We start from the raw sequence: 57671 nt of genomic DNA, 5'->3' as shown, positions 1-57671 counted from the left end.
CCTCTAACTCGAACAGAGTTGCCTGATATTCCTAATAACAAGGTTTCCGGTGGCAAATCGCCAAATATCGAGAATAGTAATCCCTATTTTATTACCAATAACCCTGCGGGTGTTTACAATTTCCTCCTTGATCCTAACAAGGGTCAAACTAATCCAGGTAGAAGCTACATTTTTGTAGTCAATCCACCAGCAAATTCTATCTTTAAACAACGACGCATCAAGATTGAAATCATTGCTAGCACTGGCACTGAAGGTAATAATCTCGTGCGTTATGTCGCTACTTCTTTAGATGGTCAGCCAATTAGTATTGTAGGCGAGACAAGGGTTGAGGATACGGTTGTTTTAGTTAACAATGCTGAAACCCAAGCACTGAAGTTATTTGCCTTTGATTTCAGTACAAATTTGTGTCAACCCAATCAGATGCAGATTATCAAAACGGGCGATCGCGCTACTGCTGAACCTGGAGATACAGTAATCTACCGCCTCTCAGTAAAGAATCTCGCTGATGCTGGTTTAAATAATTTAGTTGTCACCGACAACTTACCTTTAGGATTCCAGTTCTTGCCTAAATCTGTGCGGGGAGAATTGGATGGTCAAGCGATCGCTATCACCTCAGAACGCAATGGAAACACGGTAACATTCCGCACGGATGTAATAATTCGTACAGAGAAAGTCTTGAATATTGCCTACGCGGCTCAATTAACAGTCGATGCTTTGCGCGGGACAGGTCGTAATAGTGCGATCGCTAATGCCCGACGATCTGACAACGGTTTTAGCACTAAGGATGGCCCAGCAACCCACCAGTTAAAAATTCGTCCAGGAATCGTTTCTGATTGTGGCACAATCATCGGTCGCGTGTTTGTTGATAAAAACTTTGATGGTGAACAACAGCGTGGTGAGCCTGGAGTCCCAAATGCGGTGATTTTTCTGGAGGATGGAAACCGCATCACCACAGATCCGAATGGTTTGTTTTCATTAGCCAATGCCTTACCAGGAAACCATACGGGTGTACTAGACCTCAGCAGTGTACCCGGTTATACTCTGGCTCCTAATAACAAATTCCGCGAACGGAATAGCCAATCTCGTCTAGTGCGTTTAGAGCCTGGTGGCTTGGTACGCATGAATTTCGCAGTTACCCCCGCCTTTCAGGAGCCAGTCAAGAAATGAAACCTAGACTGCACTATGTAAATACATTTAACTTGAAGTTGATGGGGGCGATGCCGGTAGTAGCTCTCAGCCTTATTTTGTATCCTGCAATAGTCAAAGCAGAACCCGTCAATGAAAATCTCTTTTTTTCTGATTCCCCTTCGCAAGTAGATAAGGGTGTTGAAGATCCTAACTTTTCACTGGATCTGGAAACCTCACTTCCATTCCTCTCCCCTTGTAGGGGAGAGGCTTTGAATTCTCCCCATCTTTTGGGAAGTTCGTTAGAACTTTCCTCAACTTCTTCAGCACCAACTACTGGTACTTCAATTCCAGATACCCAGCCAAGTGAAACAGAAATACAACCATTTCAACCAGCAACCTCCGTAGGTTTACCCAGAGGCTTACGCAAAATAGCCGGAATCAAGAACGACGGACGCAAAGACACCGAAACACAGTTGCAAGCTTCTCCAAGGCAAATACAACCATTTCAACCAGCAACTACCGTAGGTTTACCTAGAGGCTTAAGTAAAATAGCAGGAGTAGAGAACGGGCAAGGGGTGAATGAAAATCTTCCCGTGTCCCCCACTCCCGCCATTTCCACAGCAATTAAAATTTTGACTCCGACGGCTGAGGGCGTTGTAGATGTACCAGCTACCACAGTTATTGTGCAATTTCCCGTTGGCAGCCAGGTGGAATTGCGGGTAAATGGCGTGTTGGTAGATTCTTCCTTGGTGGGACGGACAGAAAGTGATGCTACCACCAACTTAGTAACGCAGACATGGTATGGTGTCTCGTTAAAAGAAGGTAAAAATACCATCTCTGCACAAGTAGTTGGAGGAGAAGAATCCCCTGTAACCGTGCAAGTTGCAGTCAGGGGAGCGCCACAGCAACTAACTTTAGAAACTGTTGAGTCTCGTATCCCGGCAGATGGACGTTCCACAGCGACAATTCGGGGTCAACTCATCGATGCAGGTGGCAATCGCTCTAATCGTGATGCTGTGGTCACTTTGATCGCCACTGCTGGGGAGTTTGTCGGGAAAGACTTCAAACCCGATGAAGCAGGATTTCAAGTGGAGGCGAAAGCGGGGCAATTTACAGGGATTTTACGATCGCAACTCAAGTCCGAAACTGTCCGAATTCGGGCGATCGCTAATGATTTGGAAGCCTTTACTCAACTACAATTTGAAACGGCACTGCGTCCGAGTTTGGTGACAGGGGTAATAGATTTACGTTTGGGCGCTAGAGGTACAAATTATTACGGTAGTTTCCGTGATTTCCTCCCTCCTGACAAAGACAACGGCACGCAATTAGATTTCCACTCAGCAGTATTTGCCACTGGTGCGATCGGGGAATGGTTATTTACAGGTGCATATAACAGTTCTCGTAGCCTCAATGAAGATTGCAACTGCGATAATCGTCTGTTTAGAACTTACCAATCCAGTGAGCAAAATTATCCTGTCTATGGTGATAGCTCGAAAGTTGATGTCGTCGCTCCTTCCATTGACAGTGTATATCTGCGTTTGGAGCGCTCAACTGGTATCCCCGGATCTTCCCCTGATTATGCCATGTGGGGGGACTACAACACAGAAGAATTTGCGCGGCGATCGCAGCAATTTACTTCTATTACCCGTCAACTTCACGGTTTTAAGGCTAACTACAATTTAGGGAACCTACAAATTACAGGTTTGTATGCCAACCATTTAGAAGGGTTTCAACGGGATACCATTGCTCCTGATGGCACTAGTGGTTATTATTTCCTCTCTCGCAGAATACTACAACCAGGTAGCGAAAATGTTTTTATCGAGTTAGAAGAACTCAATCGTCCTGGGACTGTATTAGAACGCAAACAGCTTAACCGAGGCCCAGACTACGAAATTGACTACGATCGCGGCACATTATTATTCCGTGAACCCATTCTCCGCACTGATATTGATCAAACCGGACAAGTATTGGTACGCCGGATTGTTGTTAGCTATCAATACGACAGCGAAGATTCTGATAGCAATATCTATGCTGGTCGTTTGCAATATAACCTTTCCCGCAAGCTGAACCAGGAAAGCTGGATCGGAGCAACTTACGTCCAAGAAAATCAGGGTGTGCGTGACTTTCAACTCTACGGTGCAGATGCGCTGATTTCTTTGGGTAATCAGGGTAACTTAATTGCAGAATATGCCCATTCCACTAATGATTCTGATGTCATGGGAAAGGTTAGCGGTGAAGCGTTCCGCCTGGAAGCTGAGGGACAGATTACTAATGGAATTCAAGGTCGTGCCTATTATCGCTTTGCTGATACGGGTTTTGCCAATAATGCTACTATCAGCTTTGTCCCAGGACAAACTCGTTATGGAGCGCAGGTTACAGCTAAACTGGCCTCAACCACTAATGTCAGAGTGCAATATGACCACGAAGACAATTTTGGCATTGCTCCCCAACCGCTAGATACCTTTGAAGAACTATTTACACCGCGTTCTGAAGCGACACCTGGGAGCAAAGTTGATAATTCGCTGACGACGATTTCCGCCGGGATTCAACAACGTCTGGGTAAAGCTACTATTGATGTGGATTGGATTCATCGTCATCGAGAAGACCGCATCCCCGACAGCGCCCTAAGTAGTACTTCTGATCAACTGCGATCGCGTTTTTCGGTTCCCATTGCGAAGAACCTGACTTTTCAGGCGCAAAATGAACTAAGTTTATCTTCTCAAAAAGATACTGTTTACCCAGACCGTACTATTTTCGGGTTAAATTGGGCAGCAATTCCTGGTGTAAATATCAGTCTGGCCCAACAGTTTTACACTAGCGGTCAATATTCGGGTAATTCCATCACCAGTTTGAGTGTCAACGGTGAACATAAACTCGGATCAGATACTACTTTGACCGGTCGTTACTCAATTTTGGGTGGTGCGAATGAAATGACTACTCAAGGAGCGATCGGTCTAAATAATCGTTGGACTATTGCTTCGGGATTGCGGCTGAACTTAGCTTACGAACACGTATTTGGCAACTTCTTCGGACGGACTGGAGCAGGCCAACAATATGCCCAACCCTTCGCTGTTGGTCAATCAGCATCTGCGATCGGCTTTGATGGTGGCGATAGCTACAGTGTGGGGCTAGAATACTCTGATAATCCACAGTTTCAAGCTAGCGCCCGTTATGAACATCGTTCTTCTTCTAGTGGTAGCAATACAGTAATTACCGCAGGTGCTACGGGTAAAATTTCTCAGTCTCTCACAGCTTTGGTACGTTATCAACAAGCTGGTTCTTCCAATCAAAAGCTTTCAGGATTGGGAGATACTGCTAACTTGAAGCTAGGTTTAGCTTACCGCGACCCCAATAGCGATAAATTTAATGCCTTATTGCGTTATGAATATCGCCAAAATCCAGCAACCATCCCTGACACCATCCTGTTAGGAAGTGGTACGGGTTCCCAAGACCATACTTTTGCTTTAGAAGCTATTTACGCTCCTAACTGGCAATGGGAATTCTACGGTAAGTATGCTTTGCGTAACAGTACTTCTTACATAGCCAGTGATTTAGCTGGTACTAGCACAGTAAATCTGGCGCAATTACGCGCTACCTATCGTTTGGGATATAGCTGGGATTTGGTGGGTGAGGCTCGTGTAATTAGTCAGCCTAACTACAGCGAAACAGGGTTTGTGGTGGAAACAGGTTATTACCTCACGCCTAACCTGCGCCTTTCGGCTGGATATGTGTTTGGAAAAGTTGACGATCGGGATTTTTCTGGCACACGTTCTGCAGGAGGCGCGTATTTAGGCTTTACGGTTAAACTCAACGAATTGTTTGACGGGTTTGGACAACAAAAACCTGTTTCACGCCAATGAAAACAGAGAGAGACGCGCCATGGCGCGTCTCTACAAGGGGCAGATTTGGAATTGTAATTATGACTAAACCAAAATTTCAGGGCAGATATCGAGTAGAGTCCACACGTTTACCAAATCGGAATTATGCTGCTAACGGTTCTTATTTCGTGACAATTTGTACAAGCGATCGCTTGCATTTTTTTGGAGATGTGATTACAGGGAATATGCAATTATCAACGATTGGAGAAATAGCCCAACAATTCTGGGCAGAAATTCCAAATCATTTTGCCTACACCTACACAGATATTTATGTCGTCATGCCCAATCACGTACATGGCATTATTGTGATCGACCGTCCCACAAATGTAGAGACGCACCATGGTGCGTCTTTAGCTTTAGCCGATGATGAATTTAACAAATTTTCTCCGTTAAAACGGAATTCATTACAAGCAATTATCAATGCCTATAAATCTTCTGTCACCCGTTGGTGCAGAAAAAATGGTTATGAAGATTTTGCTTGGCAGCCTCGATTTTATGACCATATCATTCGCGCCGATGGTTCTTTAGACCGAATTCGAGAATACATCATTAATAATCCCATCAAATGGGACAAAGACAAAAATAACCATACAAATTTATGGATGTGATGTTTCCCACAATGTAGAGACGCGCCATGGCGCGTCTCTAAAAATTATCAGGCGCGTCTCTACAAATTGTCAATTTATAGCCAGGATTAATTAAATTTAAAATCAAATCTATTTTTCACTATTTAAAAGCGATCGCCAGAGTAAATCTGAATACAGATGGTAGATTATCGATGATTTTGGGCAAGCTAAAGACTAGAGCTTTATTTGAGGTGAATCAGCCCTTATTGATGATTAGGGTTAAGGTGATCAGCATTTTTTAAAGGTTATTTTATGGTGATTTACTAATGAAGAATTTATGGCAAAATTTTAATATTTTTGGCTGGGGGCTGATCGGTGCGACATTAGTACTTCAACCTACGTCAGCGCAAGCTCAATATATCCAGCGATCGTTCTTAAATCCCGGCTTTGAGTCACCTGTTTTTGGTTCTGCGGGTGAACAATGTTACGTTCAAGTGGATCAAAGCCTAATCCTTGGTTGGAGTACAACTCATGGTTCAGTAAAAGCAGGAACAGGTAACTGTACTGGTTATACATCTCCAGGGTTAGTACCGCTCATTGAGATTTGGACTTCAGGATTTCTTGGTGCTAATACAGCAACCAATGCAGGGAATCAATTTGCTGAGTTGAATGCTGAGGAAGCTTCTGAGTTGTATCAGAATATATGCCTGATTAAAGATGAGACGATTACATTCTCTTTTCTACATCGTGGACGTTCAAGTGCAACTGTTGCTGATGTAGCGAATTTTTTAATTGGACTAAATACTAATCCAACATCAACTATTTTTGGCACGTTCTCAACAACTAGCAGTGGAACAGTTACGGCACAACCAGTAGCACAGAATGGTGCAACTATTCCTACTGTAACTAACAATAATGCAGGAAATGGCTGGGTACGATACTCTGGCACTGTTCCTTATACTGGTGCTAGTGGGAATCAACCTGTAGGATTTGCGGCTGTTTCCACAGCAGGGGGGGACAATACTGTAGGTAACTTCCTTGATGAGGTGCAATTTGCAGGGTTACCTGTGGTCGAGTTTACAGCAAGTTCGGGTGGTGCAGCAGAATTGGAAACTACCCCAACAACTAACCCCCCTAAACTCAGAATCGTTGGTTTTGTGCCAACTGGAGGAATAAGCGTTCCTATCTCCGTGAGTGGTACAGCAGTTTTGGGTATAGACTTCACTACAACATCAGGCACATCCACCTTTAATGTCACTATTCCTGCGGGTAACTACGACGGTAGTGATGCGACTAGTGTCTTTACCATTCCTTTTACTGTCATTAATAACAACGTTCCTCAAGGTGTGAGGACAATCCTATTCACCATAGAAACTTCAGATAGTTTTTTCGCCAAGTCAACAACAACTTGTGGTGGTTCCCCAACGATCGCTTCTGACTATACCATATATGATGATGATTTCCTTAGCGGCAAGGTTTGGAATGATGCCGACAATAGCGCTAACGGGACTTTTACTAATATTAATACTGGCTCGGAAACTGGCACTAATGCAGGTAACTTGTTAAATGCTATTCTCGTTGATTCTAACAATACAGTATTAAAAACAACAACTGTTGCAGCCGATGGGACTTACACCTTTATCAATGTTCCCCTGAATCAAAGCAATGTTAAAATTCTCTTAAGTACAACTGCTGGCACTGTAGGTAATACTGCCCCTACAGCATCGCTCCCTCCTAACTGGGTCAATACTAGCCCACTAACAACAGCTGCTTTTAATACTGATACAAACATCTCTAGTAAGGACTTTGGAATTGAGCAGTTGCCCGACACTAATAATGTCATCGGCTCTACAAAAAAAAATCCAGGGGGAACCAATACTGTACAAGTGCCAACACTATCAGGCACTGATCCAGAAGATGGGAACCTTAGTTCTGGCAACAGTTTCAAGATTGTTAGTCTACCAAATAATGGGACACTGTATTACAACGGTGTAGCTGTGACAGCCAACCAAGTTATTACTAATTATGATCCGACCAAACTAACAGTAGATCCGAATATAGATGACCTTACAACGATCGCTTTTACTGTAGCCGCAGTAGACAAAGCAGCCAAGGAAGATCCTACACCTGCTACGGTAAATATGTCATTAACTGGCAAAGCTCAATTAATTTTAGTGAAGCGCATCACCCGGATTAACAGCCAGAACTTAACCGATATTGTCGATGGTCGCAGCGACGTTTCTTCTAATGCTGCTAACTATGTAGCATCTTCTCATGACACTGATGATGATAGCACTAACAAATGGCCTACTAATTACTTGCGCGGATTGATTAACGCTGGGATAGTCAAACCAGGGGATGAGTTAGAGTACACGATATACTTTCTCTCCAATGGTCTAGCTGATGTAACTAGTGTGCAAATCTGTGACTTAGTACCTACCAATACTACTTTTCTTCCTACTGCTTTTAATGGTATGACTCCTAGTGATGGCGGCTTACCAGGAGCAGATCAAGGTATTGCTCTTGGGCTTGGTTCTAGCACTCCTACAGCTTATCTTACCAATGCACAAGATGGCGATCGCGGATATTTTTATACAGCTAACGAATCAGGCATCCCGTCATCCTGTGGTAGTAACACTAATGGGGCTGTAGTAGTGAAGATCACGCGGAGTCCAGATTTGTCAAATCTACCTCCAGCAAATGGATCTGGGACTCCAGCTAATTCTTATGGCTTTGTTCGCTTCCGCGCCAGGGTGAAATAGGGGAAGGGGGAAAGAGGGGTTTTTGATTTTTGCACAGATATAAGAGTGAAAAACAATTGTTTTGGATAACGCAAATTAATCAAAGGTTGAATTTGCGGTTTTTACCATATTTTATTTAAATTCAATTCAAACCCAGGTAAAACATCTTCACCAAATACAGTTGTAGGAGATTTTAATATTTCTACCTCTTTCTCTAAACGAAAAATTTCTACTGTTTTATTCTTCGGATCAAGTAACCAACCTAAACGAACGCCATTGTTAATATACTCTTGCATCTTTTCTCTGAGTTTTTTCAGAGAATCACTACTAGAACGCAATTCCACCACAAAATCAGGTGCGAGAGGAGAAAATTCTTCTTCTTGTTGAATCTGAGTTAAAGCCTCCCATTTTTCGTTACTTACCCAAGAAGCATCGGGTGAGTATACCGCACCATTAGGTAAAGTAAAACCACTGGAGGAATCAAATACAATACCTAAATTTGTGCGATCGTTCCAGTTCCATAGTTGAGCATTCAAACCAGAGTTTTTCTTACCTGTCCACGGATACGTTGGAGGCATAATTATAACTTCTCCGGTTGCAGTACGTTCTAACTGCAAATTTTGATTAGCTTGACAAAGTTCATAAAACCCCTCGATACCCAGATTGGGAATATTCAAAGTGATGGCGTTCATAAGCTTTAATAGTGAGGTTTTGTGCTTATACTAATTCTAGACATAGGAGTGAAAAACAATGCGCGTCTTTACAAATAACAGACGCAAAATTTCGCCTCTCTACAAGGGTTATGGATAACGCATATTTAATTTCACTCATATCTCTATTTTCTCAGATAGATAAAGCTTGCCTAACTTCAACTGGTTCACCTGTCAAGCTAAAGGGGCGAACTTCGGTAATTTTTACCTTTACTAACTGTCCTTTCAATTCTTTGATGTCGCCACTGAAGAATGTCAAACGATTACCGCCAGTGCGTCCCATCACCTGAGTTTGATCTTTGGGATTTTGGTCTTCTACTAAAACTTCTTCGATGCGTCCAAAGTAACGTTGCGATCGCTCGGCTACTTTTAAGTTTCCTAAATGATTCAGGCGTTGGAGGCGATCGCTTTTAATTTCTTCACTTAGCTGATTGTCCCACAAAGCGGCTGGTGTCCCTGGACGCGGCGAATATGCTGCTGTATTCAACATATCAAAGCCAATATCTTCCACCAGTTTTAGGGTATTTTCAAACTGTGCTTCTGTTTCTCCAGGAAAACCAACAATCGCATCAGCACTAATGGAAGCATCTGGCATATACCGCCGAATGGTATCGATAATCCGGCGATATTTCTCATGGGTATAACCCCGCGCCATCGCCTTTAAAAGTTCATTATCCCCAGATTGAAAGGGAATGTGGAAGTGTTTGCAGACTTTGGGCAACTCGGCACAAGCCTTAATTAATCTTTCAGTAAAATAACGGGGATGACTAGTAGCAAATCTTAACCTTTCAATTCCCGGTACATCATGGACGTAATAAAGTAAATCTGTGAAGTTGTGCAGATGCCGTCCTTCTGCTGTTGTTCCTGGCAAGTCTCTGCCGTAAGCGTCAATATTTTGACCGAGTAAAGTAATTTCTTTGTAACCTTGCCGTCCTAATTCTTCCATTTCAGCCCGGATAGCTGACGGGATGCGCGATTGTTCGACACCGCGCACATTGGGAACTACGCAATAGGTGCAGCGTTCGTTACAGCCGTAAATTACATTTACCCAAGCTGTGACTTTACTATCCCGTCGCGGCTGGGTGATATCTTCAATAATATGAACTGACTCGGTTGCAACAACTTGGTTGCCCTCAAACACCGACTCCAGCAAATCTTTGAGGCGGTTGGCGTGTTGTGGCCCCATTACCAAGTCTAATTCTGGGACTCGCCGCAATAGCGCTTCACCTTCTTGCTGGGCAACACAACCTGCAACGATAAGGGTTAAATCTGGCTGCTCATGTTTACGCTTCGCTTGTCTGCCAAGGTAAGAATATACCTTTTGCTCGGCATTATCCCGAATTGTGCAAGTATTGTAGAGAATCACATCTGCATTATTCGGATCTTCTGACCATTCAAAGCCCATGTCTTCCAAAACGCCAGCCATGCGTTCTGAGTCAGCTTTATTCATCTGACAACCGAAGGTAGTGATGTGGTAGTGGCGTTTAGAAGTGGTCATGTTGCTTAGTTAACCAGTTAGAGTGAGGTTATTCTTTAGCCTCAAAGTCAACTTTATCATAAATATCTGATAGAGGGATTTGAAATTGAATAGAGGATAGTGTTAAAATATTACTCTCTTCTTCATACTCTGAAAAAATCCATTTATTTTCGTCAGTTTTAGAATACTGTTCTACATGATTTTTGTATTGATCGATCAGAACATATTCTTGAAAACTGGGGATGGTGCGATAAGCCGCAAATTTTTCATCTAGGTCATAGCTTCTGGTAGATTTGGATAGCACTTCACAAATCACTAAGGGATTAGTAATTGTATCTGTACGTCCCTCAGAAAATTCTAATGAACCTGCAACAACCATGACATCAGGATATGTATGAATTCGTTTTTTGGGAATCCATAGACGTTGATCGGCGATGAATACTCGATAAGGTTGTCGCTTCAAAGCAAAATTGAGGGCTGCATAAAAATTACCAGCTATTTGGTTGTGATTTGGTGTTCCACCTGTCATGGGTATAATTTGACCATCTATATATTCATGACGATACTCGGAAATGACTTCTAGTTCTAGGTATTCTGTGGGAGAATAATGGCGTTTTTCTTGTAATTGCATAGGGCAAGATTTTTGGGGATTTTTGATTTTGCATTGACCAGATGCGATTAATTACGTCATTCAAGTCGTTGACTGTTGAGTGTTGAGTGTTGACTGTTGACTGAAAACTCGTGAACCGTCAACGGTCAACAGTGAACAATAGCAATGGAATATTTTTTTACTTGGAAGTCCCTAACGCTGAGGGGTTTTTAGGCTGGGTTCCAAGTGCCGTGGAAGCCGTGGGGGATGACGCTGGGTAATCCTAGTTTGCAAAGGGGTTCGGCATCCAGGCGATCGCTATCAAATATCCAAACTTCGCTAGTATGAGAATTACCATCGTAGACAACGGTTAGTAGCCAACTTTGTGCAGGGTTTTGGCTGTCTTGGGCGGGGATGGGTTCTGAAGGATAACGGTTTTCTCCTAAGTCTGCTTCGGTGAGGGTTTCGGTTTTGTTGTCGAAGCGGGCGATCGCATTTGGTACTTCTTGGCTAATATCTGTTTCTGAACGGAATGTGAGTAGTTTACCTGCTGCGGCTTCTTCTTGATAGCCAGAGGTTTGCACGTAGCGATAAACCCCGGTTGCGATCGCATCAGTAAAATTTACAGCCAGAATTGCTCCATCTCCATCGAACCAGTGTCCCATGCGAATGCCACCGCGTTCTAGCCGTGCTGGGCCATTGCGGTAAAGTGTGCCACGCAAGCCATCTGGAATTTTGCCGGAGATAATTGGCAATTGGGTAGGAGGGAATTCTTTTGCTGGTTTAGCGATCGCACCTGCCCAAGCTTTTGTAGTTGACTTTTTCTCAATGGTATGCATATCAAATTTGGGTTGATAAATTGTCGATGTACATACCTGCATTCTTACATTTTCATCTTTGATGCAGTTTTTGAAATGATATTACTCGTTAACTGAGCTAGCTCATAGTAACCAATAGGAATAATCACTAAAGTGAAGTCAATCAAGATTCTAAGTGGTTCCAAAAACTATGGTTAGCCAACAAACAATAGATATCGTCAAATCTACAGCACCTGTTTTGAAAAAGAACGGTCAGCAAATCACAACTCGGATGTATGAAATTATGTTTCAAAATCATCCAGAAGTCAAAGAACAATTTAGTATGTCTGCTCAAGCAGATGGTTCTCAGCCTGCGAGATTAGCAACAGCAGTTTATAGCTATGCTAACCAAATTGATAATCTACCTGCTTTAAAGTCGATGGTAGAAAAGATTGCTCATCGTCATGTGCAGACTCATGTTACACCAGAGCAATATCCTATTGTCGGAGAAAGTTTACTGCAAGCCATGAAAGATGTTTTGGGAGAAGCAGCTACAGAAGAAGTAATGGCGGCTTGGAGTGAAGCTTATCAGGTATTGTCTCAAGTGTTTATCAACAGAGAATATGAGATATACAGCGATTCTCAATTGTGTGAAGTATGCTAAAAAATTTAGCCTCTAGTCCTTTCTCGACAGTTATCAAGATAATCAGCTTTGCTTATACTGTTAACTGTTGAGCGGCTTTTGTCTAAAGCGTCTTGCGGTTTAATACTTACATCACGGTACTATCTAAACGCAATCTCCTACAACTCAATTGCATCGGCTTGCAACTCAATTGCATCGGCTTGCAACTCAATTGCATCGGCTTGCAACTCAATTGCATCGACCTGCAACTCAATTGCATCGACTTGCAACTCAATTGCATCGACTTGCAACTCAATTGCATCGACTTGCATAAAGTTAACACAACCCACTTCAATCATTTTCTGTTTTTCAAATGACTGCCACTTTGGCGTACCTGAACAAAGCCTAAGTGTTCCAGAACACTAATGGCTCGAACTGTTGGTAGCTTAAGCACTCGTTACCTCAAATGTAGTTAACAAGCGACGAGGTGCTACCTCAGCAAGCGGGAATTCTTCTAAATACATTTCTGTTGCTTGCTGCAAGTAAGCAATAGCTTCTTCTATCGTCTCTCCTTGGCTGGCGGTTCCCACCTCTGGACATTCAGCTACATAAACATCCTCTTCCCAATGCAAGATTGCTGTAAAGGTTCGAGTTTTTGTATCTTTAGCCTGTTGTAATGAACTCATGGAGCGTTTATCTGGCTATCTTTTCACTTTTCTATTGTTGCTTAACTACCTGGAACCAACAACATCCGCGCCTCAATTGCTTCCCAGGTTTGGGGTGACACCCGCACTGCTGCTTGTTTGCACTGGATGATGAGGTAATTGGCATATAGGTAATTTTCTAGTGCCTTTGCTTCTTCCTTGAATAAGTTGATCATTTGTGGGCTGAGATTGAAAGCATTACAGCAATTTTCATGTAAATAGACCACAGTGGTTGAACCAACCGAAGGCATCATCTTCGGTAATATAATTTACAGCGTCAGCCATAGCTTGATCGAGTAATTCCAGTGTGCGGGCTTCACGGGAACGGAGAAATTGCTTCAATTTCGACCAACAAAGTTCTATGGGGGATAAATCAGGAGAATAGGGGGGCAAAAACTTGACTTTTGCACCAACAGACTCGATGGCAATTTTTACACGTTCTGCGTGATGAACCCTCAGATTATCCATAACCACAATCGCCCCTTTCCATAATTGAGGAGCTAAGACCTGAGTTATATATGTGAGAAAAACCTCAGTATTTGTGCTTCCTGGCACAGTCATCGCTGCAACCAGTCCATCGAGGTTCAAAGCACCAATTAAGGAAACGTTTCCACCCTTTGTTCCTGGAATGCTACCAATTGCTCGTTCGCCATCTACTGCTCTAGCAAACAAGCGTGACATTGATAAATTCAATCCGGCTTCATCGACAAATACTAAGTTTCGCACGTCAATTTTATCTAACCAACGGCGATAGTCATGCCGTAATTCCTGTACTCGTGGAGTATCCTGCTCACTTGCATAGAGACTTTTTTTTTACAGCGTAAGTCTAATTTTTCTACTGCACGATGCATTGTCGAAATGCTGATCCTAATTCCTATATCTTTAGCGAAGCGATCGCATAACTCTGAGAGCAACAAATCATTTTTCTCTTCCACCCAAGACTTGATCGTGCTTAGATGTTCATCCTGAATAGTTGGTTTTTGGTATCCCCCACGTTGTTTTGCTTCAATTTGTCCACTTTGACGATAATGGCGCAGTAGGTTTCGCACAAACGACAAGCTAACCTTAAATCTTTCCGCCAACTGGCGTTGAGAGCCTTCCTTAGCTTCCCAAGCTTTAATCACGCGACGACGCAAATCCCCTGAGTAAGATACTGGCATCTAATTAAACAATCACTCCAGATCCAGAGTACAGTAATTTGTGGTTCAATTACCTGAAAACTGCTGTAAGTAAAGTTTGTTGGAGACGCTTAACAAATGCCCCAAGTACTTCTTGTGATTTTTGCTCATCAGGAGCTTTAACTTTCAGTACTTCCATTTGGGCAATCAGCACAGTAAATTTGATGTTATTGAATATTTTTAATTTTTCAAGATTGTAAGTGTATTCGATAGCATCGCTAATAGTACCATTAGTAGCTTCAACGATAGCGATAGCGTATGCGAAGATGTTATCGATGGCGATGGCGTTGGCATACGCAATAGCGTTGGTATAAACAATGGGGTCGGCATGTATGATAACATTGGGGTCGATAATAGAATTGGCATAGGCAATGATGTTGGCGATCTCCATCGCAACTGCACGTTTACCTACAGGTTTAAAATCCCCTAGCGATCCAACTGTTACCTGTTCTGTCCAGTTTAATAAAGCTTGTAACTTCTGGGTATTAATATATTTTTGCACTTCCTTTTCCATCAGCAGCAGCAAATCATCTGCACCACCACGCATTAACCCGGCTACTAACAAAAACACCTCTTTCCAGCGTTTATCTATTAGGTGTTCAGTAACTAACTTCTCAACTTGGCGATGGTCATCAATATATTGTGCTGTTAAATATTCCTGTAGCGTTAGATGAGAGAAGGAAAAGACATCCTCTGCTCGTTCTACTAAAATTCCTTGTTGAACAGCGATCGCATTCAGCACTGATTTACCATCTAAATGCTGAGGTGCATTCAGATTACTTGCTAAGAATGTTTTGATTTGCTGAATAATATCACGCCCAGAAAAGAACAGTCTGTCAGACTCAAAACCTGTATAAGCAATCTCTGATAGTAATATCTCTTCTAATTCTGTATGCAGTCCTTGATAAATCTCATCTCTGAAAATTCGCTTTTCTGATGCCCACTCTTCTAGCAATATCCGCAGTGCCTTGTGGTAAAGAACACTGCGATTGTCTGGAAAACTTTGGGAACGATCATAAACTAAACACAGAAATGTCAGCAATAAAGGTGTGTACGCCAACTCTTTTGCAGCTTCATGTTCTGGTTTTTGTAGTAACTCCCAGCATTTCTCACTTGTCTTCGCCTGTTTGTCTGCTTCACAATGAAACCAGTTATAAATAAATTGCTGAATTTGGGTATCATCAAAGTCTGCCATTGATACATCGCTAAAGCGACGAAAAGCGCTGCGATAAGCCGCCGTGCGACAGGAGGCAATGAAACGATTTTGATCATACTTGTCAACAAAGTTTTGAATTTCGCTAATTGCCTCAGTTAAGTTTTTTGTTGGTACTTCATCTAAACCATCTAGCAAAATTAGTAATTTACCTTCTTCTAAGGCTTTGGCTGTAAATTTATCTGGTGATGGAAAGTCACAAATACGAAACTCTTCAGTAATAAACGTTTCAATATTGATATTATTGGATGCAAACCTTTTTAATTCAATAAAAACTGGAATGCAGGCATGTTTGAATCCTCCTTTTTTACCTTTGAGCGCTTCTAGTCCCATCTTCCGCAGAAAGGTAGACTTTCCTGCACCAGGCCCACCAAGTACCATCAGATATTGCTTATTATTAGCAACTTTAATTCCTGCTTGTTTTTTACCATCGTGAGATTGAAACCTTCGGATTTTAGCTTGGCGATAGAAATTTTCTAAATTCTCAATAGATTCAAAACTCTGAATAGCATCATCATCTAAAAACTGCACCGATGTATAGAGCGATTCCAGCTTGACAGGTTCACGCATTCCTAATACTTTAAGAATGCCATGCCGTTCTTCGTAGTTCTTTTGATATTGATTTGATGCATCAAAAATTAACTTCTTGGTTTTTTCATCCAGAGTTTTGCTCAATCCTCCTAAAACCTGACCACCGATTTGGGCAAACATAGCGGCGACACCGCTAACGGCTGATATCGCCCAAGGTTCCATTCCTGTCATAAGATTATCAGTTAATATACTTAAAAATTAAAGCAAAGTTGTATTATCAACTCTAAGTTATATTATGACAACTACACCAAGCTTCAATTCCTGGGTTATCTGTCCCCAACCAAATCCTCAAGCCAACTTGCGTTTATTCTGCTTCCCCTACGCTGGTGGGAACTCGGCAATTTTTCGCACATGGCCTAATAATCTTCCTAGTAATGTCGAAGTCTGTGCTGTAGAATATCCGGGACGGGGAAGACAGATTAAGTCAGCACCATTGACGCGATTAGAATCTCTTGTTGAAGCGATCGCTCCATTTCTGTTACCATACTTAGACAAACCATTCGCCTTCTTCGGTCACAGTATGGGCGGATTAGTTAGCTTCGAGTTGACCCGTTTACTTCGCTCTCAGTATAGTCTTGCTCCCTTTCACCTCTTCATATCTGCTCGTCGCGCCCCGCAAATCCCATTAACAAAACCACCTCTCCACATCCTATCAGACCCTGATTTGCTCAATGAGCTACGCAGTCTTAACGGTACACCCAAAGCAGTACTAGAAAGCCAGGAACTAATGCAGATGTTTCTCCCCATTTTGCGGGCAGATTTTGCCGTTCTGGAAACTTATATTTACACTCAAAAACAGCCTCTGGAGTGTCCTATTACTGTTATTGGTGGTTTGCAAGACCAAGAAGTTAATCATGAAGCTTTGCAAGCATGGCGAGAGCAAACGATCGCTACTTTCTCATTACATGAGTTCAACAGTGACCACTTTTTTATCCATTCACAGCAAGAATTATTATTAAAACTTATATCTCAAGAATTGCAGATGCGTCAGCGTAGCTGGTAGTATAGGACTCATATTTGATTTTTGAACAAAACTCAGTACACCTTTATTCTTTGTTCCCAGTCCCCAGTCCCCAATCCCCAGTCCCTTACCTCTACAAGTGATTCAGAAATCAAATCGGATTGCTATAGTAATTAGACAAGAAGGAGTTAGGAGTCAGAATAGAAAATTTTTCTGACTCGCTGAACTTCTTATGTACAATATTTCTACTTATTGTTTTTGAGTAGCGATCGCTAATTTTGCCCCTTCAACTTGACGTACCCGATCCATCACCGCTACTACCCGACCATAATCAACTTTTTCATCAGCATTAATAATTACCAACACTTCTGGATTAGAACCAACTAAAGTACGTACTTGCGCTGTCAAATCATCAACTGCAATTGGTTTACGGTTCAGGCTTACCTGTTCTTTTTCATCTACCGTAATCGTAATTCTAGTGGGAACTTGCTGTTGTTTCGCTGTGCTAGCCTTGGGTAAATTTACTGGTAAACCTTCTGAACGCGTTAAAAACAGAGTTGACATGATGAAAAATGTCAAAATTGCAAATATCACGTCAATCATCGGCACGATGTTGATCTGTAATGGAAGTTCTGGTTCATCTGGTAGTCGCATAGGCTTTTTCTCCTCTTTCATAACGACGGCGGTAAAGTAATTCTAGCTGTCCCCCATACTCTTGAATTAGTGCAATTTGCCGTTGATACAGTCCCCGAAAGGTATTGGCAAACATGAGTATGAATATAGCAACTATCAATCCTGATGCTGTTGATACTAGGGCTTCACTAATCCCAGCCGTAACACTTGCAGTTTTGCTACCTCCCACGTCACCAAGATTTAGAGAGGCAAAGGAGGTTATCAATCCTAACACAGTGCCGAGAAGACCTAACAGTGGTGCCAGACTAATGATTGTCTCGAAAAGGTTTTGGAAACGTTTCAACACAGGTATCTCAGCCTGCGATTCGCTTTCTAACGCCAAACGAAATTCCTCTGGATTTGGCTCCTCTAATTCTAAAGCCGCTAGAAAAATCCGGGCGAGTGGCAAATCTGCGTTTTTCTGAAGTTTATCCATTGCACCAACAACATTATCGAGACGGTAGAGATTCAAAACATCTCGCACCACCCGGTTTTGACGCTGATTAATTCTTACCCAAAACCTGATCCGCTCGATGATCAGCGCCACACCCAATACCGAAAACGCCAACAGGGGCCACATTACTATACCACCTGCTGCAAACAAATTCTGAATTCCCATGTAGTGCCTCTATAACGTTGTCCACAATACAAAATCAGACTACCAGAATCTAGAGAAAAGCTGAAACTTTTTCTCAATAAAATATAGAATATAATGATAAATTTTTCAAATGTAATGCTGATGACTTTTATTTACTTATTCGTTTGTTTTATATAAAATAATTTAATTTAATTGCAACAAAAATTAATTTTGTCCAAAAATCCTGATATTGGTGGTTTTAAAAGATGTTTTTGTTATTGCAGGGTTGCGTAAGGCGATCGCAAGTAATTTTAATTTTTTACTTGATATTTGTAACCTTGCATTCTAAGATAGCTAAGTTAGTGAGAATAGGTAGCAATAGCTATGAGCTTTTCTGGCATTACTGTCGAGCAACGTTCCAAAGAAGTTGAGGCTCTCAAGTCTTTTCTGACTTACAGTCTGATAGGTTCACTGGCGCTGCATATCGGCGTACTGTCCTCAGGCATAAGTAATTATTTGACCAGAGTCCCCACAGGAGAAGATGAAGCAATAGAGGTGGCGATCGTTGATTCTCCGACTGCGGAACTAGAAAAACCAATTGCACAGATTCCAGAAGAAATAAAAAAATCACCAGAAGTTGTCCAAAAACAGTCTATAGAAACTCCACCAGTAGAAAAAGTTCAGCAGCAAGAACAGATTACAGCAGTAGCTCAGAAACCACAGCCGACAAATACACCGCCAGAAGCAATTGCTACCAAGCCAGAAGTTCCTGTGAAATCTGCACCCATTCCACGATTAGCGGCAGAAGTTCCTGTGAAATCTGCATCCGTTCTGCGATCGCCTCTATCTGAAGATTCCAAAGCAAGTTCGGCGGGTGGCGGTGGCGGTGGTGGCGGTGGTGGCGGCTCTGGTGTTGGTTTAGGCTCAGGTAGTGGTATTGCTGTAGGTACTGGCACTGGTACTGGCACTGGCGGTGGTACTGGTACTGGCACTGGCGGTGGTATTGGCAGTGGTATTGGTAGTGGCACTGGTAGCGGCATTGGTAGCGGCATTGGTAGCGGCACTGGTAGTGGCACTGGTAGTGGCACTGGTAGTGGCATTGGTAGCGGCACTGGTAGTGGCACTGGTAGCGGCACAGGAAACCGTCCTACAGTAGCAACAGCGCCTACACCTCCAAAAATTAACACTTCAGGTAATAGTAATGGTCGTGCAGCCTGCCGCGAATGTAATGCCAAATATCCAGAAGCAGCAAGACGGCGAGGAGTTGAAGGCAGAGTAGAAGTAGCTGTAGATACTGATGCAGAAGGTAATGTTACTAATGTGCGGATTGCTCGCTCCAGTGGAAACCGCGACTTGGATGAAGAAACCATGAGACAAGCGCGTGAGTGGAAATTAAAACCCGCAGAAGGTGGTAGACAAGGGGTAGCGATCGCCACTGAATTTGCCATAAAAGGTTCACGGCGATCGCGCCAAGTTCAAGAACGAATTGCACAAAGAGAAGCAGAAGAGAGAACTCGGCAGACAACGGCTGCTAACTCCACACAGGAAACTCCAAGACGTAGGCGCAGAGAGTTGACACCTTCATCTAATGGAGCTACAGCCACAAAACCAGCAATATCTGGATTTAGTAGACGGTTAGAACCTCAAAAAGCGGAAAGTCCTCCTACAAACTCATCATCTGGAGCTAGGACAACTCGCACTCAAGGAAGTGCAAGAGAGTCCTTACGCCGCATCCAACGTGAGCGACGAACGGCTACCGATTCATCACAAAAGCCACAAGCAACCACAAATCGGCGGCGGCGAAGAGATAATAACACTAGCCAGAACAAACTGCGGGACTCTTTGCGCCGTTTACGCCAACAACCTCAATCACCTCAATCGCAACCTGCTGCTCCCAGTCAAGAGTAGGGGAATAGTGACCATTGGTGTCAACTTAAGGTGAAAGCCTAGTATGATAAGCATTTCAAAATTTTTCGATGTACCACCTAGATTTTATATCCCCCCTTAAACCAATTCGCAATTCGCAATTCGCAATTCGCAATTACGTTTTGTGACGGGGATTTAGACCCCGACACAAAACGCCCTGCTTATAGAAGCAGGGGACTTAAACCCCCAAAGTTCGTTAAAAAGCTACGGTGTACACACAAGTCGGAAATATTAGTCTGTCAAGGAATAATTGACGAGTCCATTCTTTGTAGAGACGGCGATTTATCGCGTCTCCTAACGTGTCAGTTTTTAGACGCGATTTATCTCGTCTCCTACGTGTCAGTTTTTAGACGCGATTTATCTCGTCTCCTACGTGTCAGTTTTTAGACGCGATTTATCTCGTCTCTACATGAGATAAATAACTCACCTTAATCTAAAACCGTAGATGGACGCAGATGGACGCAGATAATTTTCATAATTATTTATTTAGTTATGAGTGATGTCTCGAGGTGAGTGATGCAGCCTAAAGTTATTTTTGGAAATGCTGCTAGCGAAGGTGCAAATCGCTGGGGTTGGTTTATGGGTTACTTCATCACTCCAGATGATGATCTTCGCTCAACCACAGCACTAGAAATAAAGTGGGGTGTCCATAAAGCAGGAGACTGTAGAACCGAGTGGGGAGTAAATGACACAGCCGCTACTCTTTCGATCTTGATTAATGGCCAATTTTGCCTTCAGTTTGAGGATCGGGAGATGATTCTATCTCGTGAGGGTGATTACGTGCTGTGGTGTGCGGGTGTGCCACATTGTTGGGTTGCTCAGTCTGACTGTACTATTCTGACAGTGAGATGGCCTTCAACACCAGGTGATAGTGTAGCAGTGCGATCGCCGCAATAATAAGCTGTTACGCATTTACCTGATGACTGATGACTGATGACTGTTGACTGATGACTGATGACTGATGACTGATGACTGTTGACTGATGACTGATGACTGATAACCGTCAACCGTCAACCGTCAACCGTCAACTTTTAGTTTATCTACTAGTAAGACTTCTATTACTGTCGGCTGCGATCGCTTTTCTTTGCGCTCCACAGCACAGATATGGTAATGTTAGCCATAGTTTTGAAATTTACACTGGCAATAATGAAACATGGGCTGAAACCACTTTCCATCCTTCGGTAAATCTATACCAAGTCTGGCTTTGTCGCCCAAAACGCTCTACACCATTAATAATCCGGCGAAACTCTAAAGTCACTGTTGCTGCATCTTTCCCAAAGGTTAAAACCTTGAGATTCGAGATTTCTCGCTCTATTTTTGGGTTTGGCCGATTTTGACGAAAGTTACGAATTTCATCGCTACCATAGAGGTTTTCTGTGATGCCAAACCGCACTACTTCGGGCGCATCCCAAAACAAGCTATCCATCACTTCCAAATTGTTATTACAAAGAGCTTCTTCATACTTGAGGTACAAATCAGTTACTTCAGCTACAACAGGAGGGTCATTTATAGTAGTCATTATTGTTATCAACTTTTGGTATTATGGCTGATTATGTACCAATACGGTTCAGTTAAGGATTTTTGGTACTAATTTTAGACCTGTAGAGACGCGAAATTTCGCGTCTTTACCAAGGTTTTTGGGCTTAACTGAACTGTATTGGATTATGTACTATTTAAAATGAGTATTTTACATTTTTCAACACCATGTTTGCACAACATGACCCTTCAACTGTTGTCCTAGCCAAGGTGTATTTTGTGAAAGTGTATAAAGACTTTTTCGTTCCACTTTCCAGGTTTGCTGGGGATCAAATAAAGTAAGTTCTGCTGGTTGATGAGGTAGAATCGCACTGACTTTTTGCCCCAAACACTCTGCTGGACTAGTACTTAATGCCCGCCATAATTCTAAAGCAGTAAATTCTTCAGTTTCAACCAGATATTGCCATAGCAAAGGTAATGCTAACTCTAAACCAATTGCCCCTGGAGGTGCTTCGGCAAAAGCTTGGACTTTTTCTTCGTAGCTGTAAGGTGTGTGGTCAATAGCGATCGCATCTATCACACCCGTACGCACCCCTGCACGCAATGCCGCGACATCACTAGAATTTCCTAAAGGCGGGTCTAAATGCAAGCTAGTGTTATAACTCTTAACTGCTTTTGTATCAAGTAAAAGGTGCATCCAGGTGGTGCTGGCGGTGATGGGTAAACCAGCAGCCTTAGCTGAAGCGATTAGTTCCACGCTGCGAGATGTAGAGACGCGCATAATATGGACTGGTGTATCTATAGTTGCAATTAATTCTAGCATTGCTGCTAAGGCAGTAGTTTCGGCGCTGGCGGGTATTGGGGGTAAACCGAAACGCAAAGCATCTGCCCCTTCTCTCATTACACCATTTGCTGTTAACTGGCGATCGCTAGGCCAAAATGCTACTGGTTTACCCAACGGCTGGATATACTCTAACACTCGTCGCACCAGCGCCAAATTCTCCAGTGGCTTACCATCGCTAAAACCAACAACTCCAGCAGACGCTAAATCTGCCAATTCCGTCATTTGCTTCCCAGCAACATCTAGGGTGATAGCACCCCAAATATGAAGCAGGGGGAGAGGAGAGGCAGGGGCAGCTAAATTAATTTTTGCCCTCTCTTTCATCTTCCCGTGTCTCTTTTGCTGTAACTGTGCCACAAGTGCAGGATTATCAATAGCTGGGGATGTATTGGGTAAGATGCTAATTCTGGTAAAGCCGCCAGCAGTTGCAGATTGTAAGAGAGACAACAGGGTTTCCCGTTCTTCAAAGCCTGGTTCACCGGAGTGGCTGTACAAATCCACTAACCCCGGCCCGATAACTAATCCCCGACAATCTCTAATTGGAGTATCGGGACTGATGTCAGTAATGTGCGAAGCCACTTCTTGGATATAACCATCAGCAATCAGCACATCAAAGAGTTCATCGATTTGAGAAACTGGGTCAATTATCCGTACTTTTTGCAGCAGTTCAGTCATAAAAGTTTTTAGTTAAGAGTTAGAAATAAAGTTATGAGTTATGAGTTAGGAGTTAGGAGTTAGGAGTTATGAGTTATGAGTTAAGAGTTATTTGTTCCTCGCTCATCACTTCTAACTTTATTCATCACTCATAATTTTTAACTCCTAACTTTATTCCTAACTCCTCACTCCTCACTCCTAACTTTTTTACAACGCCCCTGCTGCTGTTTTATCTAGTACGCCTCCACCAAAGTGAGCGGTGATGTTCATCGCTTGCAATACTGGTAAACTATCGATTCCACAAGGATAGTCGATAACACTAACTGCGCCATTACCCTGACGGAAATTCCAGAAATTTTCCAGCGATAAACCTAGAACGTGACAAAGTAAGGTTTTATTAGTTGCATCGTGAGCTACTACTAATACAATTTTAAATTGATTCGTTGATGCTGCTTCCACAATTGATTGCCAAGCTGCAACGCTACGTTCCCACACCTCTTGCAAATTTTCCCCTTCAGGCATTTGCACTTGGGCTGGTACTAACCGCCAGCGCTGCAATTCTCCGGGAAACTCTTGCTCTATCTCTATTTCTAATTTTCCTTCCCAGAGTCCGTGGCTGATTTCTCTTAAACCATCTTGCAAGTCTAACTTTACATTAGGATGTTGTTTTAGAATAATCTCTGCTGTTTCTTTAGGGCGTAGCATTGGGCTACTTACAGCATAATCAATCGTTACGTCTTGGAGAAATTCGCCTGCTTTTTGCGACTGTTGTCTACCGTTGTCGTTGAGGGGGACATCAATTTGCCCTTGAAACCTGGTTTGGCGATTCCAGTCAGTTTCACCGTGACGCACCAATAATAACCGTATTCCTTGATGATCTGGTCGCAATGAGGGTAGACTTTCCCCAGTGTGTTGCGTCTGATTTAAGGATTCTAGCTGAACTGGTTCCCCCAATCCTCCAGCAAAATTTAGTACACTGATGCCACAGTTAGATTGCTGTATTGAATGGTAGCGACTTGCCGGAATTCCCAAGGCTGTGCTAATCAAGGCGCGATTAATGCCGTTATGTCCGACGATGAGAATAGTTTCGCCTTGATGTTGAGACAAAGTTTCTTGCCAAAAGTGCCGCGCTTGTTCGTATAAAGCAAGAACAGGAAAATGTTCTCTTGTCCCTTGTGCATCATTTAGCAGCATCCGCAGTTCGTCGGGGCGTTGATGCCAAGTGCGGTAGTCTTCAGCAAATTTCTGCTTAACTTCAGCAGTTAGCAGTCCTTCCCATAAAGGTAAGTCAATTTCTAGCAGCAAATCAGAAACTTGGATTACAGCAGATTGTTCAGGATCAGTAGCTAACTCACTATGAATAATATCTGCTGTGTGTTTCGCTCGTTGCAGGGGACTGCTGTAAATTGCATTAAATAAAATATTGCTGAGGGCTTTGCCAGTAAAACTGGCATCGTTACGACCTTTTTCGGTTAATGTTGACGCATCAGTGCGTCCCTGAATACGCCGCTCGGTGTTATAACCGCTTTGACCGTGGCGCACAATGATGACACGAGTCATCTAAAAGCCCTCCTCTTATCTAGACGATTAATTTTACTGCAAAATCATTGCACATTTAGCAATTCAGGAAGGCGGATTTAGTTAGGTACGAAAGCTACCTCTGCCCCATTCAAGGATTTAAAAGCAGCCGCTAGCTCTGTAAGTGCTGACTATAGGCACAAAATTGTTAGAATTACAATTGCGGCGCACTGTAACCATTGTAATTTTGCCATTGCGGCGATCGCCCCCTTGAAATTGAATGACTCCCGTTGCACCTTTCTTTAACCGAGAATTTAGGCTTTGCAAGTGTTTTCTGAATGCCGATGCGGGTAGGATTTGCCGTCAAGGCTTTGCTTAAAACCAACACTGCGTCGTAGCTGTTGGCGGTTCGCCAGGTAAGATCATTTAGAGCGATTTTCCAAAGGCTTTGAGTTTGGTGGACAAACGAGGAGTAGGACTAAAGTCAATACTACTCGGTTAAGCATTTTGAACTCAGAATTTGGTTTGGGGAAAAGGTTACTGGGGTTGGGTTAAAGGTTTTTTCTTTCCCTTTTCCCCTTCCCCTTTTCCCCTTAACCGAGAAGTATTGGGACTAAAGTCCTTACTACGAACTTTTATAACCCACTACTCCCCACCTTCACCCGTCATTTTTGGGTTGACAGACCACTATTACACTACAGAATTTTTCTTGCTTCATATTACAGACATTTTGTCAAACTCAAATTTAGACCAGTAAAATGAACAGCTAAAACTGAGCTTGCTTACCTGATATCAAATACCTTCTAATTGAATGTGTAACTGGTTGTCCCCAGTAATATTACTGGGGGCGTACCAATAAGGTGATGGAATTATCCAAATACCTTTGCCTTAACTCGATTTAAATCAAGGAGAAACTCAAATGGCTATTATTGATGGCAGTTCGTTTAGCGATGTACTTTTTGGCACCGACGGTAACGACGTGATCGCTGGCTACCCGGCTGGCTCTGGTTTGTTTGATTACGACGGCTATGATACATTGTTTGGTTTTGCTGGCAACGATATATTGTTCGGTGGGAATCAGGATGACATCCTTTATGGCGGAGATGGTAACGATATATTGTCCGGCTCTGGAAACAGTGGCTTAGTAGAATACGACACCTTAGTTGGTGGTGCTGGTTTTGATACTTTCGTTATTGGCAATTCCTTTGGTGTTCAATACCAAGGTGCTGGTTACGCTACCATTACTGACTGGAATCCCTCTTCTGATTTGATTCTAGCTGGGGGTTTCTCTAGTCTATACTCTTTTGGGAATGCAGACTTGAGTGGCGGTTTTGCTCTAGACACACAGATTTACTACGGCAATGACTTGATTGCTAACGTTCAAGACACTACCAATGTCAGTGTTTCTAGAGACTTTATCTTTGCCTAGTTAGCACTTTGTTCGCCCGAAAATGCATTCGCCCTTCAAAATCTGCGATGGCGCACAACGCCCGCAGGAAATGCGATCGCATTTCCTATATAAGCCAAATATATGCGTTATCCAGAACCCTTGTCAATTCCGTTCGGTTAAGGAATTTTTTGGTTGAGGCAGGCTGTTCTTGAGCAGGGAGAGAAGAGAAGCTGTTGTTGAGAGAAGAATTGCTGAACAATAACCATCTTTCCTTCCCTGCCTCAAGAGCTTATCCGAACGGTATTGGAACCCTGGTAGAGAAATAGCAGTGCTATTTCTCTTTTTTATCATTTGAAACCCTTGATTCTGTAGGTTCGCTTATTTCGATTTGATTATAGATGTTTCTCTTTAACTATTGGCTGCGTCGAAGGCAATGGCAGATGAGAGCCAGGTAAAACGCTCAAAATCGCCCATCTAGAGCGTTTCAGAGATATCTTAAGAAAATTAATTCACAGGTATTGAATTTAACATAGATAATTATGCAGTTTTCTGCACTCAAGCGATCGCTTAAGTGCATTCCCCAGGAATGAAAACTGCACACAAATAAGCAGAAAACTTCGATGCGTAAGATTAATTTCTAATTTAATGTATAACTCATCGCCAACATTCAGAAGGCAGAAGTCCCCTCGTTAGCCCCTTCCCTACGGGACGCTGCGCGAACGGGGAAGTCAAAAGTCACTCATTCAAAAGTCAATGAAGAGAGTAGGGGAAGCAGGGGGAGCAAACCCCATACTTAAAAGCAAAAAAATTGTAGGTTGGGTGGAGGCTTTGCTTAACCCAACATCCTGATATATGTTGGGTTGCGCTCCGCTCCACCCAACCTACGTCTGAACTTTACTTCAGGGCGGGATGTCGGTAAGTGTGACAGTTTAACTCAATTCCGTGGGTTTAAGTCCCCCGGTTCAATAAATAAGTAAGTTTTGTGTTGGGGTTAAATCTCCATTACAAAACTTAATTACGAATTACGAATTACGAATTACATTAATATGGTTTGTCACGAAAATTTTGGGTCTTGCGCCTAACGCACCGTATTATGTGGCAATGCGTTAGGCTAAACCTATAACACACCCTACTTAAGATTTACTTTATTAATGAACTTTGAGGGGATGAAAGACTTATCCAAATAGCCTTGATTTATTGCTTGATTTATTATTTCCCAATAGTGGGGTTTGAAAATACCCGAAGGGTGGGGGTCTTTTGAGATAATAGGTGTTGGGGGAGGATCTATAAGCCTACAGTTTCCCTGACATGAACAATTTCCTCCAGATAAAACTTTACATTCATTAATCGCTGGTTCTACTTTTATTTGAGGTACATCTCCACCAATAATTTTTTCAGCCTCGGCTACTGTAATTTCCTGCACAATAATTGATTCAACATCGTCTAAATCGAGGATTTTTATTTGAGTATAATTATGCATTTTAATCACCTAATTGGCTATTTCTCGTCGAGGCAAAATTACCTCTGGTTAATTTTTATGTTTCGTATTATATTATGATTTTTGTGCCCTTTGTATCAATTGATTACAAAAATTTAGATTTTTCCGGTATCAATAGCAAAAAAAACTCATACTTATTAATAATGTTGTTAAAAACAATCATCAAATGGCTGAAAACTTACGCAGTTCATCTTGGCTATTAAGGCTAATCATTTCTGTAGTTATTAGTGGTGCATACGTCAATGTTTGGGATCGCACCTTTGCTCAGATTACACCTGATAGCACTTTACCCACTAATTCCACTGTCAAATTAGAGGGGAATACCAGAATTATTGAAGGAGGAACTAGAGCTGGAAGTAATCTTTACCACAGTTTTGAGCAGTTTTCTCTACCCACTGACAGTCAGGCTTACTTCAACAACCTTCTCGATATTCAAAATATCATCAGCCGCGTCACGGGTGGTTCTGCTTCTGTTATTGACGGTCTGATTAAAACCAATGGTTCTGCTAACTTGTTTTTGATCAATCCCAATGGAATTATTTTTGGATCTCACGCCGAATTGAAAATCCAAGGTTCTTTGATTGCAACTACAGCAAATAGTCTCAAATTTGCAGATGGCGCTCTGTTTAGCGCGTTTCCTTCCCAAAGCACACCTCTGCTAACGGTAAGTGTTCCCATTGGTTTGCAATTTCAGGGAACAGCAGGAGGTATTCGTGTAGAAGGATCTAATCTCAAAGTGGAACCTAGTAAAACTCTAGCACTTGTGGGCGGTGATGTGACGTTACAAGGAGGTAAACTAGAAGCTTTCAAACAAACGAATTTGACATCAGGAGTACGGATTGAGTTAGGTAGTGTTGCTGGTGTTGGAGAAGTGAGCTTGAACCAGAAAGATAACAATTGGGTATTGGGGTACGCTTCTGTAAATAATTTTGGCGATATTCGATTACAAGACAAAGCATTTGTCGATGTTGCCGATATTGGCGGTGATGTTCAGATTCAGAGCAGGAATTTGGTTGTCACAGGAGGCTCATTGATTTCTGCTGCAAAGATAGACGTTAATGCTGCTGACTCCGTGCAACTAAGTGATGCTGATAGCGGCTTGTTTACTAAAACTGAAGGTGCTGAAGGTGCTGGAAATGCAGGAAACTTGACAATTAACACCAAACTCTTGAGTGTGCGGGATGGAGCGAAAGTATCAACTACTCCTATCGGTAACGGTTCGGCGGGAAATTTGACGATTAACACTGGGCAGTTAATTGTCGGAAATGGCGGACGGATATCTAGTGGTTCTTTTAATCAAGGAAAACCTGGAGAAATAAAGGTTAATGCTGCTGACTCCGTGCTACTAAGTGATCTTGGTAGCGTCTTGTCTACTATAACTAAAGATGCTGAAGGTGCTGGAAATCCAGGAAACTTGACAATTGACACCAAACTCTTGAGTGTGCGGGATGGAGCGGCAGTATTTACTAATACTGTAGGTAACGGCCCGGGGGGAAATTTGACGATTAACACTGGGCAGTTAATTGTGGGAAATAGCGGACAGATATTTACTCTTTCTTTTAATCAAGGAAAACCTGGAGAGATAAAGGTTAATGCTACTGACTCCGTGCAATTAAGTGATGCTGGTAGCATCTTGTTTACTAAAACTAAAGATGCTGAAGGTGCTGGAAATGTAGGAAACTTGACAATTGACACCAAACTCTTGAGTGTGCAGGATGGAGCGGAAGTATTTACTAATACTGTAGGTAACGGTTGGGCGGGAAATTTGACGATTAACACTGGGCAGTTAATTGTGGGAAATAGCGGACAGATATATACTCGTTCTTCTAATAAAGGAAGACCTGGAGAGATAAAGGTTAATGCTGCTGACTCCGTGCAATTAAGTGATGCTGGTAGCATCTTGTTTACTGAAACTGCTGAAGGTGCTGGAAATGCAGGAAACTTGACAATTGACACCAAACGCTTGAGTGTGCGGGATGGAGCGCAAGTTTCAACTACTACTAAAGGTAACGAACCGGGGGGAAATTTAACGATTAACACTGGGCAGTTAATTGTGGGAAATCGCGGACAGATATTTACTGATTCTTCTGCTCAAGGAAAACCTGGAGAGATAAAGGTTTATGCTGCTGACTCCGTGCAATTAAGTGATGCTGGTAGCATCTTGTTTACTGAAACTGTCAAAGGTGCTGGAAATGCAGGAAACTTGACAATTGACACCAAACGCTTGAGTGTGCGGGGTGGATCGCAAGTATCAACTAGTACTATTAACAGCGAGGGAAAGGGAGGAAATTTGTTTGTGATTGCTAGGGATTTGGTGGAATTACAAGGAACAGGAATATCACCAACAAGTGGGAAGCCAGTCCCTAGCCTTTTAACTACTAAAACAACAGGTGTTGGCGATGCCGGAGACTTAAAGATTATTACTAGGGAGTTAATTCTGGGAAATGGCTCACAGATATCTACTAATTCTCGTGGTCAAGGAAATGCTGGAGACATAGAAGTTGATGCTTCTGATATTGTTAACATTTTTGGAGTTTCCATTGATAAAACGGCAAGTGGGTTATTTTCACGTACCTATCAAAGAGGGCAGGGAGGAAACATCATTATTGATACCAATGCTTTTCGGCTAGCAGACAATGGGGTTGTAGATGCCCGCACTTTCGGTGAAGGAAATGCTGGAAATATCACAGTGAAAGTGAAGACTTTAGAAGCGGTTAATGGTGGGCAAATCCTTGCCAATAGTTCCATAGGCAGCAGTGGGTTTGCAGGTAGTATCACAGTTAATGCTACCGATGGGATAACTATATCTGGTAGTGCTGCCTTCAAACGGTTTGTCCGAGAATTTGATCGAGATTTGGTTGAGGATGAGTCTGTTAACAGTGGGTTGTTTGTTCGCTCTCAAGGGTCAAACATCACAGGTAATATCAACGTCAACTCACCCAAAATTACCTTAGACAACCAAGCTCAACTCAACGCTGAATCTGCATCGGGTAACGGTGGTAACATTAACGTCAACAGCGACTTGCTCTTACTCCGTCATGGCGCTCAAATCTCCACTAACGCAGGTACAGGCAATCTAGGTGGCAATGGCGGTGACATCAATATCAACTCAAAATTTATCGTTGCAGTTCCCAACGAAAACAGCGACATCAGAGCCAACGCATACACTGGCAAAGGTGGAAAAGTCAAAATCAACTCCCAAGGGATCTTCGGTATCGAGTCGCGGACAAAACCAACCGATAAAAGTGATATTACAGCAAGCTCGGAATTCGGCGATCCTGGTGTGACAAATATTAAGGCACCTGATACCAGTTCTATTCAAAATAGCTTTACCAGATTCTCACCAAACGTCATCGATACTAATGTACTTCTTGCTAATAGCTGCATTTCACGCGCTATCAAGGGACAAGAAAACTCTTTTATAATTACAGGTTCCGGTGCTTTACGCAATAGTCCGGGAGATGTATTAATTTCACCATACACAACTGGTGATGTGCGTAGTGTTGAACCAACATCGCGCCCCTGGAAAAAAGGCGACCCAATTATTGAGGCACAGGGAGTATATCGATTACCCAATGGGCAATTAATCTTGAGTCGAAGTTGTTAAACCAAAATATTGCACATAGCACATATAGGGGTTCTCAATTGCATGAAATACAGACCTAACAAGAACAGCCCCTTAAGAGCTAGCGTTGGGGAGTAAGACTTAAAGCCTCTCTCCTTTTAAGAGAGAGGTCAAAATGTATTGCATCCAAATGAGAACCGCTATATTAGAACTTTTGCAGTTTTCTACAAAAGTTCTAATATGCACAATCGTGCGTAGTTTACGAATCGTGATGCGTAAAGCCCCCTTACCTCGTTCCCAGTCTCCGACTGGGAATGCCATCCTAAAGGCTCCGCCTCCCATTTCTGGCGGCAGAGCCGCAACGATCAGCATTTCCAGCCTCTGGCTGGAAACGAGATTTTAAGGTTTAAAACCGGATTTCGTCCCGCTACGCGCTTTCGCCCGCAAGTGGCGCGTACTCCTACGGAGAAGCAAGCTACGCGCTAGCGTCTCGTCAGAGAAACAGTCTTTCTATCCCAAGGTAGGTAGAAACCCCACCCCGAAGTGTCTGTCTTAATTCAATTACGAATTACGAATTACGAATTACGAATTACGAATTATTTTCATACCTAATTATTCTCTCCCTATATCTAACTGCACTTGCAATCCATCATTGTCATTCCCAGACTGAGCTGGTGCTAATAAAACAGAAGTGTCTGGCTGTGATAATGTTTCGTTAAACTGGATTTTGACTGGAGTTTTATTGCCTCTTCTATTATTGTTGGAGATGCTTGCTGGATTAGTTTGCTCAAAAAAGCTTTTAAAGTCTTCTTGCGCTGTTCTACGATCAATTCCAACAAGAGAATTACCAGTTGATCTGTATTGCTCTAGATTTGAGCTTGATGTTGGTGACTGTGCGTATACTTGGCTTCCTAAGCTTGCAAAGGCTGCCGTAATCCCCAAGAAAGCAATAATTTTGGTGTTCATCTGTTTTATCCAAATTATCTTTTATATTGCTCGTCTATTATTCTCTGGGAAAATTATTTGAATTAACTCTATGGTTATGTTGCTACTACATTGATTATATTGCGTATAGACTTAGACTGTCAATGATTCATGTGGTTTTAAGCATTACCAAGCTATAACGAATGGCATCTCTTGGGAAATTGGATTATTTGGTTGAGTTTGCAAGCGATCGCAGTTAAGTTCGTTGAGATATACTAGCCTTAAATCAGGGATATTATCAGGTAAATCAATCACATCCCCTTGTTTAAGTAGTTTTTTCCATCTTATCAAGCTTGTTAGGCGTTGTGTTTGGACAAATTTCTGCGATTAGTTTGCCCCATTGCATTTGTGTTGATGAGAGAATAGCGATCGCTCCACCAAAGTAATCATACAAGCGATCGCTAATCAATATCACTCCTGTTCTAAAATCCTTTCTATATCTTGCCCTGCATAGAGAATCCGCACAATTTCAATGCTTTCATCTCGCTCAAAGTAAAAAATTAAATATTTTTGAAATCCCTCAACAGCCCATTTACGTAAACCTTGTAAACGAAGATTCTCCAGGGGATAACGGCTACCCATTCCAGGCATTCTTGCTAACTGTGCAAAAGTTTCTCTTACAGAGTCAAAAAACAAAAGAGCCGTGTCGGGGTTTTCTTGGGCAATGTAAACAAAATACTCATCAATATCTAAACTGGCTTTGGGTGTAATGACTATCCGCTTTGTCATTATTTCTCTTGATGCATCTGGTTGATCAAATGTGTGCGTTTTTGCTGCCACCATTCATCATTAACTTCTACTGCTTCTCCACTTTCAAGTCCTGCAATTAAAAGTTCTTCTACATGTTCTTGCATCTTGCGTTTTTGGTCTTGAGTGATTAACTCTTGTAGATATTCGCTAACTGAACCGTAGCCACCTTCAGCCACTTGTTCTTCAATAAAGACTTTCATCGACTCAGGCAAGGAAATATTAATGTTACTCATAACCTTGGCAGCGAGGTTGAACTATTTTTCCATCTTATCAAGGTCTTTGCGGAAACGTTTAACGATCGCACCTTGGTTGATGAGAAAATAGCGATCGCTCAAAACTACTAGTACAGCGCGGCGTAAATAAACAGACCATTCAAAATCAACGGAACGCTTACTCTGTCTTAATTTTGAATTTTGAATGCGTGAATTTTGAATCCGCCTTGCGGTACTAAATTGCAAACTCTATCGCCATTTGTGGGCGGGCTACGGACTTTACAGTTAAATTTTGCATTAGTTGCAACAACCTGTCTGTTACCTTTTTGGTTGTTTTTTCTAAGACTTTGGTGGGTATTAAGTAGAGCGGCGTGAATAATGAAGAGGTTTGTAGTGAACGCGAGTGCGTCTCGTAGAGAGGAATAAAGTCCTCTCTACGAACTAATTTCAAGATTTTTTACATTACTTAATCTAGTTTGATTTATTCTCACCGACTTACTTAGGGAACTCCAAAAAATAAATTATTCCACATTCAAGTCGTTGACTGTTGACTGTTGACTGTTGACTGAAAACTCGTGAACCGTCAACGGTCAACAGTGAACAATAGCAATGGAATATTTTTTTACTTGGAAGTCCCTTACAGAACTGATTGCGATCGGCGCAGTAGTTAAAGGTTCCATCTGCTACTTTGACTATGTGTATCTGCTTAATACACTGCTTTTGTTCTAAATCTTACCACTAAGTTAATAAATTTAGATTCACTTCAGCATTACTTGCTCAATTTCTGGCGTGTGATATCTAGGCTTTTTGATTTGCAATCAGTTGTCGTCAATAACATCACGCTTTAAGTTACTAAAATAACGAGTTTAGTTACCACCACTACGATTTTTGTTACAAACATCATAATTTTCGTTACAATATTACAATTTTGTTACTAAAATAACGAGTTTAGTTACCACCACTACGATTTTCGTTACAAATATCATAATTTTCGTTACAATGTTACGAGTTTAGTTACCACCACTACGATTTTCGTTACAAATATCATAGTTTTAGTGGATATTACTTAAACTATAGTTATATCCAGCACTAAGATTGTGGATTTTACTCAACCAAAATTAAGCTTTAGTAAGGCAAGCTAGTTCTAGAACACAATCAAAAGAACATAATTATGCCTCGTCAAAAGCGTACATATCGCGTTCTAGAAAAAGCTGAATTGAGAATGTCTGGACTCAAAGCAATTGATCCGAGTATGGATTTTGGCGATGCTCGCAACTTGCAAAATATCACACAAATAATTCAGCAGTACCGTAGCAAAATAGAAGCTTATAATACTACTCTGGCTGTGATTGACTCTTACAAAAATGAGATGAAAGAGTTGGAAACAACCTTGAGCGACTTGACAGAAAAAATGCTTCTTGGAGTTGCCTTTAAGTACGGCAAAGATAGCCATGAATATCAAATGGCGGGTGGTGTTCGCAAAAGCGATCGCATCCGCAAAAGCACAGCGACACGTTTAAAAACGACTCTCAAGGAAAGCGCTAGTGAGAGTGCTAAAACTGCATTATAGCCTTAGTGGACTGGATGGAGCCATCGCAGAATAAATTGTTGGTAAATTGAAAAGAATTTGACTTGAGGGCAAGACACCAATCGATACTGTCACAATTACTGCGTCGGCTAGGTAAATCTGCCGTTGAGTGTGAATGCATACGCCTTGATAGTCATAAAGAATTTGATTAACCACCTCAAACAACTGTATATAAGCTCACGAGCCAGATAATCTATGATTGTGTCCATAAGCTAAAACACATCTAATTTGCAGATTAAAATTTTTTCAATATCTTATGGGGTGGGCATCTTACCCGCCCTGATTATCTAACTTGAATGCTGATTAGCTTATCACCGACTAGAGCGCGATCGCTACTTGGAAATATTTCTCCCTGTGCTTGGGTAGCTGACGTTAGCAGGAACCAACAGAAGCCCGATGTCTAACCCGATAGGGCACAAAAGAATTGAAAAGCCTCTAATTTATACCCAGACTTACTTACAGTCCTTTACGTATTTATTTATAGCGTATTTTTGCTCTGCTGGGGTTCTCAACGACTATTTACACTAAACTTGGTGACCAGTCTTTTAGCCTTGAGTATACTTTGTTTCTAACTCCCGACAAAATGGGCAAACTAGAAGTATTTTGTGCTGTTATAACTTGCACCATACTGTGTGGTCTATTTGTTTAAAGATTTAATGTATGAAGGGGTGAAAATTGTATTTTTTCTGCAAAGAATTGTCCCTGATGTAATTTTTCAAAAAATTTACATGAAAATAAGCATCGGCTATTCAAACTTTAAGTTAATCAGTGTAAGCTAATTATGTAAATATGTTTATCGCAATAACTATTTAAGCGCTCAGACTAATTCTGCTATAGGAGGTGTAATAAAAATTACATGCTTAACTTGAGTATGTGTTGTTTAAAGAGACTAAACATGACTGTAAAAAGATTGAGTTTAGTAGCTTTTAAGCAAAGCAAGCAATATTGTTGAAGTAAGATTTTTATTGAGTAGTAAAATCTCAAAAAATCATCATCTGCTTTATAGTTTTTCTTCTCTCTTGACTGTAGCGTGCCACAAGCCAGCTTTTTAATGCTGGAGGTTAGGCGCTATAGACAGAAGCATAGCCTAATAAATTGATTTTGATGCCAAGGCATAAAACCGTAGAGGTTTTGCTGGTGAATTCTTATTCAATCTTTTGCTGAAAGCACGAATCTTGTGGGGGCTAAAGACACCGCAAGAATTAATGCTTTGGAAGCAAAGAAACTTGGTTATGCAAACGTCTAGCGCGATATATTGGCATTCACATTAGTGATTGTCAAGATCAAGAGTTCAGTTACAACGAGTGGCGCTGTTTCCCAAATAAAAAATATAAACTCTTTTCTTCTAGCAAGTTTAGGGTTCCCTTGCAGATATAAAAGTATCAAAACATACTTTTTATTATTTTTTTTAATTTAGACCAATAGCTAAATTTTGTCTTGGAGGTTAAAAAATGCCATCCGTGCTTTCTGGGGAAGATGTAGGCCAAAGGCTCTTGTCCACCTTGGGTGCAAAGCTTTCAGAAAAAGAATTACAAAATTTTTTGGCAGCAATGGAAATTGTGGAGCCACCACCAGCAAAGCAGTTCTGGCAATCTGCACAGACTAATCCTGGTATCTATATTATCCTTACAGGTAAAGTCAGGCTGTTGGATAGCTCTGAGAATTTAATCACTACCTTTGGTGCATGGTCTGTTTTTGGCGAATTGACTCTTTTTCCCGAAGCTGACTTTAGTCCTTATGTAGTCAGAGCTTCGACAAGCTTAAAACTGGGCTATTTTAGACAAGACGCATTGCAAATATTAATAGATAAGTATCCTAATATTCGCGATCGCCTTTTTGCCCGTGCAGAACTTTGGGATTTACTGTTGTTATGTCGCCAAACCTCACAATTATCGTGCCATACTTCACAAATACCAGGAATGCTCAAAGCTTTATCTCTCTTTGAGCGACAGCATTTAGAAACTGGCTCTGTAAGTCCAGAAATATCCCAAGATTCCCAGCTATGGCTATTGTACAAAGGGAAACTGCGGCATTCTGAAGGCCATCTTTTGACACCAGGTACAATCTCTGCCCAACCAAAACAAGGTGATTGGCAGGTAACTCAACCAACAATTGCTTACATTCTGAAAAACGACCAGATGCAAGCAGCACTAGAATACTTCCCGGAGTTAGCGGAGTGGGGAGAGACGCGATTAATCCCTTCTGTACTAAAGAGTGGGGAAAAAACTTCCCAATCTCCAAAATCTAAAATCATTCCTTTTCCCCAACGAGATCAGCAGTCACAACAACCAAAAAAATCACGTTTTTACTTTCCTAGTCCGAAAGTGCAAGTAAGGCATTGGTGGAAACGCCTCACTAAAAGCTATCCCTTCTATGCTCAACAAAGCGCTGCCGATTGTGGTTCTGCTTGCTTGGTAATGATTGGTAACTATTGGGGCAAGCATTTTAGTATCAATCGCCTGCGAGATATGACCAACGTCAACCGCAGTGGTGCATCTCTCAAGGCTATGGCAACAGCAGCAGAAAACCTGGGTTTTGCCACCCGTCCGGTGAAAGCCACTCTTGATAAATTAGCAGAACAACCTTTACCTGCAATTGTCCACTGGGAAGGCAAACACTTCATCGTTGTCTATGAAATCACTCCTAAGCGGGTAATTGTATGCGATCCGGCCCTTGGTCAACGCAGCCTAACAAAAGCTGAATTTCAAGAGGGTTGGAGTGGTTATGCCTTGTTACTGGAACCTACAGCTTTATTACAAAATACTAAAAACGAAAATACAAGTTTCTGGAAGTTTTTTGAGTTAATTAAACCTCACTATCGGGCACTATTAGAAATCTTTGCAGCTTCAATATTAATCCAAATATTTGGACTGGTAACGCCAGTATTCACTCAGTTATTGCTCGATAGAGTCCTTGTGCAACGTAGCGTTACAACCTTAAACGCCATTGGTTTGGGGATGATTGTTTTTGGGTTATTTGGTGTGGCTGTCAATGCTCTACGCCAATATCTTTTATTTCATACTGCCAACCGCGTTAGCGTCGCCCTACTCGTAGGTTTTATCAAACATACCTTTCGCTTGCCCCTTTCTTATTTCGAGTCGCGTTTTGTTGGGGATATAGTCTCGCGCATCCAAGAAAACCAGAAAATTCAGCAATTCCTTACCGGTCAGACACTCTCGATTTTGCTGGATATGCTGACATTGGTAGTTTATCTGGGCTTGATGTTCTCTTATAGCTGGCGCATGTCATTATTCGTGCTGTGTACAGTACCGCCATTTTTTATCTTAGCGCTAGCTAGCACAAATATTTTGCGCCGCATCTCCAGAGAAATTTTTAATGCAGGCGCTAAAGAACAAAGCTATCTCATAGAATCCCTAAGTGGAATTCGTACCGTCCGCTCATTGTCAATTGAACAGAGTGTGCGCTGGCGTTGGGAAGAACTGCTGAATGATTTGGTCAAAAAAGCCTTTAATGCTCAGATAATTGGTAATCAGCTGCAAATTCTCAGTGGCGTTATCCAAACTTTTGTCAATACTGCATTGCTGTGGTATGGAGCGACTCAGGTAATTAATGGCGAACTGACGATTGGACAATTAATTGCTTTCAATATGTTAGTGGGTAACGTCTTGAGTCCTTTCCAGAGGCTATCTATGCTGTGGAATCAATTGCAAGAAATTGTAATTTCCACCGAACGCATAAATGATGTGTTGGAGGCAGAACCAGAAGAAGACTTAGAAACTAAACCCCGGAAGGCATTGGGCAAGCTGCGCGGTCACATTAGCTTTCATAATGTCACCTTTCGCTATCACTCAGAAAGTGAGACTAACGTCTTAGAAAATCTTAACTTTGAAATCCAACCAGAACAGATGGTTGCAGTGGTGGGGCGCAGTGGTTCTGGAAAAACAACCCTGAGTAAATTGATTTTAGGTTTATATCCACCGACAGATGGCAAACTACTGATTGATGGTAGTGAGATCACGAGTATTTCGTTGCGATCGCTCCGTTCTCAAATCGGCGTTGTAGACCAAGATACCTTTCTCTTTGGTGGGACTATTCGGGAAAACATTGCGATCGCTCATCCGAATGCTTCAAATGAAGAAATTATCCAAGCAGCAAAATACGCCGGAGCCGATGAATTTATTCAAAAACTACCGATGGGTTACGAATCCCAAATTGGTGAAGGCGGCGGTATGCTCTCTGGTGGACAACGCCAACGCCTAGCGATTCGCTCGGGCTTTGCTTGGAAATCCTCGGTTATTACTATTTGATGAAGCCACCAGCCATCTAGATTCCGAATCAGAGCGAATCATTCAAAACAACCTCAAAACAATTCTTCAAGGACGCACAAGTGTAATCATTGCCCATCGCCTCTCTACAGTCCGCAACGCTGATTTGATTCTAGTTTTAGATCAAGGCGTTTTGGTAGAAAGCGGTACTCACGACGAATTAATCACTAAAAAAGGTCATTATTACTACCTCAATCAACAACAACTAGCTCAAGTTAGTTGAGATTGGGGATTAGTCATTAGTCATTTGTCATTAGTTATTAATTCTTTTCCCTCAGTCCCTCATCTCCCCCCACTCCCCATCTACTTTTATCGGAACTAAAGCTATGCCATCTCCCAATAGATCATCGCCACTTCCTCAAGATCAGACAGATAAGTACCAAAGTTACACACAACAAGAGGAATCTGTAGAAGTTGCTGAGGCAGAAAGTAATAGTCAAGATTTGCACTACGGTACTGAAGCATTGCTCAATGCCTTACCTCGGATTTGGACTCGTGGTTTGTTGTATGCACTCATAGCTTTTGCTGGTTTGTTTTTACCTTGGGCAACTCTCTCGAAAGTAGATGAGACTGGTAGTGCTAGAGGGCGTATAGAACCTAAAGGCGCAACTCAAAAATTAGACGCTCAAGCTGGTGGGAGTGTCAAAACAGTTATGGTCAAAGAAGGAGATACAGTTAGAGCCGGCCAGGTTTTAGTAGAACTAGAGTCTGATGTCTTGCAAACAGAACTGCAACAAGTGCAGAGCAAATTGCAAGGGTTACAAAATCGGCAATCGCAACTGGAACTGCTCAAAAATCAACTTTTAATGTCAACTAACCTTTTAGAACAACAAAATAAATCCCAAGAATTAGAAAAAATGGCTCAAGTTAACCAGGCGCAGCAAAACCTGGATACCAAACTGAGTAGCTATAACCTCCAAAAGTTAGAAAAACAAGCATTAGTTAAGCAAGCCCAGCAGCAGATTTACACTACTCGCGATGATCAACAATCGGCTAAAACTCGTTTGAGTATAGATTCTAGGCAAATTGAACGCTTTAGCAAACTCGTTAACGATGGCGCAGTTTCTGCAACCCAAATTGATCAACTCAAAAAAGAAGAACAAGAAAGCAAACGACTCTATAGCAAGGCTATATCAGATATTAAACAAGCAGAATTGCAGTTAGCAGGAGAGCTAAATCGTTATCAAGTAACTATCAAAACGTTGGAGTCTGATATCGAACAAGCAAAACTGCGACTGCAAGAGGAACAAAGTAGCTATAAAAGTTTGATGCAAGCCGGACAACTGGCTGTAATGAAAAATCAGGAACAACTAAAAGACCTACAAACGCAAATAACAGCAGTTCAATCAGAAGTCGCTCAGACTAGAAGCCAGATTATATCTATTAAAGTTCAGATACAGCAACGAGTGGTGCGATCGCCAATTAATGGCGTAATTTTTGAATTACCCACCACGAAGTCAGGAGCAGTAGTACAACTCGGTCAAAGGATTGCCCAAATCGCACCCAAGAATGCAGACTTCGTACTCAGAGCTAATATGCCTAATCAGGATAGTGGTTTCTTGAAGTTAGGAATGCCAGTTAAAGTCAAGTTTGATGCCTATCCCTTCCAGGAGTATGGCATCGTACCAGGGAAAGTTACTTGGATCTCTCCTGACTCGAAAATTACCCAAACTCCGCAAGGGAACATCGAAAACTATGAATTAGAAATCACCTTAGAGCAGCAATATGTCGAAAATGGCAACAAACGTATCCCATTAGGTGCCGGTCAGACAGCAAATGCTGAAGTGATCATTCGTCAACGGCGGGTGATTGATTTTGTTTTAGATCCGTTCAAGAAACTGCAAAAAGGCGGTTTAGAGATTTAGTCAACATTTCCAGTTCGTGCATCTCAAGTTTGCCCTCGCTTTACTAGAGAGAGCTACAGCATTAATTAGCAAGGTTATTATATGCATCCAATTGACCTAATGAGGAAATATGGCTGGTCTTACCACAAGCTAGCCGCAGAGTTTGGAGTTTCAGAAGTTGAAGCTAGACGATGGGGATTTAGAAAAACTGCCAGCAACTACCGAAATCCCCCGTTAATGTCTTACAAACTAGCAGAAAAAATTGATAAAGAATTATTAACTAAATCTGTATCTTTATAGAACCATTGTGACCTAGACCCCGCTTCAAAATCGGGTTTTAATTAAAGGTTAAGCATCAAAACTCCATCTTATCTATGTTTGAGATAAGGAATACCCTATGAAGGCATCTGTATCATGTCGGAACATTTCACTATTTCAACCTTAGATATCATTCACAGCCTCAAACTTTCCTGTCAGATACCTGATGTGGTGGAGGCGATCGCATCACAAAGCATCATTACCAAAACAGCTCAAGAGCTAAGAATTACAGTCACACCAGAAGAACTACAGCAAGAAGGAGATGACTTAAGGTTTGCTAAGAAGCTTGTCAAAGCTAAAGACACCTGGACATGGCTAGAAAAACACCACCTGTCTGTAAATGAGTTTGAAGAATTAGCCTACAACAACATCCTTTCACGGAAGTTAGCAAATCATCTATTTTCTGATCAACTCGAAAAGCACTTTTATGAACACCAACTCGATTATGTCGCCGCCGTTACCTACGAAGTCATCTTCGAGGATCGAGACTTGGCTTTAGAGCTTTTTTATGCACTCGAAGAAGGCGAAATCAATTTTCCTGAAATTGCTCGTTTATATATTTCAGAACCAGAACTCCGCCGTGCTTATGGATATCAAGGACTGCGATATCGCAAAGATTTTCGCCCAGAGATTGCAGCTGCTGTATTTGCTGCTGCACCCCCAAATGCTCTCAAACCGATTACGACACCCAAGGGAGTGCATTTAATTTGGGTGGAAGAAATTATTCAACCCCAATTAGATGAGCAATTGCGCCAAAAAATCATTACAGAATCATTTTCTAATTGGTTAAAGCAACAAATCAACGCGATGAGAATTGTCACTCAAATAGACTCAGATGCAAACGTGCGATCGCACGAAGAATTGCTAGATACGTCATTCACTAAAACTAAATAGGTGATGAAATTGCAAATGTTTTGGTATCTAAATGTTTTATCTAACTTAAGATAGATGTTTCAAAAATTATATAAATGTTATGTGGGTAGGCATTTTTTGCTTGAAAGTTTCATAAGCTGCGAGGTTTAGGAGTTTGTAAATCCATCTAAGGAGAGATATTTTTAGAGATTAACAAAATAACTTAAATAGCTATAAAGCTTGCTAGGCAGCAATAGTTTTAATCAATGCCTAGATTTTTTCTGCTATTTTTTATGGTTTTAATTAATGCTATTTTTGATGATTTTTAGCTAAATAGATTAATTATTTTAATCAAAGTATTTTCAAAAAAGAATTGACTTTTATCAAAAATGAAGTATAGTAATTGTGTGTTAATAAATAACAATCAGTTACGCCAAAAACACTCAAAACAGTTCTAAGTTTCAGGAGAAAGTCAAATGATTATTTCTGATCTAAAATACTTAGCAAATACCTCTGAAGAAATTTTTGGTGGTCGTGGTACTAACATCAACAACTTCTACACTGCAACCAAGACAGTTACAGCTAATGTTAATGAAAACTTCACCAAGACAATTATCACTAACTTGGGTGGTTTAACAGGAAACGTTGCTGAATTAGTTGTTAGTGCTGATGCTACTGGAGACAATACCTTCAGCAGCGTCATTGGTGGTGTGCAAACCGAAGCGAATCGCTCTGAAAGTTTCGTTAATGCTATTTCTGCTACCACTCAGAATCCTACCGAACAAGAGGTAGCAGGGATCGTTACCCACTAACCCACATTTTTAAACGTGGGATTGAAAACTTGGACAACGCAATTCTTACGCTACGCGTCTCGAAAAACATCTTTTTTTTGAGTGAGCTTCAGACTCACAGTTAAAGTCTAAAATTATTTTGTGTTCCCTATTAAGACTTTTCTCTCCCTTTTTTGGTGAAAGAAATCATTGAACCCCAACTATGATGAACAGTTGCGTCAAAAAACCATTAGAAAATGATTTTCTGATTAGTTAAAGCAACAAATTAAGGCTATGAAAACAGTTACTCAGATAGCAGTACGCTTGGGTTAAGGGTAAAACACTTGATCGAAGTCACTTTTTTTACATAGATGCATCAGCATGTGTCTACAACATGCTGTTCGCGAACGTAGATAAGGAGCTTGGTGCATGTCCTGTGCGTCGGGACTACTGCTTGATGTTTTCCCTTACGAGTATTGCACACTATTGTGTTGGGCTATTTCGGTAAAAACAGACTACCTCTGTTTTTGCTGAAGGTATTGTTAACTGAACCCTATTGGATCAGATAGGTTCAGATGCAAATGTGCGATCGCACGATAAATTCCTAGATATCTTATTTACTAGGACTAAATAAGTTATTAAATTACAAATGTTTTTTAGCTAACTATCTTATCTGATTTAAGGTAGATTTTTCTAATGTTATAAAATCTGACAAATACTGCTATTGTTTGCTTAAAACATTTAATATTGTTTTCCTTTTGTCTCTTTTGTATATCCATCGACAAAATGCTGTTTTAGCGCGATTAAAAACTTAAATTAAATCGCTACAAGTCTTGATGGGCAGTAATAAATTAAATTATTGTCTAACTTTAGTATGGTTTTTTGGGTTTTAATTAATGCTTGTATATGATCGTTTTAAGCGGCAATAAGCGGCAATAATATTAGTTTTTTTAATGATGAAATTTTTAGCAAAGTGTTGACTTTTTTCAGAAATGGATTATAGTAATTATGTGGCTAACAAAAACAACTTTGTAACGCCAAACATACCAGCCAAAAGCTAAAACTTTCAGGAGAAACTCAAATGATTATTTCTGATCTAAACTACTTAGAAAATACCTCTGAAGAAATTCTTGGTGGTCGTGGTACTAACATCAACAACTTCTACACTGCAACCAAGACAGTTGTAGCTGATGTTACCGAAACCTTCACCAAGAGCGTTACCACTAACTTGGAAGGTATCCAAGGCAACACTGCTGAATTAGTTGTTAGCGCTGATGCTACCGGAAACAGAACCTTCAGCAGCGTTATTGGTGGTGTTCAAGTTGAAGACGATCGCTCTGAAACCTTCGTTAACGCTATTGCTGCTACCATCTAGTAGTAATAATGTGGCTAACAAAGACAACTTTGTAACGCCAAAGATTCCGCACAAAATTTCCAACTTTCACGAGAAACTCAAATGATTATTTCTGATCTAAACTACTTAGAAAATACCTCTGAAGAAATTCTTGGTGGTCGTGGTACTAACATCAACAACTTCTACACTGCAACCAAGACAGTTGTAGCTAATGTTACCGAAACCTTCACCAAGAGCGTTACCACTAACTTGGAAGGTATCCAAGGCAACACTGCTGAATTAGTTGTTAGCGCTGATGCTACCGGAAACAGAACCTTCAGCAGCGTTATTGGTGGTGTTCAAGTTGAAGACAATCGCTCTGAAACCTTCGTTAACGCTATTGCTGCTACCATCTAGTAGTAATAATCTGGCTAACAAAGACAACTTTGTAACGCCAAAAATTCCGCACAAAATTTCCAACTTTCAGGAGAAACTCAAATGATTATTTCTGATCTAAACTACTTAGAAAATACCTCTGAAGAAATCCTTGGTGGTCGTGGTACTAACATCAACAACTTCTACACTGCAACCAAGACAGTTGTAGCTGATGTTACCGAAACCTTCACCAAGAGCGTTACCACTACCTTAGATGGTATCCAAGGCAACACTGCTGAATTAGTTGTTAGCGCTGATGCAACCGGAAGCAGAACCTTCAGCAGCGTTATTGGTGGTGTTCAAGTTGAAGACGATCGCTCTGAGACTTTCGTTAACGCTATTGCTGCTACCATTCGTGATCCTGGAACTTAATCCAACTGGATTAGTTAAGGTTAAGCCTAAAAACAAAAGCAGGTTAGAGTGAGTAAGAAAACCAACACTCCATAGCAATTGTTTTGTTGGGTTATCTTGTACTCTACTCAACCTACTGTTGGATGTTTAAAGATTGCTGAAAACTATATTGGTTTATAGTTTTCAGCAATTTTCTAAATTAGATTCAATGTTAACACAGTTAATCAGACAGTTGCAAGATTTACCTCTTTATGTAAGGTGATATGTGTTTGTGAATGTAGGAAACCTCTTGTCAAGTCGAGTAATGCTAGGGTAGCGTCTCCAAAGTTCAGCATCTAAGCAAGTAGCATACTCAGTAAACCAAAACATTTTTACAAGTCTTACCATCTGGACATTTCAGCTTCTGTCAAAAAAGAGGAAAGGGGGCAGGGCGCACAAAGCTTAGGGGAGAACGCCATAAATAAATTTATGTCTGCTGAAACTTGGACGTATTATTTCCTGTCGTAATGCATCTCGAAATAAATATTTAACATTAAGCATCAATAAATTTATTTGCTCTGAAACCCTTTTGGTAGGGAATTACACCATCTTCTCCCATGCTCCCTGCTCCTTGCTCCTCTCCTCTCTGGTCAAGTCGGTATTGTATATCTAGCAAGATCAAGAGGAAATCTAATGAGCAGTATTTTTTTAACAGGTCTGTCCTACGTCAATATGAGCGGTGCCGGCGGCAGCATCAACGCCAGCATTTCTTCCCCTACAGGTTTAAGGATTAACAGGAGTCAAGAAGTTTTCGTACCCGGAGCAAGATCCAATAGAAGTACTGTGGTAGCTACGAATTCCTACACTGGAGATAACACGAACGATTTGTTATTAGGAGGTCAAAATAACGGTACTTTCGTCAGCAATTTAGGCACTGATACATTTAGAGGTACTAATCGCAGTTTATTTCTAGGTACAACAAATTCTACTTCTGGGCGTAGTAATGTCATCAGTGATTTGAATTCATCTTTAAGTAATGTGATTGGGATAGGAACAAATAATAACCTGTTAAGCAACTTAGAATTTGCAGGCTTCAATTCGATAGGTGATAGTTTCATGTGAGGTGCTAATTTAGCCTATTTTTAGAGCAGTTTTTACAAATATTTTTGGTTTGGGGAAAACAATAATTTAGCAATGAACCTAATGCTCCAAAATAGCTAATCTGAGGATGTTTTAAAAGCCCTATTGTTGGTATCAAAACGTTTTAGCTCCTCCTAAATCCCCCTTTTTAAAGGGGACTTTGATTCCGGTTTCCCCTTCAAAAAGGTGAGTCAGTGCCGTGTCTAAAATCATAGCAAAATACTTTTAAAACATCCTCTTGGGATAATTACGCACTACACATTGGCAACTTCAACCAAGAATTTGCGAGGTAAAAAACATGGCAATTGTAGAAATAAATGACAGCAACAATATAGAAGGCAATAATGCTGATAGAATAGCGAATCTTTTTAATCGTAGCAACGATATATTGACCGGGAGAAATCGTAATAACAATACATCTGGAGGTGGGAGTAGTTTTTTACAAGGAACTAGGGGCAACGATCTATTAAGTGTCCCAGAAGGAAACACTAATACTAGGAGTTACACGATTCTTGGTATTAGTGGTAACGATACTTTGACTGGGGGAGGCGGTAATGACAATATAAATGCAGGTTTCGGTGGTAGTTCCCTATTGAATGGAGGAGATGGGAATGACAAATTGTTTGGCAGCCTTGGTGACGATACCCTGAATGGGGGTAGCGGTAATGATCTGCTGAGTGGAAGTGCTGGTGATGACTTGCTAAATGGGGATAGTGGCAATGATTCGCTCAATGGAAGTCTCGGCAATGACATCCTTAATGGGGGACTTGGAAATGATAATCTCTCAGCAAGTGAAGGGGATGACTTTCTTTTTGGGGATGCTGGCAATGACAGCCTCGATGGAAGTGCGGGTAGTGACATAATATTTGGGGGCGGTGGTAATGATATTCTCACTGGAGGCCCTAGCGGAAATCCTGATGCTCCTGAAGGATTCTTTGATGACGTTCTCGTAGGGGGTGCTGGTAGTGACACCCTGAAGGGATTTGGCGCTCGTACAGGATCAGGTGGTGATGGTACAGCAAAATTATTTGAGAGAGATGTGTTAGTAGGTGGTGGTGCGGTTAACCAAAACGGCAATATTACAGATTCTTCTGGCGATGGCGTGAAAGACGTATTTTTGCTTGCAGATGCCGATGGCCCTTTTTATACAGGATCTGGCAATAAGGACTTTGCTATTATTCAAGGCTTTGAGAAGGGTATTGATGAGTATAGACTACTTTCACCTGGTTTAAATTTTAGATTTGGAACTCGACCGAATCCGAATGGCGGTGGTCTTGACACGTATGTTTTTGCCGAACTTCCTACTGGTTCTGACCTAATTGCGATTTTTACAAATGTTGACCTGATTGGCTAGGTATACCTCGTAATAAATAGAGAATGAAATTAACAATGCCTTGTTTGTGGTCAAGAGTAGTTAGTATAGATGCGATCGCTCTGCTTGAATCAAGAATATAAATAATTATTTAAGCAGCGCAGATAATAGTAAAATTCACAACTTTGGAGACAAAAAATATGGCAATTTTACAAGGAACTGACGCCGATGATACCCTCAATGGGGGTAGCGGTAACGATAGCATTAATGGAGGTCTTCGTAATGACTTACTTTTTGGAAATCCTGGCAATGACACCCTCAATGGAGGTAACGGTAGTGATGTAATATTTGGAGGCGATGGTAATGATCGTCTGATTGGAGGTTTTAGCGGAGATCCATCTGCTGGTAAAGGATTCTTTGAGGACGTTCTCGTAGGAGGTGCTGGTAGCGACACTCTGGACGGATTTGGCAGAGGTCTTAGACCAAGATTATTTGAGAGAGATGAGTTAATAGGTGGCGGTGAGGTTGACAATAAGGGTGAGGTCACAACTATTGCTGGCGATGGCGTGAAAGATTTATTTGTGCTTGGGGATGCGCAAGGCTCTTATTATACAGATGCTGGCGTCAGTGACTATGCTCTTATTTTGGGCTTTGAGAAGGGTATTGATCAGTTAGCACTTAGTACAACTGTGAATTATAAACTTCAAACAGGCTCTGTGATAACTGAGCTTGATACTATAATTTTCGCCCAACTTCCTGGCGGTGATGAGCTAATTGCGATTGTAACAAATGTTGACCTGACGACTAAATAGGTATAGCTCATCATCGTATCCGTTCAATAAATCGAGGTGACCTAGCAGTTCAGGAACGATTTTACGCTATTTGAGGCTTGTCACTGAGCAATTTACCTCGGATTATTGAGCGGTTACTCATTATCAACAGAGGGTGAAAGTAACAATAACTTGTTTGTAGCCAAGAATAATTTAGATGCCCTGCTTGAACCAAGAATATAAATAATATTTAAGCAGCGCAAATAATAGTAAAATTTACAACTTTGCGAGACAGCAAATATGGCAATATTACAAGGAACTAGCAGCGATGATACCCTCAATGGAGGTAGCGGTAACGATAGCCTTAATGGAGGTCTTGGTGATGACTTGCTTTTTGGGAATGCTGGCAATGACACCCTCAGAGGAAATCAGGGTAGTGACGTAATATTTGGAGGCGATGGTAATGATAATCTGATTGGAGGTACTAACGGATCTCCAGATGCTCCTGAAGGATTCTTTGAAGACTTTCTCGTAGGGGGTACTGGTAGTGACACTCTGAATGGATTTGGCGGTGGTACAGGAACATCATTTGAGAGAGATATCTTAGTTGGTGGCGGTGCGGTTGACAATCAGGGTAAGGTCACAGATATTTCTGGCGATGGCGTGAAAGATGCATTTGTGCTTGGGGATACGAAAGCCCCTTATTATACAGCTGCTGGCGAGAACGACTATGCTATTATTCTGGGCTTTGAAAAGGGTATTGATAAGTTGCAAGTTAGTCCATCTGTAACTTATCGACTTCAAACAGGCTCTGTGATAACTGAGCTTGATACTATAATTTTCGCCCAAGTTCCTAGCGGTGATGATCTAATTGCGATTGTAGGAGACGTTGACCTGACTACTAAATAGGTATAGCTCATCATCGTATCAGCTCAATAAATCGAGGCGACCTAGCAGTTCAGAAACGATTTTACGCTATTTGAGGCTTGTCACTGAGCAATTTACCTTGGATTATTGAGCGGTTACTCATCATTAACAGAGGATAAAATTAACAATACCTTGTTTGTGGTCAAGAATAATTTAGATGCGATCGCCCTGGATAATTGACATGACTGCTGAAATTATGAGATTCTGCGATCGCTATATCCAATTCCACAAAATAGGGTTGCATACACTCATACATCTTTGTAGACAAAGTACTTAACAGGAACAGAAAAATTATGCAGCCACAGACACTATTTTTACAGCCAATTGTAGATCCAATTCCTAATCCCAACCCTAACTTTGCTAACGCTCAAGGGTCTGCTTTGTTCTCAAACTATAGTCAAAAGCCCTCAGGAACTTTGACTACCACTGAGATAAAGGCGTTGGTTGAAAGTGGCGTTGCTATTGCTACGGTTCAAGCTGGAGCTGTTTTTAACAATGACCCGACTTTTTCTTCGCTCTTTGGTGACATTACTGGTATTGGATTAGATGGTGCTTTCGCAGGAACTGCCAGTAATAAAATGCAAGTGGTTGCTAGTTTTAAAGTTGCTGCTAATAAAACCTTTTCTTTCGATTTCTCCACCAACTTAGCACTAACAGCTAAAGAAATTGAAAATTCTGCTACTGAATATAACCAGGGTAAGGGGAAAATTGGTTTCTTGGTACTAGATACCACAAATCCTTATAAACCTAAGGTATTAGATTATTTCGGTGTCCAAGGTAAGTTAATTTCCTCTGAGAATATTGCTGATTTTAAATATAGTAGGAGTCGTAGCGTTATTATTAAGAGTCGCTCGCAAACTACTGATATTGACGGCGATAATGGTGAGGACTCTCTCAAAATAAAGTCCATTGGTAGTTATCAAAAGACCTTTCATGATAACACCAACATAACAATAGTAGAAATGAATGCCAGTAATATTACTTTTCTAGGAGATACTTTAATCAACAATTTAGGTAGAGATGTTATTTATGGCAGCATCTGGAAAGATAATCTTAGAGGAAGTAACAGTGAAGACAAAATTTATGGCAGCTTAGGAGATGACAAACTGGATGGAAACAAAGGCGATGATATCCTCGAAGGCGGTGAAGGGAATGATACCCTAATTGGAGGCCAAGGCAATGATAGCCTAAATGGGGGTTCGGATGATGACGTTCTGATTGGTGGTGCTGGGAATGATGTTTTAGTTGGTGGCGACGGCTATGACAAATTTGTTTTCAACTTTAACAATAGCTTGTTGGCAGGTAAGCTTGGTGGAGTCCAAGATTTACTAGTTGGTATTGGTATCAATCTCCGTCTCGATAACGTTTTCAACGTTAGCGATAAATTTTTGATAAGTGACTTTGATGTTATTCAAGATTTTAAAATTGGTATTGATAAGATTGAATTTAGGGGTTTGCATGATATTAACCCTGACACTTGGTTAGATGACATGTTTTCTCAAGGAAATATAACCGATACTAAAAATGGCCTCATTTTGAATTTTAATGCTGAAGACGCTCAAGTAAATTTATTGCTATCAGGTGTAAAATCTAACCAGTTTAGCTCTGATTCGATCATACTTTCTTAGAATAATTTATTAGTAACGCTTTGCTTAATTCGTAATACCTATTTCCTATATAGGACTCATATCTGATTTCTGAACAAGATTTCAGATAAAACCCAATACAGTTCAGTTAAGCCCAAAAACCTTGGTAAAGACGCGAAATTTCGCGTCTCTACAGGTCTAAAATTAGTACCAAAAATCCTTAACTGAACCGTATTGAGATAAAACCCTGATAAAACGGGCTTTTTACTCTCAGTATGTTTTCAGAAATCAAATCGGAGTCCTATAGTTTTTAGACAATAGCCACTAAGATGAAATCAGGTATGTAAAAACGATACGGATGACACTACAAGACGCACGAGAATACGCACCAGCAACCGAGCGCAATCGTGAACCAATTCTAGAAGTACTTTTACAAGTATTACCTGGAAGTGGCACGATCTTGGAAATCGCCAGTGGTACTGGTGAACACGCAGTCTTTTTTGCGCCCAGACTCAGAGATTGTATGTGGTTACCAACAGATACAAATCCACAAAAAAGAGCCAGCATTATTGCATGGACTGAACACAATGTATGTAATAATATCTATCCACCGCTTGAACTTGATGTTAGAGAACCAGTTTGGCCAGTGGAGCAGGGCGCGGTAACCCAGTGGCTGGATACCTCGCCAATTAACGCGATCGTCAACATCAATATGATTCACATTTCACCTTGGTCAGCCTGTCTGGGGCTAATGGCAGGGGCAGGGCGTATCTTAAAAGCAGGAGGTATCCTGTATTTGTATGGGCCCTTCAAACAAGGTGGAGAACATACAGCACCGAGTAATGCAGCTTTTGACAGCTCTTTACGCGCCCAAAACCCAGAGTGGGGTATACGTAACTTGGATGATGTTGTAGCAGCAGCTAGCGCACAAAATCTCACCTTGAAACAAACTTACCAAATGCCAGCTAATAATCTTTCAGTAGTGTTTCAACGAATATCTGCGGGAATCTCATTTCAATAAGAGGGGTGGGAGGAATAGCCGTCCAGCGATTTAGTCATTTGTCATTTGTCAACCGACAAGAGGACTTTTCAAATATCCTCTTATACGATATTTTTATTTTGCTGCCCCGACTTGTAGAAAAAGGCGACTTCAGCCTTTTTTTACAAGTTAGGAACCTTCTATTATATAAATGCTCTGGTTAGCTATATTTACTCGATCTGTTGCAGATTACTAATTGTAAAGAATATTGTATCATCAGTTCTTTGGTTATCATAATCGATGTTAATTTGAGTGGGGTAGCCAAGTATTGGGTTATATTGTACAGTCAAGTTGTCTGCTTTTTGAATGAACGCATTTTTAATGATATTAAAGAGTTTAGGAATTGTATTATATTTTTGAAATAATCCTTTATCTACTGGCTTTTTAGCATCTTTATAAGTAATGGAAGTCGTTACTCCATTGCGGACTTCAATAATCACTGGTTCTGTGGATTTGGGTGAACAATAGCAACTTCTAGTAAATTCATAGCGATAGTTAGAGATGTTTTTTCGTCTCCATAATCGATAATTAATCTTAAATTGTTCTAAGACAAAACTAGTAGACGCTAGTTTTTGGGCTACCTGTATAGGAGGTTGAGATATTACAGGTGTACTCAAACCCAAAGACGCGACTAAAATGGTACTAATTGCAATTGGTAAGCGCATATAAATCTATCCTTCTATGTTTAACTCCAATTGCTTAGTCTAACCTGCTTCAAGATGATTGCCAAAAAACTGAAATTATTTTTGACACTCATCCATAGCCCAATACGGTTGGGTTAGCGCCAAAAACCTTAAATCGACCAAGTAGTATGTTTACCGTCTGTGAAAAATTTTTATTACAATGCAGATGTCCACTAGGCGGCGTGCTGTCTATCTACGTAAATCGAGAAGATAATCGATGAGTAATCAACTACAAGACTACAATCCTAGCGGCATAGGTGAAGTAAATGGCAACCTCTTAGGTTTGCCCTGCGATTATGAGTCTGCAAACCTGATTGTCTTTGGTGTGCCGTGGGAAGTCACTGTTTCTTATGGTGCAGGCACAGCTAACGGCCCACAGCGAATTCTCGATGCTTCAACTCAACTAGATTTGTTCGATTTTGATAACCCTGATGGTTGGAAGCAGGGAATTTTTATGGTGGAAATTCCCCAAGATATTTTAGAGAAGAATACATATTACCGCGCCTTGGCAGCAAAAATTATTGAGCGATTAGCCCAAGGTAAACAACTCTCAGATACACCTGATTTAACCCCTGTTCTTAGAGAAATTAATCAGGCTGGCCAACAGGTTAATCAATGGCTGTTTGAAAATTGTCAGCAAGCAATTAACAAGGGTAAGCGAGTTGCAGTGATTGGTGGAGATCACAGTTCGCCGTTAGGTTATTTCCAAGCATTAGCGGCTGAGTACACAAACTATGGCATTTTACACATTGATGCCCACGCAGATTTACGCGATGCTTATGAGGGATTTGAGTTTTCCCATGCGTCGATTATGTTTAATGCGATGAAAATACCGCAAATTTCCAAGCTAGTGCAAGTGGGTTTGCGTGATATTAGTCATGATGAAGTGCAAATGATAGACCAATCTAGCGATCGCATTATTGCATATTACGACCCAGCCATTAAACAAAAGCTTTACTCTGGAACAACTTGGCTTGATTTATGCCGAGAAATTATCAGTCATTTACCTGAGTATGTTTACATTAGCTTTGATGTAGATGGTTTAGATCCAAAACTCTGTCCGAGTACAGGTACTCCTGTTCCAGGTGGGTTGGAATTAGAGCAAACATTTTGTCTGTTCCGGGAATTGGTTAATAGTGGGAGAAAAATTATTGGCTTTGATATCTGCGAAGTCGGTGATGCTGAGTGGGATGGTAATGTTGGGGCGCGGGTAGTTTACAAGCTGGCGAATTTGATGGATTTATCTCAGCATAATTCGTAATTGGAAGACAACTTGTCGAGCTAAAAGGGCGACGCCGAATAGCCCGTCGTAGACATCATTCCACCTCAAAGCCTCATCATTTGACTTCCGAACACGAAAGTTGCACCTCATACCAATTCACGAAAATCCTGATAAATATAGATTTATCGTAGGGGCATGGCAATGCCATGCCCCTAAAGAGCGTATTTGTATCATTATTAAAGTGAAATGGTATCACTGTTGTCTCGTTCCCAGTCGGAGACTGGGAACGCCAATCGTTGAGGCTCCGCCTCAAGACTTGCGGCAGAGAGAGCCGCAATTGATCTGCATTTCCAGTCGGAGACTGGAAACGAGGTAAGCCGAAGTCTCAAATCCAAAATCCAAAATGGTATAAGTTTTCTCCCACTTCCCAATGTTTATTGTTAAACTTATACTGAGTATTTTTTTAACCTTTTATTCTAAAATAATTACTTAACCAATGGTAGATGCCAAAATCTATAAAAATACAGTGATAATTACATTGCTAATTTGCGAACTGCTTCCTTATGCTTGCATTATCTTTTCCTTACATGATTTTGATACTACCTTTACATTATCCTTTAATTATGAGTGTGGGATAATACATGATATGCTCCTTCCTTAGACAATGCGTAGTATTATGCTTGGTATTAGAGGAAAAACCTCATCCAAATTACCCGCTTAACACTTTTCAATAAAAATTCATAGGGTACAATAACTGAATATTGCTCAAATATTTTTAAAATTCAAAGCAGGATTTTTTTAATGATCAGCTTAAGTAATTCGGAAAATGGCACAGCTAACAGCACAGCAGCCACTAAGAGACTGACAAGGGCGATAATGGTTTCTGGTGGGGAGTTCTCACTGATATTAGCTTGTTGTAACTCTGTTGAAAGGCAGCAGCAAGTGTTGAATGTGTTAACAGAATTTTCATCAGCAGACATCCACGAAATCCTGCTGTCACCTGCAACAGACACATTATATACAGCTATTACAACTGCGATTGGGGCGACTCTTCCCGAAGCTTTGATGGTACGGGGTTTAGAATCTGTAATACAAATTAACCAACTAATCATCAGTACCAACATGATGCGAAATCAGTTTCGGAAAGAGTTTCGGTTTCCGTTGGTGTTGTGGATCAATGATGAAATTCTGTGCAAGCTAGTCTGGCTAGCACCCGACTTTAAAGACTGGGCAGCAAGTACTATTAGATTTGATGTACCTCAGCATCAGTTAATTGAAGCTGAACACCAAGCGATTAGCGCCTAAATATTGCCTGAGATTACTTGCAAAATATTGTAGACGCTAGGTTGAGCAGAGCAAAACCTCAGCTATAGTTTTGTAGGATTCTTTTTTAAAATTACTTTTATTCAACTCTCGCTTACGAAAATGAGGGAAAAACTATTGCAAGCTTTTCTGGCAAGCTATTTTTCCAGACAGTGGTGTGGATTACCTTGTTCAATAAACGGCTTTCACCTTAAGTTGACACCAATGAGCGATCGCGTGTCCCTACGCAGTACCCGTTCAAATGATAATTGCTATAAGGGACTAAGAGGATGTTTTCAAAGTATTGGGCGAATAGAATTCGCTACTACACAAACTTTCGTCCACCTCCGTGGACTAATACAAAATCAAGGTTTTTAACCCACGATCGGTAGCTTTTGCTTGTGTAGCGAATAGAATCCGCTACTACACAAACTCTTTCCACCTTCGTGGACTATAGCGGTTCCCATTCAGATGCGCTACAACATTATATTGCAATACAGTTCAGTTAAGGATTTGTGGTACTGATTTTAAACCTGTAGAGACGCGAAATTTCGCGTCTCTACCAAGATTTTTGGGCTTAACTGAACGGTATTGCATTATATTGCGAGGTGTAAGGGCACGGCACTGCCGTGCCCCTACAGGTGTACCTCACCTAAACGAGAACCGCTATAATACAAAATCAAGGTTTTTAACCCACGATCGGTAGCTTTTGTTTGTGTAGCCGCGACTTCTAGTCGCTCGGCGAGTAATAAATTAGACTTGTTCATTCATCCTTTAAGGAACAAACAATCAGTACATCAGCGTCTGGTTTTTATATCTGTTTCAGAAGACAGGTACTAAATTAATTCCAACTGGCGAAGTCCTGGAATTGTATACTTTATTGTATATTCTTGGCTGGATACTATTTATGAGTTATATAACTCTTGACTAACATCCCTATATTACTATGAAACTCATGCTGAAAAACTACTTTAACCCCAATCAAACGCGAATTTTCACTGTTTTGATTTTGACTGGAATTTTGTCTGTTGCTAGCGGTTTAACATTTATCAAAGGCGTTACGGCCGCTACTGCAAAGTTATCGCTAGAAACAAGCAATGAAGTTCTCAAAGACAATATTAAATCAAACCGCTTGCAACGTCCAGTAGCTAACGCGGTAGTGGAAGATTTAGACCATAATAATGGGCGATCGCTACGTTTAGCCTCGGCAAACAATCAGCAAAATAAATTACCCGCATCTGTAAAAAATGCTGTTTTGCAAGCCGCCTCCAAGCGTTTGCAACAGCCAATTTCTCAGCTAAGAATCATTGAGTTTAAACAGCAAACTTGGAGAGATGGCTGTTTAGAATTAGCTAATGCTGATGAATTCTGTACCGCAGCTTTGGTACCAGGTTGGCGGGTGGTTGTAGGCATTGGTGAACAAACCTTGGTTTATCATACCAATCAAACAGGTTCCGCACTCAGGCTAAATGAAAACGCTAGCTCAAGTCCACTAACCCCGGTGCAAATTCCAGTCAGCGAGTTACCACCACCATTAGCTGGACATGTAGTATTTCGGCAAATTTCCAGTGGTGGTTTTATTGGCAGAACTTACGAGACTGTTCTACTCAAAGATGGACAATTGATTCGGGTGCGGATTGGTGATGCCAATGATTCTGAGCGTAGTGTTCGCCGCGTTTCTGTGCAACAGGTGCAACAATTTGTGCGATCGCTAGAACGTTCTAAATTTAGTAAATTCAAAAATCTGAGTTATCCAGCCCCCATCGGTTCTGCTGATTTTATCACCTACACTCTTACCAGCCAACAGGGTACGGTTCAGTACAACGATATTTCTCAAAATAACCTGCCAAAGAATTTACAAGCAGCAGTCAAAGCCTGGAATGATCTCATAGCCAGCGCCAAATAAGAAACCTCAGCATGAAGAGCGATTGTTTTAGCGCTTACAATCGAAACGATCGCTATTTATGCTGATTGCTCATAATTTGATCATGTCTGTAACCAAATGATGAAAAGGTTTGTAAAGTGGTGTGTTGAGTTTCATTCTTGGTGGAATATTCGCCAAAGTAGAAAGTCTCTTTTGTTTGCTGTTATAGCTAGCTTGAGTGTAGTTGCTACGGTGATGCTATCGTTTCCCTTAAACGCTCAAATTAATCTGCCGCCTACGTCAGCATCTGAGTTAAGGGGAGTGTGGTTAACAAATATTGATAGTGATGTGTTATTTGAGCGCGATCGCCTCAAGGGATCTTTGCAACGCCTTGACGAACTCAATTTTAACACCATATATCCGGCGGTTTGGAATTGGGGATATACGTTGTATCCTAGCAAAGTTGCGGCCAAAGTTATTGGGCGATCGCTCGATCCCACACCCGGACTCAAAGGACGAGATATTCTCAAAGAAATTGTTGATGTGGGACATCAAAAAGGGTTAACAGTGATTCCCTGGTTTGAATTTGGCTTTATGGCACCAGCAGATTCTCTATTAGCTAAAAATCGTCCCCAATGGCTCACTAGTAAAAGTGACGGGACGCGGATTATCAAAGAAGGGACACATAATCGCGTTTGGCTAAATCCCTTTCGCCCAGAAGTACAACAATTTATTCAAGATTTAATTGTTGAAATTGTTAGAAACTACAATATCGATGGTATTCAATTTGATGACCATTTTGGCTTACCATCAGAATTAGGATACGATGCTTACACAGTGGCACTTTACAAA

General features: G+C 41.3%; 53 protein-coding genes and 2 pseudogenes (2 of these 55 only partly in view). 29 read left to right on the top strand and 26 right to left on the bottom strand.

Translation table 11 applies throughout. The annotated features are described in order from the left end of the window. The 4 genes from D1367_RS27455 to D1367_RS27440 all read left to right on the top strand — a co-directional run. Positions 1-1167: the 3' portion of a DUF11 domain-containing protein gene (locus D1367_RS27455; protein ID WP_118169974.1), read on the top strand. Its footprint begins 375 nt before the window's first position; the window shows 1167 of its 1542 coding nt (coding positions 376-1542); the start codon falls outside the window, past its left edge; the stop codon is at positions 1165-1167. Beyond that, positions 1164-4988, top strand: a complete 3825-nt coding sequence (locus D1367_RS27450) for a TonB-dependent receptor (RefSeq protein ID WP_118169971.1) — start codon at positions 1164-1166, stop codon at positions 4986-4988. The genes D1367_RS27455 and D1367_RS27450 overlap by 4 nt, the downstream gene beginning before the upstream one ends. 59 nt (positions 4989-5047) lie before the next feature. Further along, the gene (locus D1367_RS27445) at positions 5048-5614 is read left to right on the top strand and encodes a transposase (protein ID WP_118171675.1); all 567 of its coding nucleotides are present in this window, start codon (positions 5048-5050) and stop codon (positions 5612-5614) included. A 284-nt stretch (positions 5615-5898) separates the two neighbouring features. Next, positions 5899-8334, top strand: coding sequence for a hypothetical protein (locus D1367_RS27440; protein WP_118169968.1), 2436 nt, complete (start codon positions 5899-5901; stop codon positions 8332-8334). Positions 8335-8435: 101 nt separating this feature from the next. Here the strand turns inward: D1367_RS27440 and D1367_RS27435 are convergent, their stop codons facing one another. From D1367_RS27435 to D1367_RS27420, 4 genes are all read right to left on the bottom strand, one after another. Further along, positions 8436-9005 (bottom strand): Uma2 family endonuclease, encoded by a 570-nt coding sequence (locus D1367_RS27435; RefSeq protein ID WP_118169966.1) that lies wholly within the window; start codon positions 9003-9005, stop codon positions 8436-8438. A 151-nt stretch (positions 9006-9156) separates the two neighbouring features. Continuing rightward, positions 9157-10521 (bottom strand): tRNA (N6-isopentenyl adenosine(37)-C2)-methylthiotransferase MiaB, encoded by a 1365-nt coding sequence (miaB, locus tag D1367_RS27430; RefSeq protein WP_118169963.1) that lies wholly within the window; start codon positions 10519-10521, stop codon positions 9157-9159. A gap of 28 nt (positions 10522-10549) precedes the next feature. Continuing rightward, on the bottom strand, positions 10550-11131 hold the full coding sequence (locus D1367_RS27425) for a Uma2 family endonuclease (protein WP_118169961.1): 582 nt from the start codon (positions 11129-11131) through the stop codon (positions 10550-10552). Positions 11132-11319: 188 nt separating this feature from the next. Beyond that, positions 11320-11928: a carotenoid oxygenase family protein gene (locus tag D1367_RS27420; protein WP_118171674.1), complete on the bottom strand. Its 609-nt coding sequence runs from the start codon at positions 11926-11928 to the stop codon at positions 11320-11322. A gap of 169 nt (positions 11929-12097) precedes the next feature. Here D1367_RS27420 and D1367_RS27415 point away from each other — a divergent pair, with 169 nt between their 5' ends. Then, complete coding sequence (locus D1367_RS27415; RefSeq protein ID WP_118169958.1) at positions 12098-12550, top strand: globin domain-containing protein; 453 nt, start codon at positions 12098-12100, stop codon at positions 12548-12550. A gap of 137 nt (positions 12551-12687) precedes the next feature. Here D1367_RS27415 and D1367_RS27410 read toward each other — a convergent pair whose 3' ends face one another. The 6 genes and pseudogenes from D1367_RS27410 to D1367_RS27390 form a co-directional block, all read right to left on the bottom strand. Then, complete coding sequence (locus D1367_RS27410) at positions 12688-12867, bottom strand: hypothetical protein (RefSeq protein WP_118169955.1); 180 nt, start codon at positions 12865-12867, stop codon at positions 12688-12690. Positions 12868-12954: 87 nt separating this feature from the next. Continuing rightward, positions 12955-13194 carry a type II toxin-antitoxin system HicB family antitoxin gene (locus tag D1367_RS27405; protein ID WP_118169953.1) on the bottom strand — a complete coding sequence of 80 codons (240 nt, stop codon included), beginning with the start codon at positions 13192-13194 and terminating at the stop codon, positions 12955-12957. A gap of 41 nt (positions 13195-13235) precedes the next feature. Beyond that, positions 13236-13388: an NACHT C-terminal helical domain 2-containing protein gene (locus tag D1367_RS31375; protein ID WP_181984982.1), complete on the bottom strand. Its 153-nt coding sequence runs from the start codon at positions 13386-13388 to the stop codon at positions 13236-13238. Between the two features lie 34 nt (positions 13389-13422). Next, positions 13423-13953: pseudogene (locus D1367_RS27400) on the bottom strand (IS630 family transposase); the annotation flags it as partial. Further along, a complete protein-coding gene (locus D1367_RS27395; RefSeq protein ID WP_118169149.1) occupies positions 13950-14372 on the bottom strand; it encodes a helix-turn-helix domain-containing protein in 423 nt (140 codons plus the stop codon). The gene D1367_RS27395 and the pseudogene D1367_RS27400, both read right to left, overlap by 4 nt. A 49-nt stretch (positions 14373-14421) precedes the next feature. Further along, entirely contained in the window at positions 14422-16365 is a 1944-nt protein-coding gene (locus D1367_RS27390; protein ID WP_118169950.1) for an NACHT domain-containing protein, read from the bottom strand. A gap of 64 nt (positions 16366-16429) precedes the next feature. On the opposite strand from D1367_RS27390, the gene D1367_RS27385 reads away from it, so the two are divergent. Next, positions 16430-17197 (top strand): thioesterase II family protein, encoded by a 768-nt coding sequence (locus tag D1367_RS27385; RefSeq protein ID WP_118169947.1) that lies wholly within the window; start codon positions 16430-16432, stop codon positions 17195-17197. Between the two features lie 207 nt (positions 17198-17404). On the opposite strand, the gene D1367_RS27380 is transcribed toward D1367_RS27385, so the two are convergent. Then, positions 17405-17809 (bottom strand): ExbD/TolR family protein, encoded by a 405-nt coding sequence (locus D1367_RS27380; protein ID WP_118169945.1) that lies wholly within the window; start codon positions 17807-17809, stop codon positions 17405-17407. Beyond that, positions 17793-18446 carry a MotA/TolQ/ExbB proton channel family protein gene (locus tag D1367_RS27375; protein ID WP_118169942.1) on the bottom strand — a complete coding sequence of 218 codons (654 nt, stop codon included), beginning with the start codon at positions 18444-18446 and terminating at the stop codon, positions 17793-17795. The genes D1367_RS27380 and D1367_RS27375 overlap by 17 nt, the downstream gene beginning before the upstream one ends. A gap of 342 nt (positions 18447-18788) precedes the next feature. Between D1367_RS27375 and D1367_RS27370 the strand changes: the two genes are divergently transcribed. Both D1367_RS27370 and D1367_RS27365 read left to right on the top strand, forming a co-directional pair. Continuing rightward, positions 18789-20312: an energy transducer TonB gene (locus D1367_RS27370; RefSeq protein ID WP_118169940.1), complete on the top strand. Its 1524-nt coding sequence runs from the start codon at positions 18789-18791 to the stop codon at positions 20310-20312. 534 nt (positions 20313-20846) lie between these two features. Next, a complete protein-coding gene (locus D1367_RS27365) occupies positions 20847-21227 on the top strand; it encodes a cupin domain-containing protein (protein ID WP_118169937.1) in 381 nt (126 codons plus the stop codon). A gap of 235 nt (positions 21228-21462) precedes the next feature. Here the strand turns inward: D1367_RS27365 and hpxZ are convergent, their stop codons facing one another. The 4 genes from hpxZ to D1367_RS31370 all read right to left on the bottom strand — a co-directional run bounded on the left by hpxZ (position 21463) and on the right by D1367_RS31370 (position 25207). Next, positions 21463-21849 (bottom strand): oxalurate catabolism protein HpxZ, encoded by a 387-nt coding sequence (hpxZ, locus tag D1367_RS27360; RefSeq protein ID WP_118169935.1) that lies wholly within the window; start codon positions 21847-21849, stop codon positions 21463-21465. Positions 21850-22026: 177 nt separating this feature from the next. Continuing rightward, positions 22027-23322 carry a dihydroorotase gene (locus tag D1367_RS27355; RefSeq protein WP_118169933.1) on the bottom strand — a complete coding sequence of 432 codons (1296 nt, stop codon included), beginning with the start codon at positions 23320-23322 and terminating at the stop codon, positions 22027-22029. Positions 23323-23508: 186 nt separating this feature from the next. Then, on the bottom strand, positions 23509-24861 hold the full coding sequence (locus tag D1367_RS27350) for a histidine phosphatase family protein (protein ID WP_118169931.1): 1353 nt from the start codon (positions 24859-24861) through the stop codon (positions 23509-23511). Positions 24862-25033: 172 nt separating this feature from the next. Next, positions 25034-25207, bottom strand: a complete 174-nt coding sequence (locus D1367_RS31370; RefSeq protein ID WP_181984981.1) for a hypothetical protein — start codon at positions 25205-25207, stop codon at positions 25034-25036. A 531-nt stretch (positions 25208-25738) separates the two neighbouring features. Here D1367_RS31370 and D1367_RS32995 point away from each other — a divergent pair. Continuing rightward, on the top strand, positions 25739-26248 hold the full coding sequence (locus D1367_RS32995; RefSeq protein WP_118169927.1) for a calcium-binding protein: 510 nt from the start codon (positions 25739-25741) through the stop codon (positions 26246-26248). A 1090-nt stretch (positions 26249-27338) separates the two neighbouring features. Here D1367_RS32995 and D1367_RS27335 read toward each other — a convergent pair. Beyond that, positions 27339-27689 (bottom strand): hypothetical protein, encoded by a 351-nt coding sequence (locus tag D1367_RS27335; protein WP_118169925.1) that lies wholly within the window; start codon positions 27687-27689, stop codon positions 27339-27341. A 184-nt stretch (positions 27690-27873) separates the two neighbouring features. Here D1367_RS27335 and D1367_RS27330 point away from each other — a divergent pair, with 184 nt between their 5' ends. After that, positions 27874-31314: a two-partner secretion domain-containing protein gene (locus D1367_RS27330; RefSeq protein ID WP_118169922.1), complete on the top strand. Its 3441-nt coding sequence runs from the start codon at positions 27874-27876 to the stop codon at positions 31312-31314. Positions 31315-31413: 99 nt separating this feature from the next. On the opposite strand, the gene D1367_RS31365 is transcribed toward D1367_RS27330, so the two are convergent. The 7 genes from D1367_RS31365 to D1367_RS27305 all read right to left on the bottom strand — a co-directional run bounded on the left by D1367_RS31365 (position 31414) and on the right by D1367_RS27305 (position 33464). After that, positions 31414-31644 (bottom strand): hypothetical protein, encoded by a 231-nt coding sequence (locus D1367_RS31365; protein ID WP_118169920.1) that lies wholly within the window; start codon positions 31642-31644, stop codon positions 31414-31416. 240 nt (positions 31645-31884) lie between these two features. Further along, positions 31885-32238, bottom strand: a complete 354-nt coding sequence (locus D1367_RS27320; RefSeq protein ID WP_118169917.1) for a hypothetical protein — start codon at positions 32236-32238, stop codon at positions 31885-31887. 144 nt (positions 32239-32382) lie between these two features. Next, complete coding sequence (locus D1367_RS32990) at positions 32383-32511, bottom strand: hypothetical protein (RefSeq protein ID WP_267313660.1); 129 nt, start codon at positions 32509-32511, stop codon at positions 32383-32385. A gap of 10 nt (positions 32512-32521) precedes the next feature. Beyond that, on the bottom strand, positions 32522-32671 hold the full coding sequence (locus tag D1367_RS31360; RefSeq protein WP_181984980.1) for a hypothetical protein: 150 nt from the start codon (positions 32669-32671) through the stop codon (positions 32522-32524). After that, positions 32668-32985 carry a type II toxin-antitoxin system RelE/ParE family toxin gene (locus D1367_RS27315; RefSeq protein ID WP_118169915.1) on the bottom strand — a complete coding sequence of 106 codons (318 nt, stop codon included), beginning with the start codon at positions 32983-32985 and terminating at the stop codon, positions 32668-32670. Before D1367_RS27315 ends, D1367_RS31360 begins: the two co-directional genes overlap by 4 nt. After that, the gene (locus D1367_RS27310; protein WP_118169913.1) at positions 32985-33239 is read right to left on the bottom strand and encodes a type II toxin-antitoxin system ParD family antitoxin; all 255 of its coding nucleotides are present in this window, start codon (positions 33237-33239) and stop codon (positions 32985-32987) included. Before D1367_RS27310 ends, D1367_RS27315 begins: the two co-directional genes overlap by 1 nt. A gap of 21 nt (positions 33240-33260) precedes the next feature. Beyond that, a complete protein-coding gene (locus D1367_RS27305; protein ID WP_118169910.1) occupies positions 33261-33464 on the bottom strand; it encodes a hypothetical protein in 204 nt (67 codons plus the stop codon). Between the two features lie 925 nt (positions 33465-34389). Between D1367_RS27305 and D1367_RS27300 the strand changes: the two genes are divergently transcribed. The 15 genes and pseudogenes from D1367_RS27300 (at position 34390) to D1367_RS27230 (ending at position 51730) form a co-directional block, all read left to right on the top strand. Next, the gene (locus tag D1367_RS27300; RefSeq protein WP_118169907.1) at positions 34390-34788 is read left to right on the top strand and encodes a hypothetical protein; all 399 of its coding nucleotides are present in this window, start codon (positions 34390-34392) and stop codon (positions 34786-34788) included. A gap of 1469 nt (positions 34789-36257) precedes the next feature. Then, positions 36258-39315 (top strand): annotated as a pseudogene (locus D1367_RS27295) (peptidase domain-containing ABC transporter). A 103-nt stretch (positions 39316-39418) separates the two neighbouring features. Continuing rightward, the gene (locus D1367_RS27290; protein WP_118169904.1) at positions 39419-40957 is read left to right on the top strand and encodes a beta-barrel domain-containing protein; all 1539 of its coding nucleotides are present in this window, start codon (positions 39419-39421) and stop codon (positions 40955-40957) included. An 81-nt stretch (positions 40958-41038) separates the two neighbouring features. Beyond that, on the top strand, positions 41039-41236 hold the full coding sequence (locus D1367_RS27285) for a hypothetical protein (RefSeq protein WP_118169902.1): 198 nt from the start codon (positions 41039-41041) through the stop codon (positions 41234-41236). 114 nt (positions 41237-41350) lie between these two features. Next, the gene (locus D1367_RS27280) at positions 41351-42148 is read left to right on the top strand and encodes a peptidylprolyl isomerase (protein WP_118169899.1); all 798 of its coding nucleotides are present in this window, start codon (positions 41351-41353) and stop codon (positions 42146-42148) included. 434 nt (positions 42149-42582) lie between these two features. Beyond that, complete coding sequence (locus D1367_RS27275; RefSeq protein WP_118169897.1) at positions 42583-42918, top strand: hypothetical protein; 336 nt, start codon at positions 42583-42585, stop codon at positions 42916-42918. 1039 nt (positions 42919-43957) lie between these two features. Continuing rightward, positions 43958-44251 (top strand): hypothetical protein, encoded by a 294-nt coding sequence (locus tag D1367_RS27270; RefSeq protein ID WP_118169894.1) that lies wholly within the window; start codon positions 43958-43960, stop codon positions 44249-44251. A gap of 81 nt (positions 44252-44332) precedes the next feature. After that, a complete protein-coding gene (locus D1367_RS27265; protein ID WP_118169892.1) occupies positions 44333-44626 on the top strand; it encodes a hypothetical protein in 294 nt (97 codons plus the stop codon). Positions 44627-44707: 81 nt separating this feature from the next. After that, positions 44708-45016: a hypothetical protein gene (locus D1367_RS27260; protein WP_118169889.1), complete on the top strand. Its 309-nt coding sequence runs from the start codon at positions 44708-44710 to the stop codon at positions 45014-45016. 651 nt (positions 45017-45667) lie between these two features. Then, the gene (locus D1367_RS27255) at positions 45668-46096 is read left to right on the top strand and encodes a hypothetical protein (RefSeq protein ID WP_118169887.1); all 429 of its coding nucleotides are present in this window, start codon (positions 45668-45670) and stop codon (positions 46094-46096) included. 316 nt (positions 46097-46412) lie between these two features. Further along, positions 46413-47468, top strand: coding sequence for a calcium-binding protein (locus tag D1367_RS27250; protein ID WP_118169884.1), 1056 nt, complete (start codon positions 46413-46415; stop codon positions 47466-47468). 158 nt (positions 47469-47626) lie between these two features. After that, positions 47627-48238, top strand: a complete 612-nt coding sequence (locus D1367_RS32985; RefSeq protein WP_118169881.1) for a calcium-binding protein — start codon at positions 47627-47629, stop codon at positions 48236-48238. 258 nt (positions 48239-48496) lie between these two features. Then, complete coding sequence (locus D1367_RS27240; RefSeq protein WP_118169879.1) at positions 48497-49105, top strand: calcium-binding protein; 609 nt, start codon at positions 48497-48499, stop codon at positions 49103-49105. Between the two features lie 434 nt (positions 49106-49539). Further along, positions 49540-50751, top strand: a complete 1212-nt coding sequence (locus D1367_RS32980) for a calcium-binding protein (protein WP_276469592.1) — start codon at positions 49540-49542, stop codon at positions 50749-50751. Positions 50752-51067: 316 nt separating this feature from the next. Beyond that, complete coding sequence (locus D1367_RS27230) at positions 51068-51730, top strand: DUF938 domain-containing protein (protein ID WP_118169875.1); 663 nt, start codon at positions 51068-51070, stop codon at positions 51728-51730. A gap of 188 nt (positions 51731-51918) precedes the next feature. On the opposite strand, the gene D1367_RS27225 is transcribed toward D1367_RS27230, so the two are convergent. Next, a complete protein-coding gene (locus tag D1367_RS27225) occupies positions 51919-52413 on the bottom strand; it encodes a DUF6174 domain-containing protein (RefSeq protein ID WP_118169873.1) in 495 nt (164 codons plus the stop codon). A 235-nt stretch (positions 52414-52648) separates the two neighbouring features. Between D1367_RS27225 and speB the strand changes: the two genes are divergently transcribed. Both speB and D1367_RS27215 read left to right on the top strand, forming a co-directional pair. Further along, a complete protein-coding gene (speB, locus tag D1367_RS27220; RefSeq protein WP_118169870.1) occupies positions 52649-53692 on the top strand; it encodes an agmatinase SpeB in 1044 nt (347 codons plus the stop codon). Positions 53693-54454: 762 nt separating this feature from the next. Further along, complete coding sequence (locus D1367_RS27215; protein ID WP_118169868.1) at positions 54455-54958, top strand: hypothetical protein; 504 nt, start codon at positions 54455-54457, stop codon at positions 54956-54958. 632 nt (positions 54959-55590) lie between these two features. Here D1367_RS27215 and D1367_RS32975 read toward each other — a convergent pair. Continuing rightward, entirely contained in the window at positions 55591-55722 is a 132-nt protein-coding gene (locus D1367_RS32975) for a hypothetical protein (RefSeq protein WP_267255600.1), read from the bottom strand. A gap of 179 nt (positions 55723-55901) precedes the next feature. Here D1367_RS32975 and D1367_RS27210 point away from each other — a divergent pair, with 179 nt between their 5' ends. Together D1367_RS27210 and D1367_RS27205 are read left to right on the top strand one after the other, a co-directional pair. Next, positions 55902-56861 (top strand): hypothetical protein, encoded by a 960-nt coding sequence (locus D1367_RS27210; RefSeq protein ID WP_118169866.1) that lies wholly within the window; start codon positions 55902-55904, stop codon positions 56859-56861. A 99-nt stretch (positions 56862-56960) separates the two neighbouring features. Next, a protein-coding gene (locus tag D1367_RS27205) for a glycoside hydrolase family 10-like protein (protein ID WP_118169864.1) crosses the window boundary here: on the top strand, positions 56961-57671 show its 5' portion. Its footprint extends 543 nt past the window's final position; the window shows 711 of its 1254 coding nt (coding positions 1-711); its start codon is at positions 56961-56963; its stop codon lies beyond the right edge, outside the window.

The organism is Nostoc sphaeroides (assembly GCF_003443655.1).
Classification (GTDB): Bacteria; Cyanobacteriota; Cyanobacteriia; order Cyanobacteriales; family Nostocaceae; genus Nostoc; species Nostoc sphaeroides.
This window is presented reverse-complemented; position numbering and strand designations above follow the sequence as displayed.

What these genes read in the sequence shown, in the direction of transcription:
- miaB (WP_118169963.1), bottom strand. Translation starts at nt 10,521, where the DNA reads ATGACCACTTCTAAACGCCACTACCACATCACTACCTTCGGTTGTCAG.
- D1367_RS27330 (WP_118169922.1), top strand. Translation starts at nt 27,874, where the DNA reads ATGGCTGAAAACTTACGCAGTTCATCTTGGCTATTAAGGCTAATCATT.
- D1367_RS27450 (WP_118169971.1), top strand. Translation starts at nt 1,164, where the DNA reads ATGAAACCTAGACTGCACTATGTAAATACATTTAACTTGAAGTTGATG.
- D1367_RS27365 (WP_118169937.1), top strand. Translation starts at nt 20,847, where the DNA reads ATGCAGCCTAAAGTTATTTTTGGAAATGCTGCTAGCGAAGGTGCAAAT.
- speB (WP_118169870.1), top strand. Translation starts at nt 52,649, where the DNA reads ATGAGTAATCAACTACAAGACTACAATCCTAGCGGCATAGGTGAAGTA.
- D1367_RS27350 (WP_118169931.1), bottom strand. Translation starts at nt 24,861, where the DNA reads ATGACTCGTGTCATCATTGTGCGCCACGGTCAAAGCGGTTATAACACC.
- D1367_RS31365 (WP_118169920.1), bottom strand. Translation starts at nt 31,644, where the DNA reads ATGCTGATCGTTGCGGCTCTGCCGCCAGAAATGGGAGGCGGAGCCTTT.
- D1367_RS27300 (WP_118169907.1), top strand. Translation starts at nt 34,390, where the DNA reads ATGCCTCGTCAAAAGCGTACATATCGCGTTCTAGAAAAAGCTGAATTG.
- D1367_RS27405 (WP_118169953.1), bottom strand. Translation starts at nt 13,194, where the DNA reads ATGAGTTCATTACAACAGGCTAAAGATACAAAAACTCGAACCTTTACA.
- D1367_RS27395 (WP_118169149.1), bottom strand. Translation starts at nt 14,372, where the DNA reads ATGCCAGTATCTTACTCAGGGGATTTGCGTCGTCGCGTGATTAAAGCT.
- D1367_RS27380 (WP_118169945.1), bottom strand. Translation starts at nt 17,809, where the DNA reads ATGCGACTACCAGATGAACCAGAACTTCCATTACAGATCAACATCGTG.
- D1367_RS31375 (WP_181984982.1), bottom strand. Translation starts at nt 13,388, where the DNA reads ATGATCAACTTATTCAAGGAAGAAGCAAAGGCACTAGAAAATTACCTA.
- hpxZ (WP_118169935.1), bottom strand. Translation starts at nt 21,849, where the DNA reads ATGACTACTATAAATGACCCTCCTGTTGTAGCTGAAGTAACTGATTTG.
- D1367_RS27275 (WP_118169897.1), top strand. Translation starts at nt 42,583, where the DNA reads ATGATTATTTCTGATCTAAAATACTTAGCAAATACCTCTGAAGAAATT.
- D1367_RS27420 (WP_118171674.1), bottom strand. Translation starts at nt 11,928, where the DNA reads ATGCATACCATTGAGAAAAAGTCAACTACAAAAGCTTGGGCAGGTGCG.
- D1367_RS27250 (WP_118169884.1), top strand. Translation starts at nt 46,413, where the DNA reads ATGGCAATTGTAGAAATAAATGACAGCAACAATATAGAAGGCAATAAT.
- D1367_RS27310 (WP_118169913.1), bottom strand. Translation starts at nt 33,239, where the DNA reads ATGAGTAACATTAATATTTCCTTGCCTGAGTCGATGAAAGTCTTTATT.
- D1367_RS27415 (WP_118169958.1), top strand. Translation starts at nt 12,098, where the DNA reads ATGGTTAGCCAACAAACAATAGATATCGTCAAATCTACAGCACCTGTT.
- D1367_RS27255 (WP_118169887.1), top strand. Translation starts at nt 45,668, where the DNA reads ATGAGCAGTATTTTTTTAACAGGTCTGTCCTACGTCAATATGAGCGGT.
- D1367_RS27215 (WP_118169868.1), top strand. Translation starts at nt 54,455, where the DNA reads ATGATCAGCTTAAGTAATTCGGAAAATGGCACAGCTAACAGCACAGCA.
- D1367_RS27370 (WP_118169940.1), top strand. Translation starts at nt 18,789, where the DNA reads ATGAGCTTTTCTGGCATTACTGTCGAGCAACGTTCCAAAGAAGTTGAG.
- D1367_RS27260 (WP_118169889.1), top strand. Translation starts at nt 44,708, where the DNA reads ATGATTATTTCTGATCTAAACTACTTAGAAAATACCTCTGAAGAAATC.
- D1367_RS27385 (WP_118169947.1), top strand. Translation starts at nt 16,430, where the DNA reads ATGACAACTACACCAAGCTTCAATTCCTGGGTTATCTGTCCCCAACCA.
- D1367_RS27390 (WP_118169950.1), bottom strand. Translation starts at nt 16,365, where the DNA reads ATGACAGGAATGGAACCTTGGGCGATATCAGCCGTTAGCGGTGTCGCC.
- D1367_RS27335 (WP_118169925.1), bottom strand. Translation starts at nt 27,689, where the DNA reads ATGCATAATTATACTCAAATAAAAATCCTCGATTTAGACGATGTTGAA.
- D1367_RS27280 (WP_118169899.1), top strand. Translation starts at nt 41,351, where the DNA reads ATGTCGGAACATTTCACTATTTCAACCTTAGATATCATTCACAGCCTC.
- D1367_RS32995 (WP_118169927.1), top strand. Translation starts at nt 25,739, where the DNA reads ATGGCTATTATTGATGGCAGTTCGTTTAGCGATGTACTTTTTGGCACC.
- D1367_RS27240 (WP_118169879.1), top strand. Translation starts at nt 48,497, where the DNA reads ATGGCAATATTACAAGGAACTAGCAGCGATGATACCCTCAATGGAGGT.
- D1367_RS27265 (WP_118169892.1), top strand. Translation starts at nt 44,333, where the DNA reads ATGATTATTTCTGATCTAAACTACTTAGAAAATACCTCTGAAGAAATT.
- D1367_RS27355 (WP_118169933.1), bottom strand. Translation starts at nt 23,322, where the DNA reads ATGACTGAACTGCTGCAAAAAGTACGGATAATTGACCCAGTTTCTCAA.
- D1367_RS27320 (WP_118169917.1), bottom strand. Translation starts at nt 32,238, where the DNA reads ATGAACACCAAAATTATTGCTTTCTTGGGGATTACGGCAGCCTTTGCA.
- D1367_RS32985 (WP_118169881.1), top strand. Translation starts at nt 47,627, where the DNA reads ATGGCAATTTTACAAGGAACTGACGCCGATGATACCCTCAATGGGGGT.
- D1367_RS27270 (WP_118169894.1), top strand. Translation starts at nt 43,958, where the DNA reads ATGATTATTTCTGATCTAAACTACTTAGAAAATACCTCTGAAGAAATT.
- D1367_RS27285 (WP_118169902.1), top strand. Translation starts at nt 41,039, where the DNA reads ATGCATCCAATTGACCTAATGAGGAAATATGGCTGGTCTTACCACAAG.
- D1367_RS27445 (WP_118171675.1), top strand. Translation starts at nt 5,048, where the DNA reads ATGACTAAACCAAAATTTCAGGGCAGATATCGAGTAGAGTCCACACGT.
- D1367_RS27435 (WP_118169966.1), bottom strand. Translation starts at nt 9,005, where the DNA reads ATGAACGCCATCACTTTGAATATTCCCAATCTGGGTATCGAGGGGTTT.
- D1367_RS27290 (WP_118169904.1), top strand. Translation starts at nt 39,419, where the DNA reads ATGCCATCTCCCAATAGATCATCGCCACTTCCTCAAGATCAGACAGAT.
- D1367_RS27210 (WP_118169866.1), top strand. Translation starts at nt 55,902, where the DNA reads ATGAAACTCATGCTGAAAAACTACTTTAACCCCAATCAAACGCGAATT.
- D1367_RS27225 (WP_118169873.1), bottom strand. Translation starts at nt 52,413, where the DNA reads ATGCGCTTACCAATTGCAATTAGTACCATTTTAGTCGCGTCTTTGGGT.
- D1367_RS27425 (WP_118169961.1), bottom strand. Translation starts at nt 11,131, where the DNA reads ATGCAATTACAAGAAAAACGCCATTATTCTCCCACAGAATACCTAGAA.
- D1367_RS27315 (WP_118169915.1), bottom strand. Translation starts at nt 32,985, where the DNA reads ATGACAAAGCGGATAGTCATTACACCCAAAGCCAGTTTAGATATTGAT.
- D1367_RS27440 (WP_118169968.1), top strand. Translation starts at nt 5,899, where the DNA reads ATGAAGAATTTATGGCAAAATTTTAATATTTTTGGCTGGGGGCTGATC.
- D1367_RS27230 (WP_118169875.1), top strand. Translation starts at nt 51,068, where the DNA reads ATGACACTACAAGACGCACGAGAATACGCACCAGCAACCGAGCGCAAT.
- D1367_RS32975 (WP_267255600.1), bottom strand. Translation starts at nt 55,722, where the DNA reads ATGAACAAGTCTAATTTATTACTCGCCGAGCGACTAGAAGTCGCGGCT.
- D1367_RS27410 (WP_118169955.1), bottom strand. Translation starts at nt 12,867, where the DNA reads ATGATTGAAGTGGGTTGTGTTAACTTTATGCAAGTCGATGCAATTGAG.
- D1367_RS27375 (WP_118169942.1), bottom strand. Translation starts at nt 18,446, where the DNA reads ATGGGAATTCAGAATTTGTTTGCAGCAGGTGGTATAGTAATGTGGCCC.